This window comes from Bacillus cereus group sp. Bc061 (genome assembly GCF_027715825.1).
Taxonomy (GTDB): domain Bacteria; phylum Bacillota; class Bacilli; order Bacillales; family Bacillaceae_G; genus Bacillus_A; species Bacillus_A paranthracis.
Map to the genome: position 1 here is coordinate 1 of NZ_JAQFTZ010000016.1, position 55,608 is coordinate 55,608.

Here is a 55,608-nt window from a genome sequence, read left to right on the forward strand (position 1 = left end):
TCAAACTCTCCAATAAAGTTAGTTTGTCTAGCATCTAAAATAAAAATTGACGTTTCACGTTGTTTGTTTCGTTCAGTTTTCAAAGAACTACTTGGTCGCTCATTTGCGACTTCCTTATGTTAACATCTTCGTTTTTTAATGTCAACTAAGTTTTTCAATTTCTTTTTGTCGTTTTTTGCGTTTCCGCATCAGCGACGGTTATTAATTTATCATATAATATCTATCGACGTCAACACTTTTTAATAAAAAGTTCTTTTTCTTACATAACGAATACATTCTTCTGCATTAGCGACTCTTCGAAACAAACAAAAAATGATTTTATATCTTTCTTCCATTGCCTTTTTTACAACGTCATGAATACGTTCATCTTCAAAATCAAATAAAAGTTCTTCTAACTCTCTCTTCAATATGTATTCCATTTCTTTTTTCTCTTCTTTCGTTAACATAAACCCAAGCAAATCATCACCTCAATCATTTCTTCCAGAGCAATAAAAATTAAGCCCATTTCCATTTAACAAAATCCTACCATCCATTATATCCACTACTTACGATATTAATCCCTTGTTCTCTTTTTTATATTTACAGCATATATGTAACTGAAAAGGATTGGACAAAGGGGCGTAATATTATGTTTTTCTTTTTTATTACGAGTAAAAGAAACTTTAAACACATTAGCTTAATAGTGATACTTTCCTTATTTACAGCATGGCTACTCTTTTTGAAAACATATTCACACGAGTCTGCTTTTTCAACCGCTACAGGACCTAAAGTTATTTACAAAGGCGACACCTCTAAAAAACAAGTTGCATTCACGTTTGATATTAGTTGGGGAGACAAAAAAGCAATTCCAATCCTTGATACACTTAAAGAAAGAGATATTAAGAATGCAACCTTCTTCCTTTCTGCTGCATGGGCAGAAAGACACCCTGATGTTGTTGAACGCATCATAAAAGATGGACATGAAATCGGTAGTATGGGTTATAATTACACGTCCTACACTTCTCTAGAGGCAAATGAAATACGAAGAGATCTTCTGCGAGCACAAGATGTTTTTACAAAACTCGGTGTGAAACAAATTAAACTATTGCGTCCACCTAGTGGAGACTTTAACAAGGCAACACTTAAAATAGCAGAATCACTCGGATACACTGTCGTTCATTGGAGTAATAACTCAAACGATTGGAAAAACCCTGGCGTAAACAATATCGTTTCCACCGTCTCTAATAATTTAAAAGGTGGAGATATCGTCTTATTACATGCATCCGATTCTGCTCTTCAAACAAATAAAGCTTTACCACTGCTTCTACAGAAATTAAAGAGTGACGGCTATGAGCAAATATCCGTATCACAACTTATTTCCAACACAAGTACGAAAAGTAAAGATGTCCAATAATTTTTTACACATAAAAAGCTCTACTACCTTTCGTTCAGGTAATAGAGCTTTTTTTATCCCGATATTTTCATTCGTACAACTACCCTGCGTAAAAACTCTCTTAATTAGGCCGACTTACTCGTCTTTCCAATTAAACGATGTAATATAAGTAACTGATATGCATTACATAATAAAAGTGGTATCACCATTAAATATAACCAATCTGTATCATTAATTCGAAGTGCTGGTACCCACTCAAGAATTGTTACAACCACCATAAAGAACAAAGCTGGCACAAATGCCTTTTTATTCGTTTCCTTACTTTTTATATAAGCAACAATGGCACCAAACATAAATAACACACCAGCAACAAGTATGTTATTCCCTAATGAAATTTCCCCATTTGCAATCAATACCGATCTTAAATACACAAAATCAAATAAAACGAATGCAATGAAGAAGAGCTGGACTATATTCCATAAAGAAGGTGACCTGAACATCCCTAATCCAAAACGATGGATTGTTAAATAGGCAAAGAACCCCATTTGACTTATCACACTAAAAATAAATCCTACACCCATCAACCAGAAGGAAACTGCCAAAATTTCCTTTCCGTCGAAATTTTGAAAAAATTTAGCGTACTTGTCCCACTCTAAAACAAATCCAATAATGACTGTACTAACCCCACCAAGAAACAACGTCGTAAAAAATAGTCGAACCCACTTGCGGCTATTCACAACACATCCCCCATTATCCTTATATTTCTAATTAAATTGTATCAATGACAATTTCAAAAAGCTAGCCATGTTCATGTATAAATTCCTTAAAGATATTTATATTAAAAAGAGAGAACTGTGCTGAAAGGAGTTCCAACTTATGAAACGGATGCTGCTCGTTTTGACTTCTTCTTTTCTATTTCTTGTACTTGTAGCATGTGCACAAGAAAAAGAAGCAAAGTCCGAACTTGATTATGATCAAACGAAGAAAATGATTGTTGATATTTTAAAAACCGATCAAGGTAAGAAAGCCATTCAAGATGTGTTAACTGATGAAAAAATGAAACAAGCACTCATACTAGATGAAACAGTAGTAAAGAAAACGATTGAAGATGCAATGGTATCCGATAAAGGGCAACAATTCTGGGAAAAGCTCTTTAAAGACCCTGAGTTCTCATCGAAATTCGCTAAAAGTATGGGAAAAGAACAAACAGCCTTAATGAAAACATTACTAAAAGACCCTGAATACCAAGCAGGCGTTATAGAAATTATGAAAAACCCTGAAGTAGAAAAAATGATGTTACAAACAATGAAGAGCAAAGAATACCGTCAATATTTACAACAAGTATTAACAGAAACTGCTGAAAGCCCACTCTTCCAAGCTAAGATGATTGATATTATTAGTAAAGGTGTCCAAAAAGCCGAAAAAAGTGGTTCTGATAAAAAGGAAGCCGGCGGTGAAGGTGGTTCCCAAGAAGGTAAAAAGGAACAGCAGTAAAAATAATAACGATAATAATGAGTGGACAATACATGTATCATCCACTCATTATTATTTTATTTTTGCGCAACAGTTGTTTTATCAATTACCGCTTCAGCTATTGTGCGATAAATAAGACCTGTCGTATGCGTATCTTCATATACTGACGGCGCAAAATCTTCTTTATTCCAATCAGGTTGTTGAAGCGGGATTCGGCCAAGTACTTCTGTTTGAAGTTCTGTAGCTAATTTATCTCCACCACCTCTTCCAAACACATATTCTTTTTCGCCAGTTGTTTTACTTTCAAAATAAGCCATATTTTCAACAACACCAAGAATACTATGTTCTGTACGTAAAGCCATTGCTCCAGCACGTGCTGCTACAAATGCCGCTGTTGGATGCGGTGTTGTAACAATAATCTCTTTACAAGCCGGCAACATCGAATGTAAGTCTAGCGCAACATCACCTGTACCTGGTGGTAAATCTAAAACTAAATAATCTAAATCGCCCCACTCTACTTCCGTAAAGAAGTGATTTAACATTTTCCCGAGCATAGGCCCTCTCCAAATAACCGGTGCATTATCTTCTACAAAGAATCCCATTGAGATTACCTTTACACCTAGACGCTCCACTGGAATGATTTTATCTCCTCTTACTACAGGGCGTTTTTCTATCCCCATCATATCAGGTACGCTAAAACCATAAATATCAGCATCAATGATACCAACTTTTTTCCCTAGACGAGCTAAAGCAATAGCAAGGTTAACAGAAACTGTTGATTTCCCTACTCCACCTTTTCCACTCGCCACTGCTAAAAATGTCGTTTTCGAATTTGGTGACAATAAAGATTCAGTTTGCTCTTCTTCTTGTTCTGGTGCAAACTGAGCTAATTCCTCTTCTGTAAATTCTGCAAAGCGAAGCCCTACTGTTGCTGCTCCTAGTTCTTTTACTAACTTTACAATTCCAGATTGCAATTGCATTTGTTCCGCGGTACCAGTTTTTACGATTGCAATTTTAACACTTACATGTTCCTTCTCAGGCTTGACTGTTACCTCTTTAATTGCCCCTGTTTCTTTTAACGTTTTATGTAAAAACGGATCTACAATCCCTTCTAACGCTTCCACTACTTGCTCTTTCGTTACCATAATTAGCCCAGCCCCCTGTATGAAAAATAACATAATGTTAATTAAATATATCTCTCTTTACTTTTGAAATAAATGCGTTTACATTTCCAGTATAACATATTTTCGGAAAACTTCGTTAACGAGAGAAACGCAAAAAAATCCTCCTTATTCTGGAGGATTTCCTTTTTCCGTGAAATAACGTAATATACCACGATATACAGCAGCTGCTACCTTTTGCTGATATTTCTCCGAATTTAACATATACCTTTCATTTACATTCGATAAAAAGCCAGCTTCAATTAAAGCACCTGGGTTTTTCGCATACTTTAATAAATACACATGAGAAATTGTTTTAGCAGAACGATTTGTATTCTCTAAACTCGTTCTCAACTCAGCTTGTATAAATTTCGCAGCACGTTCATTTTCAATTGAAGAACGGTAATAGAACGTTTGTGCGCCTTTTGATCCACTACTAGTTAAAGCATTTAAATGGATACTTGCAAAAAAATCTACATCGGGTTTATTAATAATCTCTACACGTTTTTTTAAATCTTCTGCTTTACGTCTACTATATGACTTTGTATCTTTCTGGGCTAAATCATAATCTCCCTCACGCGTTAAAATAACTAGTGCACCTTGCTCTTGTAAATAATCTTGCACCTTCTTTGTAATCTCAAGCGTAATATCTTTTTCTACAATATCCTTGCCACCAACAGCCCCTCCGTCTGGTCCACCATGCCCAGCATCTAATACGATTACTTTCCCTGATAAGGGTAAATTCCAAGCTCGCCACGATTTTGTAATTTGAAATTCTTGTTTGACTAAAAAAAACAAAATAACCGCAGCGAGTGCAAAAGAGATAATTCGAATTCTCTTCATACCTTTCCTCCTCCAGCTAGTCCCTCTAATTACTTATATGGGACAAGAGGAAAGTTTATGCTTGTCTTAATGAAGCTTTAATCGATATCTTCTTTCACCTTTTTCATATCCTTCCTGCCACCATAAGCCGATAAACTGCTGGCAAGATTCAAAAAGTAATTCCTCATCTTGTAACTTAATCTCCCGCATAGTCATGCTCGTTAAAAATTGAAATAGTGTTTCCGTTAATTGTTGCTCTTCTTCTAAGGCCCTATATTTCACATCAAAGAACGATTCGCCATAATAACCAAATTTGCTATATCTCGCTCCTAATAAATACGATTCTATCCCTAATTCAATGCAGTAATCTTCATACTGACGATGAAGTTCCTGCATCTGAAAGGCATCTCTAATATTTGAACGTAATGTTTTTAATGATAATTCCCGCAGCATCTTCCGCTCATATTTCAACTGCTTTTCTTTTTGTTTTTCTTGTAAGCTGACAATGACATTCATAGTACTTATAAACCTCCCTAATACGTATTAGTCTAAACTTCTAAAGAAGAAGCATACGCGAGAGGATAGCACTAAAATATTCCAAACTACAAAAATTTCAAAAGAGGAATGAAACATAAAAAACCCCAACCAAAATGGTTGGGGTTTGTAGTTCGCAAAAATTAACGTTTTGAGAACTGAGGTGCACGACGTGCGCCTTTAAGACCGTATTTTTTACGCTCTTTCATACGTGCGTCACGAGTTAATAGACCTGCACGTTTTAGTGTTAGACGGTATTCTGGATCAGCTTTTAATAAAGCGCGAGAAATACCGTGACGAATAGCACCAGCTTGACCAGTGTATCCACCACCATTTACGTTTACAAGTACATCGTAGTTACCTAAAGTTTCTGTTGCAACTAGAGGTTGTTTCACTACTTCACGTAATGCAGCAAATGGGATATAGTTTTCAAAATCACGACCGTTAATGATAACGCGTCCTTCGCCTGGAACTAGGCGTACGCGCGCTACTGAACTCTTACGACGTCCAGTGCCATAGTATTGAACCTGTGCCAAAGTAAGCCCTCCTTTAATTGATTATCCGCGAAGTTCGTAAACTTCTGGTTTTTGTGCTTGGTGTGGATGCTCTGCTCCAGCATACACGTTTAGTTTCTTAGAAACTTGACGGCCTAAGCGTCCTTTTGGAAGCATGCCTTTAATTGCAAGCTCTAACATTTGTACAGGGTAGTTTGTACGCATTTCAAGAGCTGTTCTTTGTTTAAGTCCACCTGGGTGGTTAGTGTGACGGTAGTAAATTTTATCGTTTAATTTATTACCTGTTAAATGAATTTTCTCAGCGTTAATAATAATTACATGATCACCCGTGTCAACGTGTGGTGTAAATGTAGGTTTGTTTTTACCACGTAAAATGGATGCTACTTCACTAGCAAGGCGACCTAAAGTTTGACCTTCAGCATCAACCACATACCATTTACGCTCAACTTCGTTAGCTTTTGCCATAAAAGTCGTACGCATGTGTTTCCCTCCTCGTTATCTTTTCCATAGAAAAAATCTATTGTTTATCTTAAACACGATTTCCTTCCGGGGCTAATCGTGGTTTTAGAAACAATACCATATGTTATGATATACTTTTGAGTTTCTAATGTCAAGCAAATGTTACACCAGGATTAGTTGTTATAGTTTACCTGCCATAAATAAAGCCCATGACCAGGAGCCATCTTTCCAGCAAACTGACGATTTTGTTTCGCTAAAATCTCTGGAATGCTATCCGGATCAAGCTTTCCTTGCCCTACGCTCAGTAACGTACCAACAATAATCCTGACCATATTATATAAAAATCCATTACCTACAAAACGAAAAATTAATTCGTCGTCCTGCTCAATTAGCTCGATTTCATAAATTGTTCTCACTTTATCTTTTTTGTCAGTTTTTGCCGAACAAAAAGAAGTGAAATCATGCGTTCCAATAAAATAAGGGATCGCTTTTCTTATAGCATTTATTTCGAGCGGATATGGATATTGATATACGTAATTTCTACGGAATACATCCGCAGTCTTTGATAATAATACACGATAACGATATTCTTTTCTCTCGACACCGTAACGTGCGTGAAATTCTTCTGTTTTTTTCTCTACCTGTGTGATAACAATATCATCTGGTAACATAGTGTTTAATGCATTGCTCCATTGCCACTCTTCAAGAGACAACGGTGTATCAAAGTGTATCACTTGTCCTTTAGCATGAACGGTAGAATCCGTTCTGCCCGATGCCTGAACACGAACAAGTTCCCCTTTATGCAATTTCTGCAAAGCTTTCTCTATCTCTTGTTGAACAGTACGATGCTGCGGTTGAATTTGATAACCACAAAAATGCATGCCATCATATGCAACCGTACATTTTATTCTATCCATTTCTTTATTCTCCATTACGATCGCACCCATGCCAAAATACAAGCTAAACAAAGTAAGCTTATAATCGTTACTGTATCGCTTGTTTTCCAGCGTAGTTGCCTAAATTTAGTACGTCCTTCGCCACTTTGATATCCACGGGCTTCCATAGCAATTGCTAAGTCCTCTGCACGCTTAAAAGCACTGATAAATAGAGGAACGAGTAGTGAAATGATAGCTTTCATCCTATCTTTTATCGGTCCCCCTGCAAAATCAATACCACGTGACGATTGTGCCTTCATTATTTTACTCGTTTCATCCATTAATGTCGGGATAAAACGAAGAGAAATTGACATCATTAATGCGATTTCATGAACAGGAACTTTTATACGCTTCAACGGCTTTAATAACGTCTCCAAACCATCTGTAATCTCAATAGGTGTCGTCGTTAACGTTAATAATGTCGTCATTAAAATAATAACGAAGAATCGTATAGAAATGTATATTCCTTGCTCTAATCCTTTTTCATGTATCGAAAACCAACCAAGCTGGAATAATACTTCCCCTTCTTTATTTGTTAAAATATGCAGGAAAAATGTAAAAAGAAAAATCCATAGAATTGGTTTTAAGCCCGAAAGTACATAACGAATCGGCACTTTTGCAAAAAATAAAGCAATGAGTGCATATAAAAATAAAAATCCATATGAAATCGCATTATTTGCTAAGAAAACAACAAATACATATAAAAAGACAATCAGCAGCTTCGTACGTGGATCAAGTTGATGAATAAGAGAATTCCCTGGAATATATCTTCCAATAATCAACTGCTGCATGATTCATGACCACCTTTTCGTAACACCTGCACAACTTCATGAGTAAGATCCTCTAAAGATAAGGTAGCCTTTGGGATTGAAATGCCAAACTTCTCTTCAATTGCACGTTTATACTTTAAAGACATAGGAAGATCCACACCAATTTTCTCTAGTTCATCAGCATGTGAAAATACTTCCTCTGCACTTCCTTGCAAAAAGACCGTTCCTTTATGCATGACTACAATCTGCTCGGCATATTTAGCAGCATCCTCCATATTATGCGTTACAAGGATAACTGTAAGGCCTTTCTCCTTATGTAGCTTATAAAACATCTCCATAAGTTCATTTTGCCCTTTTGGGTCTAGTCCTGCTGTAGGTTCATCTAATACAAGCACTTCGGGTTCCATCGCTAATACGCCTGCTATCGCAACACGCCTCATTTGCCCACCACTTAACTCAAATGGTGAACGCGTTAACAGTTCTGGTTCTAACCCTACAAGTTCAATTGCTTCTCTTGCCTTTTGCTTCGCTTCTTCTTCCGATACCCCAAAATTAGTAGGTCCGAAGCAAATATCTTTCTCCACAGTCTCTTCAAATAACTGATGTTCTGGGAATTGAAAGACAACCCCTACCTTTTTACGTAGTGGCTTTAGCTTTTTTTCTTTCTTTCCTGCCGAAATGAAATGTTCACCGATTTGAACTGTGCCATTTGTCGGCTGCAATAAACCATTTAAATGTTGAATCATCGTCGACTTACCTGAACCAGTATGACCGATAATGGCATAATAGCCCCCACTTGGAAACGACACGTCTACATCATAAAGTGCGCGTCTTTCAAATGGAGTTTTATATTGATAACGATGTTCTACTTTTTGGAATGTAATCTCCAAAGTTCGTTCACCAAGCTTTCCATTGTAAGATGCGTATTTTGCAAGAGAATTTCATTTCTTTTTAATAATTCTGCTATTTTCACTGAAAATGGTACATCTAATCCAATTTCTTGGAGCATATGAGAGGACTTGAAAATTTGTTCTGGAGTCCCTTCCTCTAATATCTCTCCCTTATTTAAAATAATGACACGGTCTGACTGTGCCGCTTCTTCTAAATCGTGCGTAATTGATAACACGGTAATACCTTTTTCATTAACAAGTTGTCTAACCGTTTCTACCACTTCACGTCTCCCTTGAGGGTCTAGCATTGACGTTGCTTCATCTAATATCAAAATAGACGGTTGAAGTGCTAAAACGCCTGCTATTGCTACTCGCTGCTTTTGCCCACCAGATAACGAATGTGGCTCATCATTAAGAAAATCTTCCATACGGACTAGTCGTAAGGCCTGATCTAATCTTTCTACCATTTGCTCTCTTGGCATTCCGATATTCTCTAAACCAAAGACAACGTCATCTTGCACTGTCGTTCCAACAAATTGATTATCTGGATTTTGAAATACCATCCCAATTTGTTTTCGAACATCCCATACCGTTTCCTCTGACAAAACCATTGTATCATTTACTGTAATTGTCCCTGCTTCCGGCAAAAACAAACCATTCAATAATTTTGCAAGTGTAGACTTCCCAGAACCGTTTTGTCCAATAACAGATACCCATTCTCCTTCATATAAGGAGAATGAAACATCTTTTAATGCATAAGTGGCTGCACCAGGATATTGAAATGATATATTTTCTGTCCGAAGTTTCTCTTTTTTCAATACAAGGCACCCTTTCCTTCGCCAAGTAAGCCTATTTTTATATTTAAAAAAAAGGGCCATGACCAGTTTCTTGAAAAGAACTGTCCTGCCCTTTTAATTATCATTATACTAACTCGATAATTACCATTGGTGCTGCGTCTCCGCGACGTGGACCAATTTTTGCAATACGAGTGTATCCGCCTTGGCGCTCAGCATAGCGTGGAGCTACATCAGCGAATAGTTTTTGAAGTGCATCTTGACCAGTCTCAGCGTTAGCTACTTCATTGCGAATGAAAGCTGCTGCTTGACGACGAGCATGAAGATCTCCGCGTTTACCTAAAGTGATCATTTTTTCCACTACAGAACGAAGTTCTTTTGCACGAGTTTCTGTCGTTTGGATGCGCTCGTTGATAATTAAATCAGTAGCTAAGTCACGTAACATAGCTTTACGTTGCGCACTTGTACGGCCTAATTTTCTGTATGCCATTCGTAGTTCCCTCCTTTGTTGATGGGTTTAAATCCTCAGTCGTCTTTACGTAAACCTAAACCTAATTCCTCAAGTTTATGTTTAACTTCTTCTAAGGATTTACGTCCTAAGTTACGAACTTTCATCATATCTTCTTCTGTTTTGTTCGCAAGCTCTTGTACAGTATTAATTCCTGCACGTTTTAGGCAATTATAAGAACGAACAGAAAGGTCTAGTTCTTCGATAGTCATCTCAAGAACTTTCTCTTTTTGATCTTCTTCCTTCTCGACCATAATCTCAGCATTTTGTGCTTCATCAGTTAAACCAACAAAGATATTTAAATGCTCAGTTAAGATTTTGGCACCTAAAGAGATAGCTTCTTTTGGCCCGATGCTTCCATCCGTCCATACATCAAGCGTAAGCTTATCATAATTAGCCACTTGTCCGACACGTGTCTTTTCCACTTGGTAAGTCACACGTGATACTGGAGTATAAATAGAATCAATAGGAATTACTCCTATTGGTTGATCTTCGCTTTTATTTGCATCAGCTGGCGTATACCCACGGCCACGCTTTGCAGTTAAACGCACGCGGAAATGCGCATCTTTTGCTAACGTTGCAATGTGTAAATCTGGATTTAAGATTTCTACATCACTATCGTGAGTAATATCAGCAGCTGTGACAATACCTTCGCCCTGCACATCAATTTCCAACGTCTTCTCTTCTTCAGAGTAGATTTTAAGAGCTAACTTTTTCAAGTTTAAGATGATCGTTGTAACGTCTTCTACTACGCCCTCAACTGTTGAAAATTCATGTAATACGCCATCGATTTGGATAGCAGTAACAGCGGCACCAGGGAGTGAAGATAAAAGAATACGACGTAAGGAGTTACCCAACGTAGTACCATATCCACGCTCAAGCGGTTCAATTACGAATTTACCATATTTAGCATCTTCGTTAAGTTCAACCGTTTCGATTTTCGGCTTTTCGATTTCAATCATTAACTAAACCCTCCTTCAAAACGTCGAAACCCCGGTTAAACAAAGGTATAACCCCTGTCTAACCGAAAGTCCCCCTTAGGCAGTTCCCGATTGTGCACAACAAGCGATGTTTCTGTACGAAATTTCTCGATAATGCATCATATCCATTATAGACAAAAGGGAAAATTCTATACAGAAAAATTACACACGACGACGTTTTGGTGGACGACATCCATTATGAGGAACTGGAGTAACATCTCTAATTGCTGTTACTTCTAGACCTGCAGCTTGAAGAGCACGAATTGCAGCTTCACGACCAGCACCAGGACCTTTAACAGTAACCTCTAAAGTTTTTAAACCGTGCTCCATTGCAGCTTTAGCAGCAGTTTCAGCAGCCATTTGCGCAGCGAATGGAGTAGATTTACGAGATCCACGGAAACCAAGTGCACCAGCACTAGACCAAGAAAGCGCGTTACCGTGAGTATCTGTAAGTGTTACGATTGTGTTGTTGAAAGTAGAACGAATATGAGCTACACCAGCTTCAATATTCTTTTTCACACGTTTTTTACGAGTGTTTGTTTTACGTGCCATTGTTAGTTCAACCTCCTTTACTTATTATTTCTTTTTATTTGCTACTGTACGACGTGGACCTTTACGTGTACGAGCATTGTTTTTAGAGTTTTGACCACGAACTGGTAAACCACGACGGTGACGAAGACCACGGTAAGAACCGATCTCCATTAGACGTTTGATGTTAAGAGATACTTCACGACGAAGGTCTCCCTCAACTTTAATACGATCGATGATATCACGGATACGTCCTAATTCGTCTTCCGTTAAATCACGAACTCGTGTTTCTTCAGAAACACCAGCTTCAGCAAGAATTTTTTCAGCAGTTGTGCGACCAATGCCGAATACGTAAGTTAAAGAAATAACAACGCGTTTGTCACGAGGAATATCTACACCTGCGATACGTGCCATTCCGAATGCACCTCCTTCTGATTAACCTTGTTTTTGTTTATGTTTAGGGTTTTCACAAATAACCATTACTTTTCCACGTCTACGAATAACTTTACATTTTTCGCAGATTGGTTTAACTGACGGTCTTACTTTCATGTCTCGAACCTCCTTAAAGATTACGGAGTGCTATATTATTTAAAACGGTACGTAATACGACCACGATTTAAATCGTACGGAGATAATTCTACCGTAACTTTGTCTCCTGGTAAAATACGAATGAAGTTCATACGGATTTTACCAGAAACGTGAGCCAATACGACATGCCCATTCTCTAATTCTACTTTGAACATAGCATTTGGCAACGTTTCAAGAACGGTACCTTCGACTTCAATTACATCATCTTTAGCCATTCAATAGTTCTCCCTTCTTCAAATCAGTAACATTTTACACTGCTCTGAAATCCCGGAGAGCCAGCTACTTATAAAGTGGTAAGGATTTCGTATCCTGCTTCTGTAAGAGCAATCGTGTGCTCAAAATGGGCACACCATTTACCATCTACCGTTACCACTGTCCAGTCATCAGATAGTGTTTTTACATATCGTCTTCCTTGATTCACCATCGGCTCAACACAGATGACCATTCCCGGCTTTAATCTAGGGCCTCTATTTGGTGGACCATAGTGCGGGATTTGAGGGTCCTCATGTAAGTCTTGCCCGATTCCGTGACCAACATACTCCCTAACGATCGAGAATCCATTCTCTTCAGCATGGGTTTGAACCGCATGTGAGATATTTGATAATCTCTCGCCTGGTTTTACTTGTTCTAGACCAAGATACAACGATTTTTCTGTGACATCAAGTAGCTTTTGAACAGATTCAGAAATGTTTCCAACTGGATACGTCCATGCAGAATCTCCATGGTACCCATTGTATTTCGCACCAATATCGATACTGATGATATCGCCCTCTTTGAGCTTGCGCTTCCCTGGAATTCCGTGTACAAGCTCTTCATTTACAGAAGCACATATGCTCCCCGGAAATCCGTTGTATCCTTTAAAAGATGGCGTAGCACCATATTTTTGAATCGTCTTTTCCGCTATTTGATCGAGCTCTTTCGTTGTAATTCCTGGAGTAATGTGCTGTTTTAACTCTTGATGAGTCAAAGCAACGATCCTGCCCGCTTCTCGCATGATTTCTATCTCGCGAGGAGTTTTGCAGATTATCATTACGCTAAGCCTCCGATGAGAACATCGATATCAGCAAATACTTTATTGATATCTTGCTCACCATTAATGCTTTGTAAGTAACCAAGCTCCTCGTAGAAATCAAGCAAAGGTTTAGTTTGCTTAATATTTACATCTAAGCGATTTGCTACAGTTTCTTCATTGTCATCAGAGCGTTGATATAACTCGCCACCACATTTATCGCACACGTCAGCTTTTGCTGGCGGATTGAATTCTAAGTGGTAAGTCGCACCGCACTCTTTACAAATGCGACGGCCTGTAAGGCGTTTTAATAACAATCCTGAATCCACATTAATGTTTAAAACATAGTCGATTTTTTTGCCAAGATCTTTCATAATCTCTTCAAGAGCTGATGCTTGTGCAACAGTTCGTGGGAAACCGTCTAATAAGAAGCCTCTTACGCAGTCTTCTTGACTTAAACGTTCACGAACGATTCCGATTGTAACTTCATCTGGAACAAGTGCACCTTTATCAATAAAGGATTTTGCTTGTAAACCCATTTCAGTTTCAGCCTTCATAGCTGCACGGAACATATCTCCTGTTGAGATGTGAGGGATGTTATACTTGGCAACAATCTGTTCGGCTTGTGTACCTTTACCAGCACCAGGAAGCCCCATTAAAATTAAGTTCATCCTTGTTCCCCCTCAGAGTACATGAGCATGTAGGGAAGACAATACTTCCCACTTACTCACTGCTTGATAAACCCTTTGTAATGGCGTTTTACCAGTTGGCTTTCTAGTTGCTTCATTGTTTCTAAAGCAACGCCGACAACGATTAACATACTCGTTCCACCGATCTGTGCAGATGGAGGAAGATTTCCCAGCTTCGTAAAGATAACTGGTAAGATTGCAATCGCTGCTAGGAAAATTGATCCTACAAAGGTCAAACGATACAAGATTTTTGTTAGATATTGTTCTGTATTCTTACCCGGACGAATACCTGGAACATATCCACCTTGTTTGTTTAGATTCTCTGACATTTGCTCTGGATTAACCTGAACAAACGCATAGAAATATGTGAAGGCTACAATGAGCGCAACATATATGATCATTCCCACTGGGTGAGAATAGTTAAAGTTTGCAATAATCCACTGCGATACATCATGTTTCGGGAAGAACTGCGCAATAGTCGGAGGAGTAATTAAGAATGAAACAGCAAAAATTACTGGAATAACACCAGCACTATTTACCTTAAGCGGTAAATGTGTGTTTTGTGCTCCAGCATAACCACCATTTCCTCCTGTTACACGCTTCGCATATTGAATTGGGATCTTTCTAACAGCCTGTTGAATGAAAATAACACCCACAATAACTGCTAACACAGCTAGTAAAATCAATGCAACTTTAACGATACTCATGAACAATTGATCTCCGATATTTTGAAACTGTTGCTGATACACTTGAGATATAACACTTGGGATCGCTGCGGCAATACCACCAAAGATTAGGATGGAAATACCATTACCTACACCTTTAGCTGTAATCTGTTCACCTAACCACATTAAAAATGCAGTACCAGCAGTCAGTACCGTAGCAATGTATAAATAAGTGCTCCAACCAGGATTCAAAATTAATTGTCCACCTACCATACCGTTAAAACCGATTGACATACCAAACCCCTGAATAAACGCAAGAACAATTGTAAAATAACGCGTGAATTGCGTTAATTTACGACGGCCCATTTCACCTTGCTTCGCCCATTCCGAAAATTTAGGAACAACATCCATCTGCAATAATTGCACGATGATGGATGCTGTAATATACGGCATGATTCCCATCGCAAAGATGGAGAAGTTTTTCAAGGCTCCACCGCCAAATGTATTTAGAATACCTAAAGCATTTAATTGATCTTGTGCCTTCAGTACGTCTCCATTTGTAAATGGCACGGGGATAAACGTGCCAATCCTGAATACGATTAACATCGCTAAAGTGAATAATATTTTACGTCTTATCTCAGCAACGCGCATAAAGTTGGAGATTGTACGAAACATTAGATCACCTCAACTGATCCGCCAGCTGCTTCAATTGCTTCTTTAGCACTTGAAGAGAACTTGTGCGCTTTAACAGTTAGTTTTTTCTCTACTGCGCCGCTTGCAAGAATTTTAACACCGTCGTTTAATTTGCTGATAACGCCAGTTTCCAGCAATAATTCAGGTGTTACTTCTGTACCATCTTCAAAACGATTTAACGTTGATAAGTTTACAATAGCAAACTCTTTACGGTTAATGTTTGTGAAGCCGCGTTTTGGTAAACGACGGAATAATGGAGTTTGACCACCTTCGAAGCCAAGACGAACACCGCCGCCAGAACGTGCGTTTTGTCCTTTATGACCTTTACCAGCAGTTTTACCGTTACCAGAACCGATACCACGACCGACACGGTTACGTACTTTACGAGAACCTTCTGCAGGTTTTAATTCATGAAGTTTCATTCCCAGGCACCTCCTTATATTAATGAGTTATCCTTAAGCTTCTTTTACAGTTACAAGGTGAGAAACTTTGTTGATCATACCAAGAATAGCAGGAGTTTCTTCCTTAACTACAGTTGAATTCAACTTTTTAAGACCTAAAGCTTCTACCGTCGCACGTTGATCTTGTGGACGACCAATTACACTACGAGTGAGGGTAATTTCTAACTTTTTCGCCATTTGTTTTCCCTCCTTAACCTAGTAGCTCTTCTACAGATTTACCGCGTAATTTTGCAACATCTTCAGCGCGCTTAAGTTCGCTTAATCCGTTCACAGTAGCGCGAATCATGTTGATTGGTGTGTTAGAACCAAGAGATTTCGAAAGAATATCTTGTACACCTGCTAATTCAAGGACCGCACGAACAGGTCCACCAGCAATAACACCAGTACCCTCAGCAGCAGGCTTTAAGAATACTTCACCAGCTCCAAAATGACCGTTGATTGTGTGTGGAATTGTTGTACCAACTAATGGTACAGCGATTAAGTTTTTCTTAGCGTCTTCGATAGCTTTGCGGATTGCGTCTGGTACCTCTTGTGCTTTACCAGTACCGAATCCAACATGACCGTTTTTATCGCCAACTACAACTAGTGCAGCAAAGCGGAAACGACGACCACCCTTAACAACTTTCGCGACACGATTTATCGTAACTACACGTTCTTCAAGTTCTAATTTACTTGGGTCAATGCGATGCATCAATTTTCCCTCCTTTGACCATTAAAATTGTAATCCAGCCTCACGAGCAGCTTCAGCTAGAGCTTTAACACGGCCATGGTATAAGTAACCACCGCGATCAAATACTACTTCTTTAACGCCTTTCTCTACAGCACGCTTAGCAACTGATTCTCCAACTTTCGTAGCAGCTTCAATATTGCTAGTACCGTTAAGAGCAAGGTCTTTATCAAGAGTAGATGCACTTACTAACGTTACACCATTTACATCATCAATAACTTGAGCGTAAATATGTTGGTTAGAACGGAACACGTTTAAACGTGGACGTTCTGCAGTACCAGTAAGTTTAGCACGTACACGCGCATGTCTTTTCTTACGAGTCGCATTTTTATCAGCTTTAGTGATCATTCTTGTCACTCCTTTCTCTCACCTAACGGGTTTACTTAGCAGTTTTACCTTCTTTACGACGAACAACTTCGCCTTCGTAACGAATACCTTTACCTTTGTAAGGCTCAGGAGCACGTACAGCGCGGATGTTAGCAGCGAATTCGCCAACACGTTGCTTGTCGATACCTTTGATTACGATCTTAGTTGGTGCAGGTACTTCAACTTCAAGACCTGCTTCCGGAGTCATTTCTACTGGATGAGAATAACCTACGCTTAATACAAGTTTATCACCTTGTTTTTGAGCACGGTAACCAACACCGACTAATTCAAGTCCGCGTGCGAAACCTTCAGTTACACCTTCAACCATGTTTCCGATTAAAGCACGAGTTGTACCGTGTAATGCACGGTGTTCCTTCTGTTCAGATGGACGCTCAACTGTTAATGTATTCTCTTCAATTTTGATAAGCATATCAGCATTGAAAGTACGAGTTAATTCACCTTTAGGGCCTTTTACTGTTACAGTATTGTCTTCTGCAACTGTAATAGTAACACCTGCAGGGATTTCAAGAATCTTTTTACCAATACGAGACATGTGGTCACACCTCCGTTCGTTTTAAATATATATTACCAAACGTATGCTACTACTTCTCCACCAGTTTGTAATTGACGAGCGTCTTTGTCTGTCATTACTCCCTTAGATGTAGAAACAAGAGCGATACCTAATCCGTTAAGTACACGTGGTACTTCGTCAGCTTTAGCGTAAACGCGTAAGCCAGGTTTACTGATACGTTTTAATCCAGTGATTACACGTTCGTTGTTTGCACCATATTTCAGGAAAATACGAAGGATACCTTGTTTGTTATCCTCGATGTATTCTACATCACGAATGAAACCTTCACGTTTTAAAAGTTCAGCGATCTCTTTTTTGATTTTAGAAGCAGGAACCTCTAATTTCTCATGACGTACCATGTTCGCATTACGGATGCGAGTAAGCATGTCTGCAATTGGATCTGTCATCACCATGTGTTTTACCTCCTTCCCATTTGTGGGTTTTACCAACTAGCTTTTTTAACACCAGGAATTTGACCTTTATATGCAAGTTCACGGAAACAAATACGGCAAAGTTTAAATTTGCGGTATACAGAATGCGGACGACCGCAGCGTTCGCAACGTGTATACTCTTGTACTTTAAACTTAGGAGTACGCTTTTGTTTCGCAATCATAGATTTTTTAGCCACGTTTTCGCCTCCTCTACTTAGCGTTGGCTTCCATTATTTTTGGAATGGCATACCGAATTGTGTTAAAAGTTCACGAGCTTCTTCATCAGTGTTCGCTGTAGTAACGATTACGATGTCCATACCGCGGACTTTGCTTACTTTATCATAATCAATCTCAGGGAAAATAAGTTGCTCTTTAACACCTAATGTATAGTTTCCACGACCATCGAATGATTTCTTAGAAACACCACGGAAATCACGTACACGTGGTAAAGAAACTGATACTAATTTATCGAAGAACTCATACATTTGCTCGCCGCGTAAAGTTACTTTCGCACCGATTGGCATACCTTCACGAAGACGGAAACCAGCGATTGATTTTTTAGCACGAGTTACAACAGGTTTTTGACCTGCGATTTGTGTTAATTCTTCTACTGCGTTGTCTAAAGCTTTTGAGTTAGATACCGCGTCACCAACACCAGTGTTGATTACGATCTTTTCGATTTTTGGTACCTGCATTACAGATTTATAGTTAAACTTGCTCATTAGAGCAGGAGTAATTTCCTTTTGGAACTTCTCTTTAAGGCGATTCAATGAAGTGACCTCCTTTCTTAAGAAAATTATTTATCTAATAATTCACCAGATTTTTTTGCAATACGAACTTTTTTACCATCTTCTACCTTGAAGCCTACGCGAGTAGGTTCACCTGTTTTCGGATCTAAAATCATAACGTTAGAAACGTGAATAGGTGCCTCTTTAGTAATAATTCCACCTTGTGGATTTAATTGAGATGGCTTAGAGTGCTTCTTAACGATGTTAACACCCTCAACGATAACACGGTTTTGCTTTGGGAAAGCCACAAGGATAACGCCTTGTTTTCCTTTGTCTTTACCAGTGATTACCTGTACTTTATCACCTTTTTTTACATGCATCTTAATTCTGCACCTCCTTAGCAAGGCAATACCTTAAATTATAGAACTTCTGGAGCTAAAGAAACGATCTTCATGAAGTTGCTATCACGTAATTCACGAGCTACTGGTCCGAAGATACGAGTACCACGTGGGCTCTTATCGTCTTTAATGATAACCGCTGCGTTTTCATCAAATTTGATGTAAGAACCATCCGGACGACGAGCACCGCTCTTCGTACGTACTACTACTGCTTTAACAACGTCACCTTTTTTAACAACGCCACCTGGTGTTGCTTGTTTTACCGTAGCAACGATAATGTCACCAATGTTAGCATATTTACGACCAGAGCCGCCTAATACTTTAATTGTTAAAAGTTCACGTGCACCAGAGTTGTCAGCAACTTTCAAACGAGATTCTTGTTGGATCATGTTATGAAACCTCCCTTCGGACTAAAAATTCCGATTCGTCTATTTAGATAATAACCGCTTCTTCAACGATTTCAACTAAACGGAAACGCTTAGTAGCAGAAAGCGGGCGAGTTTCCATGATTTTTACGATATCGCCAAGTTTCGCTTGGTTTTGCTCATCATGGGCTTTGTACTTCTTAGAATACTTAACACGTTTTCCGTACAAGGAATGAGTTTTGTAAGTTTCAACTAAAACTGTAATCGTTTTGTCCATTTTGTCAGACACTACACGACCAGTATAAACTTTGCGTTGGTTACGTTCGCTCACTATGCAAACCTCCCCTCAATTTATCGATTAATTCCGATCTCTCTTTCACGAACTACAGTTTTCATACGAGCAATTGCCTTACGCACTTCACGAATGCGAGTTGGATTCTCTAATTGTCCTGTAGCAAGTTGGAAGCGAAGATTAAACAACTCTTCCTTTAAAGCTTTAACTTTTGTTTCGATTTCGGCAGTGGTTAATTCACGAATATCATTAGTTTTCATTAGATTCACCACCATTTTCTTCACGTTTTACGAATTTACATTTCACAGGTAACTTGTGAGCTGCAAGACGTAATGCTTCGCGTGCTACCTCTTCAGATACACCCGCGATTTCGAACATAATTTTCCCAGGTTTTACTACTGCTACCCAGCCTTCTGGTGCCCCTTTACCGGAACCCATACGTACTTCTAGAGGTTTTGCAGTGTAAGGTTTAGAAGGGAAAATTTTAATCCATACTTTACCGCCACGTTTCATGTAACGAGTCATTGCACGACGAGCAGCTTCGATTTGACGGTTTGTAATCCATGAAGCAGCTTGTGCTTGTAAACCGAATTCACCGAAAGCTACTTCAGTTCCACCTTTAGCACGACCACGCATTTTACCACGATGCTCTCTACGATATTTTACGCGTTTTGGCATTAACATATTATTTTCCTCCTTCCTCAGAAGCTTTCTTTTTTGTAGGAAGGACTTCTCCACGGTAGATCCATACTTTTACGCCTAATTTACCGTATGTTGTATCAGCTTCAACTGCTGCATAGTCAATATCAGCGCGAAGTGTATGAAGTGGAACAGTTCCTTCACTGTAAGATTCTGCACGAGCGATATCAGCTCCGCCAAGACGACCAGAAACCTGTGTTTTAATACCTTTAGCACCTGCACGCATAGCACGTTGAATAACTTGCTTTTGTGCACGACGGAATGATACACGGTTTTCTAATTGACGAGCGATGTTTTCGCCTACTAATTTAGCGTTAAGATCAGCTCTCTTAACTTCTAAAATGTTGATGTGTACACGCTTGCCTGTTAATTGGTTAAGAGCTTTACGAAGTGCTTCAACTTCAGTACCACCTTTACCAATTACCATACCAGGTTTTGCAGTGTGAATTGTAACATTTACACGATTTGCTGCACGTTCGATTTCTACTTTAGCAACAGCAGAATCTTTTAAGCGTACATTAATGTACTCACGGATTTTGATGTCTTCATGTAATAATGTAGCGTAATCTTTCTCAGCGAACCAACGAGATTCCCAGTCACGGATAACGCCGACACGAAGACCAATTGGATTAACCTTTTGACCCATCGATTATCCCTCCTTCTTTTCTGATACCACAACTGTGATGTGGCTTGTGCGTTTGTTAATTTGGCTTGCACGACCCATTGCACGTGGACGGAAACGTTTTAACGTTGGACCTTCGTCAACGAAAACTTTCTCAACAACTAGGTTGTTAATGTCCATTTCATAATTGTGCTCTGCATTTGCGATTGCAGATTTTAAAACTTTTTCTACAACTGGAGAAGCAGTTTTTGGTGTGTGGTTAAGGATAGCAATCGCTTCACCCACTTGCTTACCTCGGATTAAGTCTACAACTAAACGAACTTTACGAGGAGCAATACGAACTGTTCTCGCTACTGCTTTAGCTTGCATTGAAGTGCCTCCTCTCATTATCTTCTAGTTTTCTTATCGTCAGCATCATGACCTTTATACGTACGAGTTGGTGCGAATTCACCTAACTTGTGGCCTACCATGTCTTCAGTAACATATACAGGTACATGTTTACGACCGTCATATACAGCGATTGTGTGACCGATGAACTGAGGGAAGATCGTTGAACGACGAGACCAAGTTTTAACAACTTGCTTTTGCTCAGTTTCATTTAGCTTTGCAATTTTACTCATTAAATGATCATCGACAAATGGTCCTTTTTTCAAGCTACGAGCCATTTTGGTGCCTCCCTTCGTGATTGCCGTACGGTTCTCAAAGTGAACCGTACTACAATCCCATTATTTTTTACGACGACGAACGATGAATTTGTCAGACGCTTTGTTTTTCTTACGAGTTTTGAATCCAAGAGTTGGTTTACCCCATGGAGACATTGGAGACTTACGTCCGATTGGTGAACGTCCTTCACCACCACCGTGTGGGTGATCAACTGGGTTCATTACAGAACCACGAACAGTTGGGCGCTTACCTAACCAGCGAGAGCGACCAGCTTTACCGATCTTGATAAGTTCGTGTGACTCGTTACCAACTTGACCTACAGTTGCACGGCAAGCAGATAATACAAGACGCACTTCACCAGAAGTTAAACGTACAAGAACGTATTTACCTTCTTTACCAAGTACTTGTGCAGATGTACCAGCAGAACGAACTAATTGTCCACCACGACCTGGTTTAAGCTCGATGTTATGAACAACAGTACCTACTGGAATGTTGATTAATGGTAATGCGTTACCGATTTTAATGTCAGCTTCAGCGCCAGACATAATTTCCATACCTACTTCTAAGTTCTTAGGAGCAAGAATGTAACGTTTTTCACCGTCAACGTAGTTAATTAATGCGATATTCGCAGAGCGGTTTGGATCGTATTCGATCGTAGCAACGCGTCCTGGAATTCCATCTTTGTTACGTTTGAAGTCGATGATACGGTATTGACGCTTATGTCCGCCACCTTGATGACGTACAGTGATTTTACCTTGGTTATTACGACCAGCCTTTTTGCTTAAAGGAGCAAGTAAAGACTTTTCGGGTCTGTCAGTCGTGATTTCAGCGAAATCATTCGTAGTCATGTTACGACGACCGTTAGTAGTTGGATTATACTTTTTAATTCCCATCTCAATTTCCCTCCTTCTTTAGTAAGAATTAAACGCCTTGGAAGATTTCGATTTCTTTGCTGTCAGCAGTTAGCTTAACGATTGCTTTACGACGACGGCTAGTAAAACCAGCGTGACGACCAACGCGTTTTGCTTTCGGCTTGTAGTTCATGATGTTCACTTTTTCTACTTTAACACCAAAGATCGCTTCTAGAGCATCTTTAACTTCTGTTTTATTAGATTTAACGTCCACATCGAACGTGTATTTTTTTTCAGCCATCATTTCCATAGAACGTTCAGTGATAACTGGGCGCTTAATGATATCACGAGGATCTCTCATTATGCAAGCACCTCCTCTACTTTTTCCACTGCCGCTTTTGTCATGATTAGCTTATCATGATGAAGCACGTCTAAAACGTTTACGCCATCAGCAGTGATTACTGTTACTCCAGGGATATTGCGAGCAGATAACTCTACAGATTCGTTTGCATCAGCAGTTACGATAAGAGCTTTCTTCTCAACAGTTAATCCTTTAAGTACTGCTAGCATATCTTTTGTTTTTGGTGCATTTAACACTAGGTCTTCAAGAACTACAATGTTGTTCTCAACTACTTTAGTAGCTAATGCAGATTTGATTGCTAAACGACGAACTTTCTTAGGAAGTTTGTACGCATAGCTTCTTGGTGTAGGTCCGAATACCGTACCACCACCACGCCATTGAGGAGAGCGGATAGACCCTTGACGAGCACGTCCAGTTCCTTTTTGACGCCATGGTTTACGACCACCACCGCGAACTTCAGAGCGAGTTTTTACTTTGTGTGTACCTTGACGTAAAGATGCACGTTGCATCATTACAGCTTCGAAAAGTACAGCTTCATTTGGTTCGATACCGAAAATAGCTTCAGCTAATTCGATTTCACCAACCTGTGAACCAGTTTGGTTATATACAGTAACTTTTGGCATTGGAATTCCTCCTTCCTATTGTGAATTATTTGCTAACCTTCACAGCGCCTTGAACAACTACAAGAGATTTCTTAGCACCTGGAACGTTACCTTTTACTAGTAATAAGTTGCGCTCAGTGTCAACTTGAACGATTTCTAAGTTTTGGATAGTAACTTGGTCTCCACCCATACGTCCAGCAAGTTTTTTGCCTTTGAATACACGGTTCGGAGCAACTGGGCCCATTGAACCTGGACGACGGTGATAGCGAGAACCATGAGACATAGGTCCGCGAGATTGTCCGTGGCGTTTGATAACACCTTGGAAACCTTTACCTTTAGAAATTCCTGTTACATCAACGATTTCACCTGTAGCGAATACGTCAACTTTTACCTCTTGACCAACCTCTAATCCGTCCACGTCTGCATCGCGGATTTCGCGAATGAAGCGCTTAGGAGTTGTAGATGCTTTAGCAGTGTGGCCTTGTTCAGGTTTGTTAGTTAACTTTTCACGCTTATCTTCAAATCCTAACTGAATTGCGTTGTAGCCATCAGTTTCAGTTGTTTTCTTTTGAAGAACAACGTTTGGATTAGCAGCGATAACTGTTACTGGGATTAACTCACCGTTCTCAGCAAATACTTGAGTCATACCGATCTTTCTTCCTAAGATTCCTTTGGTCATGAGTTACACCTCCTACATTTTTAAGTTATATAAATTATAGTTTGATTTCGATATCTACACCAGATGGTAAGTCTAAACGCATTAATGAATCTACTGTTTGTGGAGTAGGACTCACGATGTCGATTAGACGTTTGTGCGTGCGCATTTCGAATTGCTCACGAGAATCTTTGTACTTATGAACAGCACGAAGAATTGTGTAAACAGTTTTTTCAGTTGGTAATGGGATCGGACCAGAAACTGTTGCCCCAGAACGCTTAGCTGTTTCTACAATTTTCTCAGCTGACTGATCAAGAATACGGTGATCGTAAGCTTTTAAACGGATACGAATTTTTTCTTTTGCCATTATTTTCCCTCCTTCGTTCGCCTATTTCTAAAATAGACCTTCTCCATGGAAATTTCCTCACACCATGCCATGGCAAAGCGGCCGGGTGTGTCAGCAACCTTCCACTTCATCGCAGTCAAAGACCAACATTGTCTATTATACAATGTTATTCGTCTAGATGCAAGCATCTTTTTGTTTGCATCTGCTTTTCTCTACTTTTGCTATTATACATGGCACTTTAAAGAATTTCAAGTTTTCATCTAGCAGAATTCATTTTACAGTTTCTGGATTTCAGTTTTAATGATTTCACATTATTATAGAAGAAACTCGTCAAAACATGAAACAATCATTTTGTTCATTATATAAATGCAAACAAAAACCCCAAGGGAAAATCCCTCGGGGTTTTTTATATCAGTTAAGATTACTCAACGATAGTAGCAACTACGCCGTAACCTACTGTACGTCCACCTTCACGAATAGAGAATTTAGTTCCCTCTTCGATAGCGATTGGAGCGATAAGTTCGATAGTCATTTCTACGTTGTCACCAGGCATTACCATTTCAGTACCTTCTGGTAATTGGATGATACCAGTTACGTCAGTTGTACGGAAGTAGAACTGTGGACGGTAGTTAGCGAAGAATGGAGTGTGACGTCCACCTTCTTCTTTAGATAATACGAAAACTTCAGCTTTGAATTTAGCGTGAGCTTTTACAGAACCGCTTTTTGCAAGTACTTGTCCACGTTGGATGTCTTCACGAGCAACCCCACGAAGTAAAGCACCGATGTTGTCACCAGCTTGAGCTTGGTCAAGAAGTTTACGGAACATTTCTACACCAGTTACAGTTGTAGAAGCATTTTCTTCAGCAAGACCGATGATTTCTACAACGTCACCAACTTTAACGATACCGCGCTCAACACGACCAGTAGCAACTGTACCACGACCTGTGATAGAGAATACATCCTCTACAGGCATTAAGAATGGTTTGTCAGTTTCACGTTCTGGAGTTGGGATGTAAGCATCAACTTCAGCCATTAATTCAATGATTTTTGCTTCCCAATCAGCTTCTCCTTGAAGAGCTTTAAGAGCAGAACCTTTGATTACAGGAATGTCATCGCCTGGGAATCCGTATTCAGATAATAGGTCGCGAACTTCCATTTCTACTAATTCTAATAATTCTTCGTCGTCTACCATGTCGCATTTGTTTAAGAATACAACGATGTAAGGTACACCTACTTGACGAGAAAGAAGGATGTGCTCACGAGTTTGAGGCATTGGGCCATCAGCAGCAGATACTACTAAGATACCGCCGTCCATTTGAGCAGCACCAGTGATCATGTTTTTAACATAGTCAGCGTGACCTGGGCAGTCAACGTGTGCATAGTGACGAGTTTCAGTTTCGTACTCAACGTGTGCAGTTGAGATTGTGATACCGCGCTCTCTTTCTTCTGGAGCAGCATCGATTTGATCGTATCCGCGTGCTTCAGCACCACCAGCTTTTGCAAGTACTGTAGTGATCGCAGCAGTTAATGTAGTTTTACCATGGTCAACGTGGCCGATTGTACCGATGTTAACATGGGGTTTAGAACGTTCGAATTTAGCTTTAGCCATTCTAAATTCCTCCTTAGTTTATATAGGTTATTTTATATTTAGGCTAGAAAGCGAAACTTGCGTCCCACTTTCTAAGCTTACATAAGTAGTTATACGTGAAGAATCGATAAAAATCAATTATTCACCTTTATTTTTTTTGATAATTTCTTCAGAAACAGACTTTGGTACTTCTTCATAGTGATCAAACACCATAGAGAATGTTCCGCGTCCTTGAGTGTTAGAACGTAATGACGTTGCATAACCGAACATTTCAGAAAGTGGAACCATAGCGCGAACAACTTGAGCGTTACCGCGAGCTTCCATACCTTCTACACGTCCACGACGAGATGTTACGTCACCCATAATGTCACCCATGTACTCTTCAGGAATTACAACTTCAACTTTCATCATTGGCTCAAGAATTACTGGGTTACATTTAGAAACCGCAGCTTTAAGTGCCATAGATGCAGCGATTTTGAACGCCATCTCAGATGAATCGACATCATGGTAAGATCCGTCAACTAATGCAGCTTTAATGTCTACTACTGGATATCCAGCAAGTACACCATTTTTAAGTGCATCTTCAAGACCTGCGCCTACAGCTGGGATGTATTCACGTGGAACAACACCACCGACGATCTTGTTTTCGAATTCGAATCCTTTACCTTCTTCATTAGGTTCAAACTCAATCCAAACGTGACCGAATTGTCCACGTCCACCAGATTGACGAGCGAACTTACCTTCAACTTTCGCAGCAGAGCGGAAAGTCTCACGGTATGCTACCTGAGGAGCACCAACGTTTGCTTCAACTTTGAACTCACGGCGCATACGGTCAACGATGATATCAAGGTGAAGTTCACCCATACCAGCGATGATTGTTTGGCCAGTTTCTTGGTCAGTGTGAGCACGGAATGTTGGATCTTCTTCAGAAAGCTTAGATAATGCTGTACCCATTTTATCTTGGTCAGCTTTTGATTTTGGTTCGATAGCTACAGAGATAACTGGCTCTGGGAATTCCATAGACTCAAGGATAACAAGGCTCTTCTCGTCACAAAGAGTATCACCAGTAGTAGTATCTTTTAAACCTACAGCAGCAGCGATATCACCAGCGTAAACTGTTGAGATCTCTTCACGGCTGTTAGCGTGCATTTGTAGGATACGACCTACACGCTCACGCTTACCTTTAGTTGAGTTTTTCACGTATGATCCAGAGTTTAACACACCAGAGTACACACGGAAGAATGTTAACTTACCAACATAAGGGTCAGTCATGATTTTGAATGCTAGAGCTGAGAAAGGCTCTTCATCGCTAGACTTACGTTCTACTTCTTCATCTGTATCCGGAAGAGTACCTTTGATTGCAGGTACATCTAATGGAGATGGTAGGTAGTCGATAACTGCGTCTAACAGAATTTGAACACCTTTGTTTTTGAATGCAGAACCACAGATTACTGGGAAGAATTCTACAGAAGTTGTAGCCTTACGGATACCAGCTTTAAGCTCTTCTACAGTGATTTCTTCACCTTCTAGGTACTTCATCATCATTTCTTCATCAAGCTCAGCTACCGCTTCAATAAGTTTTCCACGGTATTCTTCAGCTAGTTCTTTATGCTCTTCAGGAATTTCAACACGTTGAATGTCTGTTCCTAAATCGTTACCGTACATGTAAGCACATTCTTCAACAAGGTCAATGATACCATTGAACTCATCTTCAGCACCGATTGGTAACTGAATTGGGTGTGCGTTTGCTTGTAAACGATCGTGGATTGTTCCTACAGAGTATAAGAAATCTGCACCGATTTTATCCATTTTGTTAACGAATACGATACGAGGTACGCCGTAAGTAGTAGCCTGACGCCAAACAGTTTCTGTTTGTGGTTCTACACCAGATTGTGCATCAAGTACTGCTACTGCGCCATCAAGTACGCGTAAAGAACGTTCTACTTCTACTGTGAAATCTACGTGACCTGGAGTGTCAATGATGTTTACACGGTGACCTTTCCATTGTGCTGTAGTTGCAGCAGAAGTAATTGTGATACCACGCTCTTGCTCTTGCTCCATCCAGTCCATCTGAGATGCACCTTCGTGAGTTTCACCGATTTTGTGAATACGTCCTGTGTAGTACAGAATACGCTCAGTAGCTGTTGTTTTACCAGCATCGATGTGAGCCATGATACCAATATTACGAGTGTTTTCTAAAGAGAACTCTCTTGCCATTTGGTGTCTTGCTCCTTCCATATATGGATTGGATTTTTTATTTTAAGTAGCAAAAAAGCCACTTTATATTGTTACACATGTCAGTATGTCCAGTACCCTCATTATGTAAAACGAGCGCCCAACGAAAGGGAGAGGCATTCTCCCTCTCCACACTTCCATAAGCGACAAATAAAGCGGTTTATGCTTACATTTATTTTACGTTGAATCCTACCAACGGTAATGAGCAAATGCTTTGTTAGCTTCTGCCATTTTATGAGTGTCTTCACGTTTCTTAACAGATGCACCAGCGTTGTTAGCTGCATCTAAGATTTCGTTAGCAAGACGCTCTTCCATAGTTTTTTCACCACGAAGACGAGCGTAGTTTACTAACCAACGAAGACCTAAAGTTGTACGGCGTTCTGGACGAACCTCAACTGGAACTTGGTAGTTAGCACCACCAACACGACGAGCGCGTACTTCAAGAACAGGCATAATGTTCTTAAGAGCTTGCTCGAATACTTCCATTGGCTCTTTACCAGTACGTTCGCTTACGATATCGAACGCATTATAAAGAATTGTTTGAGATTTACCTTTTTTACCGTCAACCATCATTTTGTTGATAAGGCGTGTTACTAGCTTCGAATTGTACATTGGATCTGGTAACACGTCACGTTTTGCAACAGGTCCTTTACGAGGCATATTGAGTTCCTCCTTTCATTAAAAAGTTATTATTTCTTAGCCGCTTTAGGCTTTTTAGTACCGTATTTAGAACGGCCTTGCATACGCTTGTCAACACCAGCTGTATCAAGCGCACCACGAACGATGTGGTAACGTACCCCTGGTAAGTCTTTTACACGACCACCGCGAATTAATACTACGCTGTGCTCTTGTAAGTTGTGACCGATACCTGGGATGTATGCTGTTACCTCAATACCATTTGTTAAACGAACACGAGCATATTTACGTAACGCTGAGTTAGGTTTCTTTGGAGTCATTGTACCAACACGAGTACATACACCACGTTTTTGAGGTGCAGAGATATCAGTTGATTTTTTCTTTAAAGAGTTAAAACCTTTGTTTAACGCAGGTGATTTAGATTTCCATACTTTATCAGTACGACCATTTCTCACTAATTGGTTAATAGTAGGCATTTGATTATCCTCCCTTCGCATGTTTGTATGACCACATATCCAGGTGGTTCATTATTAGTTGAAAACAAAGTTTTTGCAAGGGAGAGCAAATGCTCTCTCCTCACAAAAACAGTTTTAACTTATTATTCCTATTGCTGAAGCTCCCACTTGAATCCCCGCAACTTTTCCAAGTTTACGAACTGATTCAACTTTGGTTATGGGTATGTTATGTTGCAATGCAGTGCGAATGATAACATGGGTTAACCGCATATCAGCATCTTCTGCAATGACAACTTCTTTAACTATACCATTTTTGATTGCTTCCAATGTACGTTTATGACCAACGACTACATTTTCAGCATTTGACACTTTTTGATAAGACATATAAATATCCTCCAAAGCATCGTTCAGGAGCAACCTTGCTTATAGTAACATTTTGACTCATACAATGTCAACTAGGATTAACTGTTTTTATACAAAATTTACGACGGAAAATTTTACTGTTCCACATAAACTTCATCGTTTTCTACATTCATGTCATCTTGTGTTGTTTTAACAAGATCCACTTTGCGATAACGATTCATACCTGTTCCAGCAGGAACAAGTTTACCGATAATAACATTTTCTTTCAATCCTAGAAGCTCATCGCGTTTACCCTTAATCGCTGCATCAGTTAAGACACGAGTTGTTTCTTGGAACGATGCTGCAGATAAGAATGAATCTGTTTCAAGTGAAGCTTTTGTAATACCAAGTAGAACTGGTCTAGCTGTTGCTGGTTGTTTACCTTGCAGTAACACCTTCGCATTCGCATCAGTAAACTGATGGATATCTAGTAATGTTCCTGGTAATACATCTGTTTCACCTGCATCACTCACACGTACTTTACGTAACATTTGGCGTACCATTACTTCTACGTGTTTGTCACCAATTTCTACCCCTTGCATACGGTATACTTTTTGAACTTCACGTAATAAGTATTCTTGAACTGCCGTAATGTCCGTTACTTTTAGTAATTCTTTCGGATCGATAGAACCTTCTGTTAACTCTTTACCGTGGCTAATTTTCTGTCCTGGAATTACTTTCAGACGAGCACCGTAAGGAATAGCATACGTACGAGCTTCAACTTCACCCTGTACAACTACTTCTTGGCGATCTTTAACATCGTTGATCGCTGCGATAACACCGTCGATTTCACTGATAACAGCCTGACCTTTCGGATTACGAGCTTCGAAGATCTCTTGGATACGAGGTAAACCTTGAGTGATATCATCTCCGGCAACCCCACCTGTATGGAACGTACGCATCGTTAACTGTGTACCTGGCTCACCGATAGATTGAGCTGCGATAATACCTACCGCTTCCCCTACTTCTACGTCTGTTCCAGTTGCTAAGTTACGACCGTAACACTTCTTACATACACCATGGCGAGTGTTACACGTAAACGCTGAACGAATGTTTACAGTTTCAACACCCGAATTTTCAACGATATGAGCGATATCTTCAGTAATTAATTGATTTTCAGCAACTAATACTTCACCTGTTTCAGGATGTTTTACAGTTTTTCTTGCAAAACGTCCAACAAGACGATCATATAATGACTCAATAACTTCATTACCCTCTTTAATCGCACCAATTAATAAACCGCGATCTGTTCCACAATCATCTTCACGAACGATTACATCTTGTGCAACGTCAACAAGACGACGTGTTAAGTAACCAGAATCGGCAGTTTTCAGTGCTGTATCGGCAAGACCTTTACGCGCACCATGCGTAGAGATGAAGTACTCAAGTACTGTTAAACCTTCACGGAAACTTGATTTGATTGGAAGTTCGATGATACGACCAGATGGATTGGCCATCAGACCACGCATACCAGCAAGCTGAGTAAAGTTCGATGCGTTACCACGGGCACCGGAATCACTCATCATGAAGATTGGGTTGCGTTTATTCAAGGACTTCATCAGTTTTCCTTGGATAACATCTTTTGCATTACTCCAAATAGAGATAACGCGATCGTAACGTTCTTCTTCCGTGATTAAACCGCGACGGAATTGTTTAATTACATTATCTACTTTTGCTTGTGCTTCGTGGAGAATTTCATCTTTTTCACCTAATACAAGAATGTCAGATACCCCAACTGTAATACCAGCTTTTGTAGAGTACTTGAATCCTAAGTTTTTCATACGGTCAAGCATGCGAGACGTTTCTGTAATTTTGAAACGTTTAAACACTTCCGCAATGATGTTACCAAGGATTTTCTTGCTGAATGGCGCCACTTCTTCGCGACTAGCAATAATCTCTTTAATGTTCGCACCTTTTTCAACGAAATATTTCGCTGGTGTTTCTTTTTCAAGGTTTGAATTTGTTGGTTCATTAATATAAGGGAACGACTCTGGTAAGATTTCGTTAAATATTAATTTACCAACTGTTGTTAATAGAAGCATACTCTTTTGCTCTTCAGTAAATGTTGCGTTGTTTACTGCACTTGCAGCTACTGCAACACGCGTATGAAGATGTACATATCCATTTTGATATGCAAGTAATGCTTCGTTCGCATCTTTGAAGACCATACCTTCACCGATTGCACCTTCACGCTCAAGTGTTAAGTAGTAGTTACCTAATACCATATCCTGAGATGGAGTAACAACTGGTTTACCGTCTTTCGGGTTCAAGATGTTTTGTGCCGCTAACATAAGAAGACGAGCTTCTGCTTGTGCTTCTGATGATAAAGGTACGTGAACGGCCATTTGGTCACCGTCAAAGTCCGCGTTGTATGCAGTACATACAAGTGGGTGAAGACGGATTGCGCGACCTTCTACTAATGTAGGTTCAAACGCCTGAATACCAAGACGGTGAAGTGTTGGTGCGCGGTTTAGAAGTACTGGATGTTCTTTAATCACAGATTCTAAAACGTCCCAAACTTCAGGTTGTACACGCTCGATTTTACGTTTCGCACTCTTAATGTTGTGTGCTAATCCTTTTTCAACTAACTCTTTCATTACGAAAGGTTTGAACAGTTCAAGTGCCATCTCTTTCGGTAATCCACATTGATACATCTTTAAGTTCGGTCCTACAACGATTACAGAACGACCAGAGTAGTCAACACGTTTACCTAATAAGTTTTGACGGAAACGTCCTTGTTTACCTTTAAGCATGTGAGATAGAGATTTTAATGGACGGTTACCTGGTCCAGTAACTGGACGGCCACGACGACCATTATCGATTAATGCGTCTACAGCTTCTTGTAACATACGTTTTTCGTTTTGAACGATAATGCTTGGTGCACCTAAGTCCAATAGACGTTTTAAACGGTTATTACGGTTAATTACACGACGGTATAAGTCGTTTAAGTCAGAAGTAGCAAAACGTCCACCATCTAACTGTACCATTGGGCGTAGTTCTGGTGGGATTACTGGTAGAACATCTAAGATCATCCAAGATGGCTCATTTCCAGAGTTACGGAATGCTTCTAATACTTCTAGACGTTTAATAGCACGAGTACGGCGTTGTCCTTGTGCTGTTTTTAATTCTTCTTTTAAGAAGTCTACTTCTTTATCTAAATCGATGTCTTGTAATAGCTTTTTAATCGCTTCTGCACCCATAGCAGCTTGGAATGTGCTACCATATCGATCACGATATGCACGGTATTCTTTTTCAGAAAGTAATTGCTTCTTATCAAGTGGTGTATCTCCACTTTCTGTTACAACATAAGAAGCGAAATAAATTACTTCTTCAAGCGCGCGAGGGGACATGTCTAAGACAAGTCCCATGCGGCTCGGGATACCTTTGAAATACCAAATATGAGATACAGGAGCAGCTAATTCGATATGACCCATACGTTCACGACGTACTTTCGCACGCGTTACTTCAACGCCACATCGATCACAAACTACACCTTTATAACGTACACGTTTGTATTTTCCGCAATGACATTCCCAGTCCTTTTGTGGTCCGAAAATACGCTCACAGAACAAGCCATCTTTTTCAGGCTTTAACGTACGATAGTTAATTGTTTCTGGTTTCTTAACTTCACCGTATGACCAAGAACGAATCTTGTCAGGTGAAGCAAGTCCAATCTTCATATATTCAAAGTTATTTACATCTATCAAGGGGCCTACCTCCCTTTTAGTCTACAGGTTATCCCAATTATTCCTTAGTTGTCTCAACTTCGACATTCAATTTGTCTGCTGATTGATGATCATCGTCATCTTCCGTATCACGCATTTCAATTTCTGTATCGTCGCTAGACATCATTTTAACGTCCATACCTAAACTTTGCAGCTCTTTAATCAATACTTTGAATGATTCAGGAACGCCTGGTTCTGGAACATTTTCGCCTTTAACAATTGCTTCATACGTCTTAACACGTCCAACAACATCATCAGACTTCACTGTTAAGATTTCTTGAAGAGTATAAGCAGCACCGTAAGCTTCAAGTGCCCAAACCTCCATCTCACCGAAACGCTGTCCACCGAACTGAGCTTTACCTCCAAGAGGCTGCTGCGTTACAAGTGAGTATGGTCCAGTAGAACGAGCATGAAGTTTATCGTCAACCATGTGCGCAAGTTTGATCATATACATGACACCAACAGATACACGGTTATCGAATGGTTCACCAGTACGTCCGTCATACAGGATTGTTTTCGCGTCATTTGCCATACCAGCTTCTTCAATTGTGCCCCAAACATCTTCCTCACGAGCACCATCGAATACTGGTGTTGCAATGTGAATGCCAAGGTATCTTGCTGCCATACCAAGATGAAGCTCTAATACCTGACCGATATTCATACGAGATGGTACCCCTAATGGGTTTAACATGATATCGATTGGCGTACCGTCTGGTAAGTAAGGCATATCTTCTTCTGGTAAAATACGAGAGATAACACCTTTGTTACCGTGACGTCCGGCCATCTTGTCACCTTCAGAGATTTTACGTTTTTGAACGATATATGCACGCACAAGTTGATTCACGCCTGGTGGCAATTCGTCGCCATCTTCACGGTTGAATACTTTTACGTCTAAGATAATACCGCCACCACCGTGTGGTACACGTAGTGATGTATCACGTACTTCACGCGCTTTTTCTCCAAAGATAGCATGTAATAGACGTTCTTCAGCTGTTAATTCTGTTACACCTTTAGGTGTTACTTTACCAACAAGTAAATCTCCATCTTTTACTTCCGCACCAACGCGAATGATACCGCGCTCGTCAAGGTTACGTAATGCATCTTCCCCAACGTTTGGAATATCACGTGTGATTTCTTCTGGTCCAAGCTTCGTATCACGAGCTTCTGACTCATATTCTTCAATATGAATAGAAGTATACACATCATCTTTTACAAGGCGCTCACTCATAATGATCGCATCCTCGTAGTTATAACCGTCCCAAGTCATGAAGCCAACAAGCACGTTACGTCCAAGTGCTAGTTCACCTAATTCCATAGAAGGACCATCCGCAAGGATTTCACCTTTTACAACTTCATTTCCAACACTTACGATTGGACGTTGGTTGTAGCAAGTTCCTTGGTTAGAACGAATGAATTTTTGCATTTTGTAGCGATCTAAGTCGCCTTTTACTGTTTGACCGTCAACTTCTACATAGCGACGTACCCAAACTTCACGTGCTTCTACGCGCTCAACAATACCAGGGTGTTTACAGATTACTGCAGCACCTGAGTCTTTTGCTGATACGTACTCCATACCTGTACCTACAATCGGTGATTCCGGATTCATTAACGGAACCGCCTGACGTTGCATGTTCGCTCCCATAAGTGCGCGGTTAGAGTCATCGTTTTCTAAGAACGGAATACAAGCTGTCGCTGCCGACACTACTTGTTTTGGTGATACATCCATGTAGTCGATGCGTTCTTTATTTGTGACAATGTTTTCACCACGGAAACGAGCTACGATATCTTCATCAAGGAATTCTCCTTCTTCAGATAATTTCATATTCGCTTGGGCTACAACATAATTATCTTCTTCATCTGCTGTTAAATAATCAACATGCCCTGTTACAAGACCAGTTTCTGGGTCAACACGACGGTATGGTGTTTCAATGAAACCAAACTCATTTACTTTCGCGAATGAAGATAATGAGTTAATCAAACCGATGTTTGGTCCCTCTGGTGTTTCAATCGGACACATACGACCATAGTGAGAGTAGTGAACGTCACGTACTTCAAAGCCTGCGCGCTCACGCGTTAAACCACCAGGTCCTAATGCAGATAGTCTTCGTTTGTGAGTTAACTCTGCTAATGGGTTTGTTTGGTCCATGAACTGAGATAACTGAGAACTTCCGAAGAACTCTTTAATAGATGCAATAACAGGACGAATATTAATTAATGCCTGTGGTGTAATTGCATTTGTATCTTGGATCGACATTCTCTCACGAACAACACGTTCCATACGAGAAAGACCGATACGGAATTGATTTTGTAATAGTTCTCCAACAGAACGCAGACGACGGTTTCCTAAGTGGTCGATATCATCTGTATCCCCTACTTTGTATAGTAGGTTGAAGAAGTAACTGATAGAAGCAAGAATATCACCTGGTGTGATGTGTTTTACATCGCGAGTAATATTTGCATTACCAATTACGTTAATTACGCGCTCGCCTTCTGACTCAGGAGCATAAATCTTAATAGATTGCAGCTCAACATCGCCTTCTACCACTCCACCCATTGGTTTCGCTGTTTTGAATCCAATGTTTTTCTCTAAGTAAGGTAAAATGCGATCAAGTGTACGACGATCTAAGATTGTTCCTTCTGCCGCTAAAATTTCACCAGTTTCTGGATCCACTAATGTTTCAGCTAAACGTTGATTAAACAATCTGTTTTTAATGTGTAACTTTTTGTTGATCTTGTAGCGACCTACATTTGCTAAATCGTAGCGCTTTGGATCAAAGAAACGAGACACAAGTAAGCTCTTAGCATTTTCTACTGTTGGTGGCTCACCAGGACGTAGACGCTCATAAATTTCAAGCAATGCTTTTTCTGTGCTATCTGTGTTGTCTTTTTCTAATGTGTTGCTTAAGTATTCGTTATCACCTAAAAGCTCGGTGATTTCTTGATCAGAGCCAAACCCTAATGCGCGTAACAAAACAGTTACAGGAAGTTTACGCGTACGGTCAATACGCACATATACAACATCCTTAGCATCTGTCTCATACTCTAACCAAGCTCCGCGGTTTGGAATTACAGTAGCAGTAAAACCACGTTTTCCGTTTTTATCCACTTTGCCACTATAGTATACGCTTGGAGAGCGAACTAACTGGGAAACGATAACACGTTCTGCACCGTTAATTACGAATGTTCCAGTCTCTGTCATGAGTGGGAAATCTCCCATGAACACATCTTGTTCTTTTACTTCACCAGTTTCCTTGTTGATTAGACGCACTTTTACACGAAGTGGTGCTGCATACGTCACATCACGCTCTTTGCATTCGTCTACAGAGTATTTAGGTTCACCTAAGCTGTAGTCGATAAATTCAAGCGATAGATTTCCCGTAAAGTCTTCAATCGGAGAAATGTCTTGGAACATTTCTCGCAAACCCTCATCAAGAAACCACTGATAAGAAGAGGTTTGAATTTCGATAAGATTTGGTAACTCTAATACTTCACTAATACGGGCATAACTTCTTCGTTGGCGGTGGCGTCCGTATTGAACTAGTTGACCTGTCAACTGCTTCACCCCTCAAATCATGAGTATTATAAATGCACAAAAAAATTTGTGCAAAATCACAAATAAATACAACTACTGCTATTTAGCGTAGTCTTTTTCTCTTAAAGATAAATACGTTGAGTCTTTCTACCTGTTCAAAAAAGAAAAATGGCTTCTATAAGAAAACCATCATTCTGTTTCATAATCTGCTGATTTTACTATCTTTTCCAAGAGAAACAAAAATATACATCTTTCTCAACGCAGAAAATCATATATTGGCATTGTATAATGTTAACATAGCCAAAAATAACCGTCAACGTTTTTTTGATTTTATGATATAATATCCTTTTTTCTTTTCTACAACTTCGACTTCAGAAAATACTTCTTCTAGTTTCTTCAGCGCAGATGGTGCACCTTGTTTCTTTTGAATAACAATCCACAACTCCCCACCTGGAACTAAATGTTCTATAGCTTTTTCTAAAATCTCATGCACGATATCTTTACCTGCACGAATTGGAGGATTAGATAGAATAGCAGCATACATACCATCTACATTTTCATAGACGCTACTTTGAAAAATGTGCACATTTCCAATTCTATTGTTAGCAGCATTTTCTTTCGCAAGCTCAAGTGCCCTTTCATTCACATCCACCATGTGAACTTTACGGTCTTGAAACTCTTTCGCCAACGATAAACCAATTGGTCCATATCCACAACCTACGTCTAATATGTCACCTTTAATATCTGGCACTTGAAACGCTTCAATTAAAAGACGAGAACCAAAGTCCACTTCGTTTTTCGAGAACACCCCACGGTCAGATAAGAAAGTAAATTGAGATCCACGAAGCGTAAATTCCCATCGCTTACGATCACTTTTACTAGAAGGGTCATTAGAAAAATAATGGTCTGCCATATGGCCACCTCTTTTCTCTACAGTTAAAAAAAAAGCTCGCATGAGAGCGAGCTTTTTTTAAAGCATCAAAAGTTAATTACTTAACTTCTACAGCAGCGCCAACTTCTTCAAGTTTAGCTTTGATTTCTTCAGCTTCTTCTTTAGCAGCAGCTTCTTTGATTACTTTTGGAGTGTTGTCAACTAATTCTTTAGCTTCTTTTAAGCCAAGACCAGTGATTTCACGAACAACTTTGATAACTTTGATTTTTTGTGCACCAGCGCTAGTTAGTTCCACATCAAATTCAGTTTTCTCAGCAGCAGCTTCTCCAGCGCCACCAGCAACAGCTACAGGAGCAGCAGCAGTTACGCCGAATTCTTCCTCGATAGCTTTTACTAAGTCGTTAAGTTCTAATACAGTCATAGATTTAACTGCTTCAATGATTTGTTCTTTAGTCATTGTAAATATCCTCCCTTAAATAGGTTTGTATTGTTTTATCGATAATACGTAATTATCTTTTAAAAAATTAAGCGCCTTGCTCTTCCTTTTGGTCTGCAACTGCTTTAGTAGCAAGTGCAAGGTTACGGATTGGAGCTTGAAGAACGCTAAGAAGCATAGAAAGTAAGCCTTCACGTGATGGAAGAGTAGCGATAGCTTTAACCTCATCAAGTGTTACAAGTTTACCTTCGATTACGCCTGCTTTAATTTCTAAAGCTTCATGATCTTTAGCGAAGTCGTTTAATACTTTCGCAGGAGCAACTACATCCTCGTTACTGAACGCGATTGCGTTTGGTCCTGTTAAGAATTCATTTAACTCAGCCATTTCAGCAGATTCTGCAGCACGACGAGTTAGAGAGTTTTTGTAAACTTTGAACTCAACGCCAGCTTCACGTAATTGCTTACGTAATTCTGTTGCTTCAGAAACTGTTAAACCACGGTAGTCAACAACGATTGTAGATTTACTAGCGCGAAGTTTGTCCGCGATTTCAGTTACAACTTGTTGTTTAGTTTCGATTACTTTGCTCATGTTATTACACCTCCTGTAGATTATATAGAAGATGTACCGAAAGTGCACTAAAAACCTCCATGCCCAACTTGTAGACATGGAGGCATATAGTCACAGAAAAAAATTCCGCTTCGTATATTAACACCTAGGTAGGAAATTAAGTCTATTGACACCTACTGTCTACGGTACACTAATTAAATTCACAACATAAATGATTATATTAAAACTTCTTTATGAAGTCAACTTCCAAAATTTACGCTAATGTAGAAACGTCTACACGTACGCCAGGTCCCATTGTAGAAGCAACTGTTACGTTCTTCATGTAAGTACCTTTTGCAGCAGCTGGCTTAACTTTTTGTAAAGTGTCAGCGATTGTTCTGAAGTTTTCTACTAATTTAGCATCTTCGAAAGATACTTTCCCGATTGGAACGTGGATGTTACCAGCTTTATCAACGCGGTATTCAACTTTACCAGCTTTGATTTCGTTAACAGCTTTAGTTACATCGAAAGTAACTGTTCCAGTTTTAGGGTTTGGCATTAAACCTTTAGGTCCTAATACGCGACCAAGTTTACCAACTTCACCCATCATGTCAGGAGTTGCTACTACTACATCGAAATCGAACCAACCTTGTTGGATTTTACCGATGTAATCAGCATCGCCTACGAAGTCAGCTCCAGCAGCTTCAGCTTCTTTAGCTTTTTCACCTTTAGCGAACACTAATACACGTTGTACTTTACCAGTACCGTGTGGAAGAACAACTGCACCACGGATTTGTTGGTCAGCTTTCTTAGGGTCAACACCTAAACGGAATGCAGCTTCTACAGTTGCATCAAATTTAGCTGTGTTTGTTTTCTTTACTAATTCTACTGCTTCTGTTGCAGAGTAAGCAGCTGCACGATCAACAAGCTTTGCAGCTTCTACGTACTTTTTACCTCTTTTAGCCATTTTTATTTCCTCCTCGAATGTGGTTTTAGCGGAATAACCTCCCACGTTTACGCTTATTTTCAGGTATAACCTGAGGATGCGCGCCACCCATTTATTTAAAAACGATAATCATTTACGATAATAAAGGTTGCGAATTGGAATTCCAGACCCGCAACCTTTTTTAAAAAACAAATCGAATTAGTCTTCGATAACGATGCCCATACTGCGTGCAGTACCTTCAACCATACGCATTGCAGCTTCTACGCTAGCAGCGTTTAGGTCAGGCATTTTAGTTTCAGCGATTTCGCGTACTTTATCACGCTTAACAGTTGCCACTTTATTACGGTTTGGTTCACCAGAACCAGACTCAATACCAGCTACTTTCTTAAGAAGAACAGCAGCAGGAGGAGTTTTAGTAATGAAAGTGAATGAACGGTCCTCAAATACCGTAATTTCAACAGGGATGATAAGACCAGCTTGATCTGCTGTACGAGCGTTAAACTCTTTACAGAAGCCCATGATGTTAACACCTGCTTGTCCTAATGCTGGACCAACTGGTGGAGCTGGGTTAGCTTTACCTGCAGGAATTTGAAGCTTTACCATTTTAATTACCTTTTTAGCCACGAGACACACCTCCTTAAGTCCGTGATGTGGTCAATTGGACAGTGATTTGCCCTCCCACGTCATATTTTATCTCTAAGGATAAAATCTTTCAAAAAACGTCTCCGATAACGAAGACGTACTGACTTAAAAGATATTATCACTTTTTACAATTCATTTCAAGTTTCATTTTATAATTTTTCAATTTGATGGAAGTCAAGTTCAACTGGAGTCTCGCGACCAAACATGTCCACAAGCACACTAACCTTCTTCTTCTCCACATCAATTTCTTCGATAGCACCTGTATAATCTGCGAATGGTCCCTCATTTACACGTACTGTCTCATGAAGTTCAAAGTCGAAATCAACCACTTCGTTGTCCATCCCCATATGTTTCATAATGGTAACAACTTCCTCTTCTAATAGAGGTGATGGTTTAGATCCAGAACCAGAAGAACCAACGAACCCAGTTACACCTGGCGTGTTACGTACAACATACCAAGAGTCATCAGTCATGATTAATTCTACTAATACATAACCTGGGAACACTTTTCTTTTCATTAATTTTTCTTTACCGTTTTTCATTTCTACTTCTACTTCTTCCGGGACAACAACACGGAAAATTTTATCTTGCATACCCATTGATTCTACACGTTTCTCTAGGTTTGCTTTTACTTTATTTTCATATCCAGAATAAGTATGGACAACATACCAACTTTTTTCCATTCATTTAGGACGAGCGTCCTTCCCTCCCTGACGTACATTTTTTTGCGCAAATGAAAAAACCCGTTCACCGGGCTTTTACACAGTTCTTATAAATAACATTATATCATGGATAAGTGCTTCTTATTCAAGAATTAACCAAGAATTAACCGAATTAAAGAAGAAATGCCCATATCAACTACTGCGAAGAAAATCGCAAAGAAGACAACTGTAGCGATAACAGTCGCTGTTGAACGGAGTAATTCATCTTTTTTAGGCCAACTTACTTTTTTCATTTCGCGACCTACATCGCCGAAAAAGTTCGTTAAACGCATCTACGGGACCTCCAGTGTATTATTTCAATTATTTATTTTGTTTCCTTGTGAACTGTATGCTGATTGCATGTTTTACAAAATTTCTTTATTTCAAGTCGCTCTACTGAGCTCGTATCTTTCATCGTAGAGTAGTTTCGATTTTTACACTCTTCACATGAGAGTACAACTTTTTTCCTCATTAGTTACACCAACCTTGTAACATTATGTCCCTAAAAATGTATCATACAATAAAAGACAATGTCAATGACATGCCTTTTGTACTCGCTACAAAAAGAAAACAGGTGATTTTTTACACCTGTAGCTCTTGTTATTAATTTGAAGTGGTACTCTCTCTCATTTCCATATATCGTTCCAATTTCCGCTTCACTCTCTGTAAAGCGTTATCAATAGATTTCACATGTCTATTTAACTGTTCCGAAATCTCTTGATAAGAACGACCGTCTAGATATAAAGAAAGCACTTTTCTTTCTAAATCGCTTAATAATTCAGATATTTTAGATTCTATGTCGGTATATTCTTCCTGACTTATAATCATTTCTTCAGGATCAGTTACCTTCGCTTCCGAAATAACATCTAATAATGTCCGATCAGATTCCTCGTCATAAATCGGTTTATCTAAAGACACATATGAATTTAACGGAATATGTTTTTGCCTGGTTGCTGTTTTAATAGCGGTAATAATTTGTCGAGTGATACACAGTTCAGCAAATGCTTTGAATGAAGACAGCTTGTCCTCTTTATAATCACGAATCGCTTTAAACAATCCAATCATACCTTCTTGAACAATATCTTCTCGATCGGCACCCACTAAGAAATAAGATCTCGATTTCGCGCGAACAAAGTTCTTATATTTGTGAATCAAATATTCTAGAGCGTCAGTATTACCTTTTCGAACTAACTCAACGATTGCCTCATCTTCTAAATCACGAAATGTAACGTCGCCTACACTTACGAAGCCTGCTTCCACCTTGATCCCTCCGACCGCTATTTATTTAGAAATATTATACAGTAAAAAGACAAAGAGCGTCAATGCTTCAACGCTCTCCTCTTCTTAATTTTTCTAACTTTTCTGTAATATCTTTACTAAATATCTTTCGCATAGCAGGTTGCTTTTCTTTTGTGTCTTGTGTACGCCTTCTTACTTGTTGCTCCATCGCTTGTACTTCCAACTCTAATTCCCGCGCAGATTTCCGGAGCGCACCTTGAGCAAATATAACCCATTGTTCCGTATAATCAGAAGTCGCAACATATATTTGCGTATTTATATTTCTAAGCTCAATTGCAAGTTGCTCTATCTTTTCATCTGCAGTTTGATTCTTCCTCGTGAATATAACTTCCACACGTGATTGTTTCATCTTTTTTTCAATACCGTGGACTGTATAAGCATCAAAAACGATCATTACCTTTGTACCTGTGTAACCTTGGTAATCCGCCATCTTATCAATCAGTGCATCTCTTGATGATTGCAAATCTACATCCCGTAGTTTTTTCAAGTCTCCCCAAGCTCCAATAATGTTGTAACCGTCAACGATTAAAATATCGTTCATTTTTTATTTACCAATTTCGTTACGTTTACGATATACCTCATACATTAACAAACTTGCGGCCACTGAAGCATTTAAGGATGTAACTTTACCAACCATCGGTAAAGTAATTAAGAAATCACATTTTTCACCAATAATACGACTCATACCTTTTCCTTCACTTCCAATTACTAATCCAATTGGCATTTTACCATCTAAATTACGGTAATCCGTTTTTCCTTTTGCATCTGTACCAGCAATCCAAAGTCCACGTTCTTTTAATTCATCGATTGTACGAGATAAATTCGTTACACGTGCAACAGGAATATATTCAATTGCCCCAGTAGATGCTTTCGCAACTGATGCAGTAAGTCCCACAGCTCTTCTTTTCGGAATTATAATTCCATGAGCTCCTGTCGCGTCCGCAGTACGCATAATAGAACCGAGGTTATGCGGGTCTTCAATTTCATCTAAAATTAAGAAGAATGGATCTTCATTACGCTTCTCTGCTACTTTGAATAGATCTTCTAGCTCAGCATATTGATATGCGGCCACTTGAGCAATTACACCTTGATGGTTCCCCTCAACTAATTGATCTAACTTCTTTTTTGGTGCATGTTGCAAAATAATTTTATTTTCTTTCGCTAGTGCTAGTACAATTTGTACTTGTCCTTTGGCAGCACCTTCTGCAATCCAAATTTTATTAATATCTCTCCCTGATCGTAACGCTTCAATTACAGGGTTACGTCCGATAATATATTCACTACTCATGATGATGTGCCCCCTTCCTTTTCTTCTAGAACAGCAATTGCCTTATATACAATTTCGTCTAATCTTTCACGATTATTTAATAAGTGATGATAGCCAATTAACGCTTCAAAGGCTGTACTATGTCGATATGTTTGTACATCTGTATTTTTCGGAACAGTACCTGAATTTGCATTACGCCCTCTTCTTAGTACTGCCTCTTCTTCCTCAGTTAAAAACGCTGTCTCTAATAAATGATAAACAACTTTCGCCTGTGCTTTTGCCGAAACAAAGCTTGTCCCTAATCGATGCAACTGATTAGGACGAACCTTCCCTTTTTGAAGTAGGTGATAGCGGATATATTGTTCATATACCGCATCACCCATATATGCTAACGCTAAGCTGTTTAATTGCTTTGCATCAATCATTCTTATCCTCTTTTCCATCTTGTACCTTGAGCGGTATCTTCTAAAATAATATTACGATCTTTTAAATCATCACGAATTTGATCTGATAATGCAAAATCACGATTTTTACGAGCTTCAATACGTTTTTGAATAAGCGCTTCAATTTCTTCATCTAGTAACTCTTCTTGCGCTAATTCTAACCCTAGAATATCAAATAATGTTTCAAGTTGTTTTACGTATGCTTCAATTACCACTGTAGACGTATGTTCTTCCAGTAAATATTGATTTGCATGATTTGCTACATTATATAACTCAGTGATTGCATTGGCAGTATTGAAGTCATCATTCATCGCTTCTTCAAATGCAGTTTGGAATTTTTTCAGGTCAGCTAACCACTTCTCATCATGATCTGTTAAATCCGTACTACTTTCCATACGGTGTTTTAAATTACCGTAAGCTGTTTTAATTCTTTCCAGTCCGTTATTTGTGCTTCGTAATAACTCTTCACTGAAATTAATTGGGTGACGGTAGTGTACTGATAGCATAAAGAATCTAATTAACTGCGGATCATATTGCTTAATGATATCGTGAACTAAAATGAAGTTCCCAAGTGACTTAGACATTTTCTCATTATTAATATTAATATATCCATTGTGCATCCAATAACGTGCAAATGTTTTTCCTGTTAACGCCTCAGACTGCGCGATTTCATTCTCGTGATGAGGAAATGCCAAGTCTTGACCACCAGCGTGAATATCAATTGTATCCCCTAAGTATTTACGCGCCATTGCCGAGCACTCGATATGCCAGCCTGGGCGACCTTGACCCCAAGGGCTTTCCCAGAAGATTTCTCCTTCTTTCGCAGCTTTCCATAGTGCAAAATCAAGAGGGTCTTGTTTCTTTTCTCCTACTTCAATACGCGCACCGTGACGTAAGTCCGCAATCGGTTGATGTGATAACTTACCGTACCCTTCGAATTCCTTCGTTCTAAAGTACACATCCCCTTCTGATTCATATGCATATCCTTTATTCACAAGTTCTTGAATAAATTCAATAATGATATCCATATTTTCTGTTACACGCGGATGAACTGTTGCATGTTTGCAACCTAGTGCCGTTACATCTTCAAAGTACGCTTCCACGAAACGGTCCGCAATTGTCGGCACATCTTCGCCTAACTCATTTGCCGCTTTAATTAATTTATCATCTACGTCAGTAAAGTTAGATACATACTGCACATCGTATCCTTTATATTCTAAATAACGGCGCACTGTATCAAATACCATAGGTGGTCTTGCGTTCCCGATGTGAATATAGTTATAAACTGTAGGTCCGCATACATACATCTTTACCTTATTTTCTTCTAATGGAATAAACTCTTCCTTTTGACGTGTTAACGTATTATAAATGTGAATAGTCATTTTTATCCTTCCTTTCTACCTTTACTTCAAGTTGTTTTTTCAATTTATCAAGTTCTACTTCCATGACCTTTAATTTATCAAAAATTGGGTCTGGAAGATCGGAATGATTCAATTCTTGACCAATCTTTACGCCATTTTGAATAACGACTCGGCCTGGTATACCTACAACTGTAGAATGTGCAGGGACTTCTTTTAATACGACAGAACCTGCTCCAATTTTAGAATTCTCTCCAACTGTAATAGAACCCAGTACTTTAGCACCTGTGGCAATTAATACATTATCCTGAATTGTAGGGTGCCTCTTTCCCTTTTCTTTACCCGTACCACCTAATGTAACTCCTTGATAGATCGTTACATTATCACCAATTTCGCACGTTTCTCCAATTACAACTCCCATTCCATGGTCAATGAAAAAACGACGACCAATTGTTGCTCCTGGATGAATCTCAATGCCAGTAAAGAAACGACTAACTTGTGAGATCCAACGTGCAATAAAGAAGAAATTCTTTTTATAAAAAGCATGTGCAATTCGATGGGCCCAAACTGCATGTAATCCAGAGTAAGTCAAAATGACTTCGAAATAACTTCTTGCCGCTGGATCCTGTTCAAAAACGACTTCAATATCTTCCCGAAGCCTCTTAAACATCGACGTTCCCTCCCCTTTATGGGCTGCTTTTTCGAGTGAACTAACTCCCTACTTATCCCCCTAAATCTTTATACACGTGGATAAAACTTATACTCATACCCAATTTTACGGTATAAAAAAAGGCGTCTCTGTCATATTGACAGAGACGCCTTATAAGCGCGGTTCCACTCTGTTTAGGCTAAAAAAAGCCTCAAACTCATCTCTGATAACGGTGTACACCGCTTCTGCTTACTTTACGTCCTAAGACGTTTCGCAAAACAATTTGCTGTTCAGCAGAAGACTCGAAGGGGCATTTCAAAAATCCGCTTATAAACCACTTCCAGCCTAAGGTGGTTCTCTCTGTAAAAAGCCTGATTTTCTACTTCTCCTTCTCGTCGCTTTTCCTTATTAGGTTTTAAGTATACTTATTATATTTCTAAACCTAGAAAATGTTAACCAATTACTTTTTGAAGACGATTTAAAACTTTTTCTTTTCCAAGAAGTGCAATAGCATTAGGAAGCTCTGGACCGTGTGTTTGACCAGTAGTTGCAACACGGATTGGCATAAATAAGTTTTTACCTTTATGACCTGTTTCCTTTTGAACTGCTTTAATAGCCGCCTTAATTGCTGCCGGTTCCATAGCTTCTAGTGCTTCTACTTGACCAGCAAATGCACGAAGTACTTCTGGTACTTGTTCACCTTTTAATACTTCTTGTCCTTCTTCTTCATAATCAACATGATCTTTGAAGAACATTTCAGAAAGCTCTACAATTTCAGCTCCAAAGCTCATTTGTTCATGATATAACGCAATTACATCACGAATCCAAGCTTGTTCTTGTTCACTTAAAGTTTCACCTATACGTCCAGCCTTCACTAAATGCGGTAAGCTTAATTCTACCACCGTATCTAAATCTTGCTTTTTCATATATTGGTTGTTCATCCATTTTAGTTTTTGAGAATCAAATAATGCAGGTGATTTTGATAAACGAGCTGCATCAAACATTTTGATAAACTCTTCTTGAGAGAAGATTTCTTCTTCTCCTACTGGCGACCAACCTAGTAGTGCAATAAAGTTAAAGATTGCTTCTGGAAGATATCCAAGCTCTTTATATTGCTCAATAAATTGAATAATAGATTCATCACGCTTACTTAATTTTTTACGGCTTTCATTTACAATTAAAGTCATATGACCGAATTGCGGAATATCCCAACCGAAAGCTTCATAAATCATCATTTGTTTTGGCGTGTTTGAAATATGGTCATCACCACGAAGTACGTGTGTAATTTCCATTAAGTGATCATCTACTGCTACTGCAAAGTTATAAGTTGGAATTCCATCTTTTTTCACGATAACGAAATCACCGAAATCATTTGAATGGAATGCAACTTCATCTTTTACAATATCTTTAAATGTGTAATCACGGTCAGCCGGTACGCGGAAACGAATACTTGGAATACGTCCCTCAGCTTCAAATTCTTTCACTTGCGCTTCAGTTAAATCACGGTGGTTACCTGCGTAACGAGGTGTTTCACCACGAGCAATTTGCCCTTCGCGTTCTGCTTCTAGCTCTTCTTCTGTCATATAACATTTGTAAGCTAAACCACGCTCTAATAAATCTTCATATAACTTTTTATAAATATCTAAACGCTCTGTTTGACGATATGGTCCAAATTCACCACCAACATCAACACCTTCATCCCAGTCCATACCGAGCCATTTCAAGTATTTTAATTGGCTTTCTTCTCCACCAGCAACATTACGTTTTACATCAGTATCTTCAATACGAATAATAAACTTACCATCTTGATGACGAGCAAATAAATAATTAAATAATGCCGTACGCGCATTTCCGATATGTAAGTGTCCTGTTGGACTTGGCGCATAGCGCACTCTCACTTGCTTTTCCATAATTGGTACACCTTCCATTCTTAATGTCAACACATTCTATAATTGTACACCAAAAAAATGTGATTATCCATCTTACGAATTAAAAACCATTATTTTTTCTGTAATAAAACAACTGCTTGAGAAGCAATTCCTTCTTCTCTACCTGTAAATCCTAATTTTTCTGTTGTTGTTGCCTTTACATTGATATTATCGATAGACGTTTCTAATAGCTCACTAATGCGTTTGCGCATACTTTCAATATGTGGTGCCATTTTTGGCTTTTGAGCAATAATTGTACAATCTAAATTCCCTAATTCATAACCTTGTTCACGCACAAACTCCCAAACCTTTTGCAATAATACAGCTGAATCAGCATCTTTAAAGGCAGGGTCTGTATCAGGAAAATGTTTCCCAATATCTCCTGCTGCAATTGCACCTAAACACGCATCCGCGATTGTATGTAACAATACATCTGCATCAGAGTGACCGATTAATCCTTTCTCATGTGGAATTGTAATTCCGCCAATAATTAACGGTCTACCTTCCGCGAATTCATGCACATCAAAACCTTGTCCAATTCGAAACATTTTTTACATCCTCCTCGAGCTAAACTACTGAGCTTTATGATTCTATATTATATCGCTATCCTTATAAAGAAAAGCCCGGCCTTTGCCGAGCTTCTCTTCGCTATAATCATTGCTATCATTTCTTTTGAACGTGAAGAAAACTTTCAGCAATTAGTAAATCCTCTGGGGTCGTCACTTTAATATTATAGTAACTCCCCTCTACTACACCTACTTGCTTCCCGATACGTTCTACGAGACTTGCATCATCTGTACCAAGGAAACAACTCTGCTTCGCACTTCTATGAGCTTCTAACAAAAGAGAAACAGAGAACCCTTGCGGTGTTTGAACAGCTTTAAGTTGAGATCTTTCTACCGTTTCGACAACAACACCCTGCTCTACTTTCTTAACAGTATCTTTCACTGGCACCGCACAAATGGAAGCTCCATATTTTTCTGCTGCAGTTAATACATCTTGGATCACTTTATTCGTTACGAACGGGCGCGCACCGTCATGTACAAGAACATACTCAACATCACTCGTATGCTGAATCGCATTATATACACTATCTTGTCTTTCAGCTCCACCTTGAATAAATTGTACTGGCTTTGCAACCGGATACTTTTGCATTAACTCTTCAAAATACGGACGCTCTTCTTCGTTAATTGCCATAATAATATTTTTACATGCTTTATCCTGTTCGAAAGCACGTAACGTATGCACAATAATCGGTACTTCATTAATAAGTAAGAACAACTTATTTTTGCCAGCACCCATCCGCTTTCCTTGACCAGCTGCTGGAATAATTAATGTATACATATTAATAATCCTCTACTTATAATGCTTTTTCTAATAATTTACGTTTGGCAAAAATCATGCGCCCAGCCGACGTTTGTAACACACTCGTAACGAGTACATCGAGTTGTGAGCCTACATATTCTCTACCATCTTCTACTACAATCATCGTGCCGTCATCTAAATATGCTACACCTTGATTTTGTTCTTTTCCATCTTTTACAACATACACACTTAATTCTTCACCTGGGAGTACAACAGGTTTAATTGCATTAGCTAAATCATTAATGTTTAACACCGTTACCCCTTGTAATTCAGAGACTTTGTTTAAGTTGAAGTCATTCGTTACTACCGTTCCACCAGTGATTTTCGCCAACTTTACAAGTTTGCTATCCACTTCCTGAATATCATCGAAATCGCCTTCATAAATTTCTACCGGGATCGGCATCTCTTTTTGAATACGATTTAAAATATCTAATCCTCTGCGACCACGATTACGTTTTAAAGCATCAGAAGAATCGGCAATGTGCTGAAGTTCTTCTAACACGAATTGCGGAATGACAATTGTTCCTTCTAAAAACTTTGTTTGGCAAATATCAGCAATACGTCCATCGATAATTACACTTGTATCGAGAATTTTCCAATGCGCTAAAGATTCTTCTACCTCATTTTCTGGTTCTTCATTCTCACTATTATTATTTTTCTTCTTCCCACGTTGTGGTAATGTAAATAATCCTAGCAATTCATTCCTCTTTTTAAACCCTACTTGGAATCCTAAATATCCTAGTAAAAGAGTAAAGAACACTTGCAACACTGTACTAATAACTGGAATTGTAAATTCACGAATTGGTATTAAAATTAAATACGCAACAATAAGCCCAGAGATTAAACCTAATGTACCAAACAAAACATCTGCTACAGGCGCTTTTACAAGAGCCTCTTCAATATGCTTAATAAGTTGAACAATATAATCTACAAGCCAAAATGTTGTTAAAAATAAAATAATTGCACCAATAATTGCACGAACATACGATCCTTCCAATAAAGGAACGGCACCGATGTCTAATACATTAATAACTTTTGGGATTAAGTAAATCCCTAACGCTCCCCCGATTACTAAAAAGAAGAGCTGTACAATCCGTTTTAACATCCAACCACCTCCTACTCATTATTAACCATTGTTTCGCTAATCAAAACGCCGAATGCAAAAGCGGACGTGTTTTTTTATAAATAGTTTTATTTACCAATATATCATATCATATACCAAAAATGTTCTAGTGTCGTTATATTATGGAATCAATGTAATATTCTTAATTGTGTCTACTCATATAGAGATGCTCTTGAATTCTTTTTAGGCCTTCTCGTATTTTCTTCGCCCTGACTTCTCCAATTCCTTCCACATCATCTAATTCATTAATAGTTGCACGACAAACACCTTGCAAAGTTTTAAATCGATTAATTAAATTTTCAATGATAAGTGGTGGAACACGCGAAATTTTGCTTGTGATTCGGTATCCTCTCGGCGTCACACTTTCTTCTAAACTCGTTTGTCCTGGGTATCCAAGCAATTTAACTAAATCACTGTCCTCTAGAAGTTGTGTATTCGCAAGTTCTTGTAACTTTTTCAAAATTTGATGATGGTCTTGTGTTTTTTCTTGATAGTAATCTTTAATTAATAGCGCTGCCTCTGCTTCTAAGTCGGCTAATAGTTCCGTAAGTTGTAAACGAATTAACCTACCTTCTGTTCCCAATTCATGAATATAGCTCAATATTTCATTTTTAATACGTAGTACCATTTCAACACTATGTAAAACATGGACTACCTCGGACATTGTAACAACCTCTTCAAATTCTAGAATGCCCAAATTCGTAATCCCATCATTCCATACAGCCTTATATTTTTCTAACGTTTGGATAGCTTGATTCGCCTTTGTTAAAATAACGCCTATATCTTTTAGTGTATAACGTAAATTCCCTTGATATAGCGTAATTACGTTACGTCTTTGTGAAATAGCCACAACAAGGCTGCCTGTCTGCTTTGCTACACGCTCCGCCGTTCGGTGGCGCATACCTGTCTCAATAGAGTCAATAGATGACTCTGGAACTAACTGTGCGTTCGAAATCAAAATTTTACTTCCCGTTTCATTTAAAATAAGTGCCCCATCCATTTTTGCTAATTCATATAAACTAGCTGGAGAGAATGCACAATTAATATGAAAACCTCCATCAACAATACTTTTAATCTGCTCATTATATCCAAGAACAATTAATCCCCCTGTTTGTGCGCGAAGTACATTATCTATCCCTTCGCGCAGTGGTGTTCCCGGGGCCACAAGTTGTAAAATATTAATCATACTTTTGACACGTTGCTTGTTTTCTTCCATAGCCTAGCCTCCTAATGTCAAACGAAGTGCTTCTCCTAAATTAGATACACCAACTACCTCAATCCCATCTGGAATTGTCCATCCTCCCAAATTTTTTCTAGGAATAATAGCGCGTTGAAATCCTAATTTAGCTGCTTCTTGTACACGTTGTTCAATTCTTGATACTCTTCTTATTTCTCCAGTTAATCCTACTTCTCCTATTACTGCATCGGTTGGTGCCGTAGATTTATCTCTAAAACTTGAAGCTATACTTAAAGCGACAGCTAAATCAATTGCTGGTTCATCTAACTTCAAACCACCTGCTACTTTTAAATATGCATCCTGATTTTGCAATAATAAGCCTGTTCTTTTTTCTAGCACTGCCATAATAAGCGATACACGGTTATGATCAATTCCCGTTGCCATTCTTCGAGGGTTTCCAAAACTAGTAGGGGAAATTAATGCTTGTATTTCTACTAAAACTGGTCTTGTTCCTTCCATTGAGGCAACCACTGTTGATCCTGCAACCCCAACTGGTCTTTCCTCAAGAAAAATTTCAGAAGGGTTTAATACTTCTGCAAGGCCAAGCTCTTTCATTTCAAAAATACCCATTTCATTCGTAGAACCAAAACGATTCTTTACTGCTCGCAAAATGCGGTATGTATGATGACGGTCTCCTTCAAAGTAAAGAACTGCATCGACCATATGTTCTAACATACGAGGTCCTGCAATCGCTCCCTCTTTTGTCACATGTCCAACGATAAAAATAGGGATTCCTTTCGTTTTTGCAAGTTTCATTAATTCCGCTGTACATTCACGAACTTGTGCCACACTTCCCGGTGCTGATGTTACTTCAGGTAGATGTATTGTTTGAATAGAATCAATAACAACAAAGGCTGGGTTCACCTCTTCAATATGTGTTGCAATTCGCTGTAAGTCCGTCTCTGATACAACAAATAGATTACTACCATTTACATGTAAACGATCCGCACGCAGTTTAATCTGTTTTGCTGATTCTTCACCCGATATATATAGGACATCATATGAAGAATCCGCTAATTGTGATGATATTTGTAATAGTAACGTTGATTTTCCAATCCCGGGGTCTCCACCAATCAGTACTAAGGATCCATCTACAATCCCGCCACCAAGTACACGGTTAAATTCTTGAAATTTTGTTTCAATACGCGCCTCAGACTTTGTTTCCACTTCTGTTAGACGTCTTGGTTTTGTTACTTCTGTTTGAATTGCATTCGCATAATTAAGGCGCCTTGATGATACAACCGGTTCCATCTCTTCAACAAGCGTATTCCATTGACCACATCCAGGGCATTTCCCCATATATTTTGGTGACTGATACCCACACTCTTGACATGTGAATTTTGTTTTCTTTTTAGCCATATCGTTTTATATCTCACTTCACTTTCATCTATAAACAATTTATCCTTATCGTACAAGAAAGAGGGCTATCTCGTAGCCCTCTTAGTTTGTCTATACTTATTTTACCTTTTCAGCACTATGAATGACAAATGATTCTCCTTCAACATCAAAGATAACTTTTTGTCCTTTCTCAATAGCACCTTTTAAAAGTTCTTCCGATAGTCTATCTTCTACATGTTTCTGAATTGCTCTACGAAGCGGACGAGCACCGTACTCTCGGTCAAACCCTTTATCAGCAATAGCCGAAATCGCTCCTTCTGTTAAATGCAATTCAATTTCTTGCTCTTTTAAGCGATTTACTAACTGATTTACCATAAGTGTTACAATCTCTTGAATATGTTTTTTCTCAAGCATATGGAACACGATAATTTCATCAATACGGTTTAAGAATTCTGGACGGAATGCCTTTTTCAGTTCATCCATTACTTTACCTTTCATATCTGAATAATCGCGGCTCTCATCTTGTACGTTAAATCCAAGATGTTTATTACGTTTTAACGCTTCTGCACCAACGTTAGATGTCATAATAACAATTGTATTACGGAAATCAACTGTACGCCCTTTAGAATCTGTTAAGCGACCATCTTCTAATACTTGTAGTAAAATGTTAAACACATCAGGATGAGCTTTCTCTACTTCATCTAATAAGACAACTGAATATGGCTTACGGCGAACCTTTTCTGTTAATTGTCCACCTTCTTCATATCCAACATATCCTGGAGGAGATCCAACTAAACGAGAAGTAGAATGCTTCTCCATGTACTCAGACATATCGATGCGAATCATTGCATCCTCATCACCGAACATAGATTCTGCCAACGCTCTTGCTAGCTCCGTTTTACCTACACCTGTTGGTCCTAAGAAAATAAATGAACCAATCGGACGTTTCGGATCTTTCAAACCTGCTCTAGCACGACGAACAGCTTTCGCCACAGCTACTACCGCTTCATCTTGACCAATAACACGATCGTGAAGAATCGATTCTAAGTTTAATAATTTATCAGTCTCTGTTTGTGCAAGCTTAGAAACCGGGATACGAGTCCACGTAGAAACAACATTTGCAATATCTTCTACTGTCACTTCTGAGTTTTCTTTTCCTTGTTGCTCTTTCCATTGACGCTTCGTATCTTCTAACTTCTCACGTAAACGTTGTTCCATATCACGTAAGGAAGCAGCTTTTTCAAACTCTTGACTTTGTACAGCTGCATCTTTTTCTTTTCTAATTTCCTCAAGCTTCACTTCAAGCTCTTTTAGATTTGGTGGTGTTGTATAAGAGCGTAAGCGAACCTTTGAAGCAGCTTCATCAATTAAATCAATTGCTTTATCTGGTAAGAAACGATCTGTAATATAACGATCTGAAAGCTTTACAGCTGCATCAATTGCATCATCTGTAATAGATACGCGGTGATGTGCCTCATAACGATCGCGTAAACCTTTCAAAATTTGAGTTGATTCATCTAAACTTGGCTCATCAACGTGAATTGGTTGGAAACGTCTCTCTAAAGCTGCATCTTTTTCAATATATTTGCGATATTCATCTAACGTTGTCGCTCCAATACATTGTAATTCCCCACGAGCTAAAGATGGTTTTAAAATGTTCGATGCGTCAATAGCACCTTCTGCTCCACCTGCACCAATTAATGTATGAAGTTCATCAATAAATAGAATGATATTTCCTGCTTGGCGGATTTCATCCATTACTTTCTTCAAACGGTCTTCAAATTCACCACGGTATTTCGTTCCGGCTACCACTGTACCCATATCTAGTGTCATAACACGCTTATCTCTTAAAGTTTCAGGAACTTCATTATTTACGATTTGTTGTGCTAATCCTTCTGCAATTGCCGTTTTACCTACACCAGGCTCCCCAATTAATACAGGATTGTTTTTCGTTCTACGGCTTAAAACTTCAATTACACGTTGAATTTCTTTACCACGTCCAATAACAGGGTCTAAACGATTTTCACGTGCAACAACTGTTAAATCACGTGCTAAGCTATCAAGTGTTGGTGTATTTGCATTTGTTGAAGAACCACCTTGATGACCTGAACTTGCTTCATTACTTCCAAGAAGTTGCAATACTTGTTGTCTTGCCTTATTTAAGCTAACACCTAAGTTATTTAAAACACGTGCTGCTACCCCTTCACCCTCGCGGATTAAACCAAGTAAAATATGTTCTGTTCCAACGTAAGAATGACCTAATTTACGAGCTTCATCCATAGACAGCTCAATAACCTTTTTAGCACGCGGTGTATAATGTACGGTTTGAGAAGCTTCTGTTC

The 55,608-nt window shown here is 39.1% G+C and carries 72 protein-coding genes and 2 other annotated features (1 of these 74 only partly in view); of the genes, 3 read left to right on the forward strand and 69 right to left on the reverse strand.

Going from position 1 to position 55,608, the window contains the following annotated elements:
• Positions 1–239 precede the first annotated feature (239 nt).
• Entirely contained in the window at positions 240–458 is a 219-nt protein-coding gene (locus PDQ40_RS26430) for a hypothetical protein (protein WP_000900296.1), read from the reverse strand.
• Positions 459–628: 170 nt separating this feature from the next.
• Between PDQ40_RS26430 and pdaB the strand changes: the two genes are divergently transcribed.
• A complete protein-coding gene (gene pdaB / locus PDQ40_RS26435; protein WP_000464707.1) occupies positions 629–1,393 on the forward strand; it encodes a polysaccharide deacetylase family sporulation protein PdaB in 765 nt (254 codons plus the stop codon).
• A 104-nt stretch (positions 1,394–1,497) separates the two neighbouring features.
• Here pdaB and kbaA read toward each other — a convergent pair whose 3' ends face one another.
• On the reverse strand, positions 1,498–2,109 hold the full coding sequence (kbaA, locus tag PDQ40_RS26440; RefSeq protein WP_001088516.1) for a KinB signaling pathway activation protein KbaA: 612 nt from the start codon (positions 2,107–2,109) through the stop codon (positions 1,498–1,500).
• Between the two features lie 139 nt (positions 2,110–2,248).
• Here kbaA and gerD point away from each other — a divergent pair, with 139 nt between their 5' ends.
• Complete coding sequence (gene gerD / locus PDQ40_RS26445; protein ID WP_000827519.1) at positions 2,249–2,866, forward strand: spore germination protein GerD; 618 nt, start codon at positions 2,249–2,251, stop codon at positions 2,864–2,866.
• Between the two features lie 56 nt (positions 2,867–2,922).
• On the opposite strand, the gene PDQ40_RS26450 is transcribed toward gerD, so the two are convergent.
• From PDQ40_RS26450 to rpsJ, 39 genes are all read right to left on the reverse strand, one after another.
• On the reverse strand, positions 2,923–3,990 hold the full coding sequence (locus PDQ40_RS26450; RefSeq protein WP_000256607.1) for an Mrp/NBP35 family ATP-binding protein: 1,068 nt from the start codon (positions 3,988–3,990) through the stop codon (positions 2,923–2,925).
• 144 nt (positions 3,991–4,134) lie between these two features.
• A complete protein-coding gene (gene cwlD / locus PDQ40_RS26455) occupies positions 4,135–4,848 on the reverse strand; it encodes an N-acetylmuramoyl-L-alanine amidase CwlD (RefSeq protein ID WP_000822435.1) in 714 nt (237 codons plus the stop codon).
• Between the two features lie 66 nt (positions 4,849–4,914).
• A complete protein-coding gene (locus tag PDQ40_RS26460; RefSeq protein ID WP_001101006.1) occupies positions 4,915–5,343 on the reverse strand; it encodes a YbaK family protein in 429 nt (142 codons plus the stop codon).
• A gap of 161 nt (positions 5,344–5,504) precedes the next feature.
• Positions 5,505–5,897, reverse strand: a complete 393-nt coding sequence (rpsI, locus tag PDQ40_RS26465) for a 30S ribosomal protein S9 (protein ID WP_000079986.1) — start codon at positions 5,895–5,897, stop codon at positions 5,505–5,507.
• Positions 5,898–5,918: 21 nt separating this feature from the next.
• Positions 5,919–6,356, reverse strand: a complete 438-nt coding sequence (gene rplM, locus PDQ40_RS26470) for a 50S ribosomal protein L13 (RefSeq protein WP_001260793.1) — start codon at positions 6,354–6,356, stop codon at positions 5,919–5,921.
• A gap of 152 nt (positions 6,357–6,508) precedes the next feature.
• The gene (gene truA / locus PDQ40_RS26475) at positions 6,509–7,252 is read right to left on the reverse strand and encodes a tRNA pseudouridine(38-40) synthase TruA (RefSeq protein ID WP_002163776.1); all 744 of its coding nucleotides are present in this window, start codon (positions 7,250–7,252) and stop codon (positions 6,509–6,511) included.
• 14 nt (positions 7,253–7,266) lie between these two features.
• Positions 7,267–8,061, reverse strand: coding sequence for an energy-coupling factor transporter transmembrane component T family protein (locus PDQ40_RS26480; RefSeq protein WP_001186536.1), 795 nt, complete (start codon positions 8,059–8,061; stop codon positions 7,267–7,269).
• A complete protein-coding gene (locus tag PDQ40_RS26485) occupies positions 8,049–8,930 on the reverse strand; it encodes an energy-coupling factor ABC transporter ATP-binding protein (protein WP_000406517.1) in 882 nt (293 codons plus the stop codon). The genes PDQ40_RS26480 and PDQ40_RS26485 overlap by 13 nt, the downstream gene beginning before the upstream one ends.
• A complete protein-coding gene (locus tag PDQ40_RS26490; protein WP_000711783.1) occupies positions 8,906–9,748 on the reverse strand; it encodes an energy-coupling factor ABC transporter ATP-binding protein in 843 nt (280 codons plus the stop codon). The genes PDQ40_RS26485 and PDQ40_RS26490 overlap by 25 nt, the downstream gene beginning before the upstream one ends.
• Positions 9,749–9,851: 103 nt before the next feature.
• Positions 9,852–10,214, reverse strand: a complete 363-nt coding sequence (rplQ, locus tag PDQ40_RS26495; RefSeq protein ID WP_000331490.1) for a 50S ribosomal protein L17 — start codon at positions 10,212–10,214, stop codon at positions 9,852–9,854.
• A 35-nt stretch (positions 10,215–10,249) separates the two neighbouring features.
• Positions 10,250–11,194, reverse strand: a complete 945-nt coding sequence (locus PDQ40_RS26500) for a DNA-directed RNA polymerase subunit alpha (protein WP_000569643.1) — start codon at positions 11,192–11,194, stop codon at positions 10,250–10,252.
• Between the two features lie 180 nt (positions 11,195–11,374).
• On the reverse strand, positions 11,375–11,764 hold the full coding sequence (gene rpsK / locus PDQ40_RS26505) for a 30S ribosomal protein S11 (RefSeq protein ID WP_000101799.1): 390 nt from the start codon (positions 11,762–11,764) through the stop codon (positions 11,375–11,377).
• Between the two features lie 24 nt (positions 11,765–11,788).
• Complete coding sequence (rpsM, locus tag PDQ40_RS26510; RefSeq protein WP_000090789.1) at positions 11,789–12,154, reverse strand: 30S ribosomal protein S13; 366 nt, start codon at positions 12,152–12,154, stop codon at positions 11,789–11,791.
• 21 nt (positions 12,155–12,175) lie between these two features.
• Entirely contained in the window at positions 12,176–12,289 is a 114-nt protein-coding gene (gene rpmJ / locus PDQ40_RS26515; protein WP_000868344.1) for a 50S ribosomal protein L36, read from the reverse strand.
• 35 nt (positions 12,290–12,324) lie between these two features.
• Positions 12,325–12,543 (reverse strand): translation initiation factor IF-1, encoded by a 219-nt coding sequence (gene infA / locus PDQ40_RS26520; RefSeq protein ID WP_001029884.1) that lies wholly within the window; start codon positions 12,541–12,543, stop codon positions 12,325–12,327.
• Positions 12,544–12,611: 68 nt separating this feature from the next.
• Positions 12,612–13,358: a type I methionyl aminopeptidase gene (gene map / locus PDQ40_RS26525; protein ID WP_000582539.1), complete on the reverse strand. Its 747-nt coding sequence runs from the start codon at positions 13,356–13,358 to the stop codon at positions 12,612–12,614.
• Positions 13,358–14,008 (reverse strand): adenylate kinase, encoded by a 651-nt coding sequence (locus tag PDQ40_RS26530; RefSeq protein ID WP_001048996.1) that lies wholly within the window; start codon positions 14,006–14,008, stop codon positions 13,358–13,360. Before PDQ40_RS26530 ends, map begins: the two co-directional genes overlap by 1 nt.
• Positions 14,009–14,064: 56 nt before the next feature.
• Entirely contained in the window at positions 14,065–15,366 is a 1,302-nt protein-coding gene (gene secY / locus PDQ40_RS26535) for a preprotein translocase subunit SecY (RefSeq protein WP_000490114.1), read from the reverse strand.
• Positions 15,366–15,806, reverse strand: a complete 441-nt coding sequence (gene rplO, locus PDQ40_RS26540; protein ID WP_000766080.1) for a 50S ribosomal protein L15 — start codon at positions 15,804–15,806, stop codon at positions 15,366–15,368. The genes secY and rplO overlap by 1 nt, the downstream gene beginning before the upstream one ends.
• Positions 15,807–15,839: 33 nt before the next feature.
• Entirely contained in the window at positions 15,840–16,022 is a 183-nt protein-coding gene (gene rpmD, locus PDQ40_RS26545; RefSeq protein ID WP_001085234.1) for a 50S ribosomal protein L30, read from the reverse strand.
• Between the two features lie 13 nt (positions 16,023–16,035).
• Positions 16,036–16,536 carry a 30S ribosomal protein S5 gene (gene rpsE, locus PDQ40_RS26550; protein WP_000554646.1) on the reverse strand — a complete coding sequence of 167 codons (501 nt, stop codon included), beginning with the start codon at positions 16,534–16,536 and terminating at the stop codon, positions 16,036–16,038.
• Between the two features lie 21 nt (positions 16,537–16,557).
• Positions 16,558–16,920 (reverse strand): 50S ribosomal protein L18, encoded by a 363-nt coding sequence (gene rplR / locus PDQ40_RS26555; protein WP_000628816.1) that lies wholly within the window; start codon positions 16,918–16,920, stop codon positions 16,558–16,560.
• Between the two features lie 31 nt (positions 16,921–16,951).
• Positions 16,952–17,491 carry a 50S ribosomal protein L6 gene (gene rplF / locus PDQ40_RS26560; RefSeq protein WP_000086558.1) on the reverse strand — a complete coding sequence of 180 codons (540 nt, stop codon included), beginning with the start codon at positions 17,489–17,491 and terminating at the stop codon, positions 16,952–16,954.
• 32 nt (positions 17,492–17,523) lie between these two features.
• Positions 17,524–17,922 carry a 30S ribosomal protein S8 gene (gene rpsH / locus PDQ40_RS26565; RefSeq protein WP_000245511.1) on the reverse strand — a complete coding sequence of 133 codons (399 nt, stop codon included), beginning with the start codon at positions 17,920–17,922 and terminating at the stop codon, positions 17,524–17,526.
• A 29-nt stretch (positions 17,923–17,951) separates the two neighbouring features.
• On the reverse strand, positions 17,952–18,137 hold the full coding sequence (gene rpsN, locus PDQ40_RS26570) for a 30S ribosomal protein S14 (RefSeq protein WP_001085700.1): 186 nt from the start codon (positions 18,135–18,137) through the stop codon (positions 17,952–17,954).
• Positions 18,138–18,170: 33 nt separating this feature from the next.
• Positions 18,171–18,710 carry a 50S ribosomal protein L5 gene (gene rplE, locus PDQ40_RS26575; protein WP_001080827.1) on the reverse strand — a complete coding sequence of 180 codons (540 nt, stop codon included), beginning with the start codon at positions 18,708–18,710 and terminating at the stop codon, positions 18,171–18,173.
• Between the two features lie 26 nt (positions 18,711–18,736).
• A complete protein-coding gene (gene rplX, locus PDQ40_RS26580; protein WP_000558200.1) occupies positions 18,737–19,048 on the reverse strand; it encodes a 50S ribosomal protein L24 in 312 nt (103 codons plus the stop codon).
• Between the two features lie 38 nt (positions 19,049–19,086).
• On the reverse strand, positions 19,087–19,455 hold the full coding sequence (gene rplN / locus PDQ40_RS26585; RefSeq protein WP_000615912.1) for a 50S ribosomal protein L14: 369 nt from the start codon (positions 19,453–19,455) through the stop codon (positions 19,087–19,089).
• A gap of 43 nt (positions 19,456–19,498) precedes the next feature.
• Positions 19,499–19,762: a 30S ribosomal protein S17 gene (gene rpsQ, locus PDQ40_RS26590; protein ID WP_000004106.1), complete on the reverse strand. Its 264-nt coding sequence runs from the start codon at positions 19,760–19,762 to the stop codon at positions 19,499–19,501.
• A gap of 20 nt (positions 19,763–19,782) precedes the next feature.
• Positions 19,783–19,983 carry a 50S ribosomal protein L29 gene (gene rpmC, locus PDQ40_RS26595; RefSeq protein WP_000855718.1) on the reverse strand — a complete coding sequence of 67 codons (201 nt, stop codon included), beginning with the start codon at positions 19,981–19,983 and terminating at the stop codon, positions 19,783–19,785.
• Entirely contained in the window at positions 19,973–20,407 is a 435-nt protein-coding gene (rplP, locus tag PDQ40_RS26600; RefSeq protein ID WP_000928971.1) for a 50S ribosomal protein L16, read from the reverse strand. Before rplP ends, rpmC begins: the two co-directional genes overlap by 11 nt.
• A 1-nt stretch (position 20,408) precedes the next feature.
• Positions 20,409–21,068, reverse strand: a complete 660-nt coding sequence (gene rpsC / locus PDQ40_RS26605; protein ID WP_000529956.1) for a 30S ribosomal protein S3 — start codon at positions 21,066–21,068, stop codon at positions 20,409–20,411.
• Between the two features lie 3 nt (positions 21,069–21,071).
• Positions 21,072–21,413: a 50S ribosomal protein L22 gene (gene rplV / locus PDQ40_RS26610; RefSeq protein WP_001148024.1), complete on the reverse strand. Its 342-nt coding sequence runs from the start codon at positions 21,411–21,413 to the stop codon at positions 21,072–21,074.
• Between the two features lie 17 nt (positions 21,414–21,430).
• Positions 21,431–21,709, reverse strand: a complete 279-nt coding sequence (gene rpsS, locus PDQ40_RS26615) for a 30S ribosomal protein S19 (protein ID WP_000124453.1) — start codon at positions 21,707–21,709, stop codon at positions 21,431–21,433.
• A gap of 60 nt (positions 21,710–21,769) precedes the next feature.
• Positions 21,770–22,600 carry a 50S ribosomal protein L2 gene (gene rplB / locus PDQ40_RS26620; RefSeq protein ID WP_000511580.1) on the reverse strand — a complete coding sequence of 277 codons (831 nt, stop codon included), beginning with the start codon at positions 22,598–22,600 and terminating at the stop codon, positions 21,770–21,772.
• Between the two features lie 28 nt (positions 22,601–22,628).
• The gene (gene rplW / locus PDQ40_RS26625) at positions 22,629–22,919 is read right to left on the reverse strand and encodes a 50S ribosomal protein L23 (protein WP_001205558.1); all 291 of its coding nucleotides are present in this window, start codon (positions 22,917–22,919) and stop codon (positions 22,629–22,631) included.
• On the reverse strand, positions 22,919–23,542 hold the full coding sequence (gene rplD / locus PDQ40_RS26630; RefSeq protein WP_001127258.1) for a 50S ribosomal protein L4: 624 nt from the start codon (positions 23,540–23,542) through the stop codon (positions 22,919–22,921). The genes rplW and rplD overlap by 1 nt, the downstream gene beginning before the upstream one ends.
• 25 nt (positions 23,543–23,567) lie before the next feature.
• Positions 23,568–24,200, reverse strand: a complete 633-nt coding sequence (gene rplC / locus PDQ40_RS26635; protein ID WP_000160207.1) for a 50S ribosomal protein L3 — start codon at positions 24,198–24,200, stop codon at positions 23,568–23,570.
• A 34-nt stretch (positions 24,201–24,234) separates the two neighbouring features.
• The gene (rpsJ, locus tag PDQ40_RS26640) at positions 24,235–24,543 is read right to left on the reverse strand and encodes a 30S ribosomal protein S10 (RefSeq protein ID WP_001040596.1); all 309 of its coding nucleotides are present in this window, start codon (positions 24,541–24,543) and stop codon (positions 24,235–24,237) included.
• 69 nt (positions 24,544–24,612) lie between these two features.
• On the opposite strand from rpsJ, the gene PDQ40_RS26645 reads away from it, so the two are divergent.
• On the forward strand, positions 24,613–24,786 hold the full coding sequence (locus PDQ40_RS26645; RefSeq protein WP_153603574.1) for a hypothetical protein: 174 nt from the start codon (positions 24,613–24,615) through the stop codon (positions 24,784–24,786).
• A 157-nt stretch (positions 24,787–24,943) separates the two neighbouring features.
• Here PDQ40_RS26645 and tuf read toward each other — a convergent pair whose 3' ends face one another.
• From tuf to clpC, 28 genes are all read right to left on the reverse strand, one after another.
• The gene (tuf, locus tag PDQ40_RS26650) at positions 24,944–26,131 is read right to left on the reverse strand and encodes an elongation factor Tu (protein ID WP_001029615.1); all 1,188 of its coding nucleotides are present in this window, start codon (positions 26,129–26,131) and stop codon (positions 24,944–24,946) included.
• A gap of 117 nt (positions 26,132–26,248) precedes the next feature.
• Complete coding sequence (gene fusA, locus PDQ40_RS26655) at positions 26,249–28,327, reverse strand: elongation factor G (RefSeq protein ID WP_000090373.1); 2,079 nt, start codon at positions 28,325–28,327, stop codon at positions 26,249–26,251.
• A 207-nt stretch (positions 28,328–28,534) separates the two neighbouring features.
• Positions 28,535–29,005 (reverse strand): 30S ribosomal protein S7, encoded by a 471-nt coding sequence (rpsG, locus tag PDQ40_RS26660; RefSeq protein ID WP_001137493.1) that lies wholly within the window; start codon positions 29,003–29,005, stop codon positions 28,535–28,537.
• 29 nt (positions 29,006–29,034) lie between these two features.
• Positions 29,035–29,457, reverse strand: a complete 423-nt coding sequence (gene rpsL / locus PDQ40_RS26665; RefSeq protein ID WP_001142340.1) for a 30S ribosomal protein S12 — start codon at positions 29,455–29,457, stop codon at positions 29,035–29,037.
• Between the two features lie 114 nt (positions 29,458–29,571).
• Entirely contained in the window at positions 29,572–29,820 is a 249-nt protein-coding gene (locus tag PDQ40_RS26670; protein WP_000121830.1) for a 50S ribosomal protein L7ae-like protein, read from the reverse strand.
• Positions 29,821–29,933: 113 nt separating this feature from the next.
• Positions 29,934–33,545, reverse strand: coding sequence for a DNA-directed RNA polymerase subunit beta' (rpoC, locus tag PDQ40_RS26675; RefSeq protein ID WP_000567937.1), 3,612 nt, complete (start codon positions 33,543–33,545; stop codon positions 29,934–29,936).
• A gap of 37 nt (positions 33,546–33,582) precedes the next feature.
• Positions 33,583–37,116, reverse strand: coding sequence for a DNA-directed RNA polymerase subunit beta (gene rpoB / locus PDQ40_RS26680; protein WP_000147554.1), 3,534 nt, complete (start codon positions 37,114–37,116; stop codon positions 33,583–33,585).
• Between the two features lie 292 nt (positions 37,117–37,408).
• A complete protein-coding gene (locus tag PDQ40_RS26685) occupies positions 37,409–38,008 on the reverse strand; it encodes a class I SAM-dependent methyltransferase (RefSeq protein WP_000763281.1) in 600 nt (199 codons plus the stop codon).
• Positions 38,009–38,084: 76 nt separating this feature from the next.
• Positions 38,085–38,444: a 50S ribosomal protein L7/L12 gene (rplL, locus tag PDQ40_RS26690; protein WP_000159736.1), complete on the reverse strand. Its 360-nt coding sequence runs from the start codon at positions 38,442–38,444 to the stop codon at positions 38,085–38,087.
• Positions 38,445–38,511: 67 nt separating this feature from the next.
• Positions 38,512–39,012: a 50S ribosomal protein L10 gene (gene rplJ / locus PDQ40_RS26695; protein WP_000048716.1), complete on the reverse strand. Its 501-nt coding sequence runs from the start codon at positions 39,010–39,012 to the stop codon at positions 38,512–38,514.
• A 39-nt stretch (positions 39,013–39,051) separates the two neighbouring features.
• Positions 39,052–39,195: a sequence feature (ribosomal protein L10 leader region), on the reverse strand.
• Positions 39,196–39,244: 49 nt separating this feature from the next.
• Complete coding sequence (rplA, locus tag PDQ40_RS26700; RefSeq protein ID WP_002020168.1) at positions 39,245–39,937, reverse strand: 50S ribosomal protein L1; 693 nt, start codon at positions 39,935–39,937, stop codon at positions 39,245–39,247.
• 177 nt (positions 39,938–40,114) lie between these two features.
• Positions 40,115–40,540 carry a 50S ribosomal protein L11 gene (rplK, locus tag PDQ40_RS26705; RefSeq protein WP_001085872.1) on the reverse strand — a complete coding sequence of 142 codons (426 nt, stop codon included), beginning with the start codon at positions 40,538–40,540 and terminating at the stop codon, positions 40,115–40,117.
• Between the two features lie 167 nt (positions 40,541–40,707).
• Positions 40,708–41,241 (reverse strand): transcription termination/antitermination protein NusG, encoded by a 534-nt coding sequence (nusG, locus tag PDQ40_RS26710; RefSeq protein ID WP_000415794.1) that lies wholly within the window; start codon positions 41,239–41,241, stop codon positions 40,708–40,710.
• Between the two features lie 131 nt (positions 41,242–41,372).
• Positions 41,373–41,552 carry a preprotein translocase subunit SecE gene (secE, locus tag PDQ40_RS26715; RefSeq protein WP_001241321.1) on the reverse strand — a complete coding sequence of 60 codons (180 nt, stop codon included), beginning with the start codon at positions 41,550–41,552 and terminating at the stop codon, positions 41,373–41,375.
• 32 nt (positions 41,553–41,584) lie between these two features.
• Entirely contained in the window at positions 41,585–41,731 is a 147-nt protein-coding gene (gene rpmG / locus PDQ40_RS26720) for a 50S ribosomal protein L33 (RefSeq protein WP_002070160.1), read from the reverse strand.
• A 131-nt stretch (positions 41,732–41,862) separates the two neighbouring features.
• Complete coding sequence (locus PDQ40_RS26725) at positions 41,863–42,519, reverse strand: RNA polymerase sporulation sigma factor SigH (RefSeq protein ID WP_000387199.1); 657 nt, start codon at positions 42,517–42,519, stop codon at positions 41,863–41,865.
• 67 nt (positions 42,520–42,586) lie between these two features.
• A complete protein-coding gene (locus PDQ40_RS26730) occupies positions 42,587–43,099 on the reverse strand; it encodes an NYN domain-containing protein (RefSeq protein WP_000997883.1) in 513 nt (170 codons plus the stop codon).
• A 3-nt stretch (positions 43,100–43,102) separates the two neighbouring features.
• Entirely contained in the window at positions 43,103–43,846 is a 744-nt protein-coding gene (gene rlmB, locus PDQ40_RS26735) for a 23S rRNA (guanosine(2251)-2'-O)-methyltransferase RlmB (RefSeq protein WP_000093759.1), read from the reverse strand.
• A complete protein-coding gene (locus PDQ40_RS26740; RefSeq protein ID WP_000564261.1) occupies positions 43,843–44,250 on the reverse strand; it encodes a Mini-ribonuclease 3 in 408 nt (135 codons plus the stop codon). The genes rlmB and PDQ40_RS26740 overlap by 4 nt, the downstream gene beginning before the upstream one ends.
• Positions 44,251–44,252: 2 nt before the next feature.
• A complete protein-coding gene (gene cysS / locus PDQ40_RS26745) occupies positions 44,253–45,650 on the reverse strand; it encodes a cysteine--tRNA ligase (RefSeq protein WP_000152257.1) in 1,398 nt (465 codons plus the stop codon).
• On the reverse strand, positions 45,631–46,296 hold the full coding sequence (gene cysE / locus PDQ40_RS26750; protein ID WP_000476500.1) for a serine O-acetyltransferase: 666 nt from the start codon (positions 46,294–46,296) through the stop codon (positions 45,631–45,633). Before cysE ends, cysS begins: the two co-directional genes overlap by 20 nt.
• A 138-nt stretch (positions 46,297–46,434) precedes the next feature.
• Positions 46,435–46,680, reverse strand: a binding site (T-box leader).
• 47 nt (positions 46,681–46,727) lie between these two features.
• Positions 46,728–48,185, reverse strand: coding sequence for a glutamate--tRNA ligase (gltX, locus tag PDQ40_RS26755; protein ID WP_000415154.1), 1,458 nt, complete (start codon positions 48,183–48,185; stop codon positions 46,728–46,730).
• Between the two features lie 89 nt (positions 48,186–48,274).
• Positions 48,275–48,751 carry a 2-C-methyl-D-erythritol 2,4-cyclodiphosphate synthase gene (ispF, locus tag PDQ40_RS26760; RefSeq protein ID WP_000488386.1) on the reverse strand — a complete coding sequence of 159 codons (477 nt, stop codon included), beginning with the start codon at positions 48,749–48,751 and terminating at the stop codon, positions 48,275–48,277.
• A 115-nt stretch (positions 48,752–48,866) separates the two neighbouring features.
• Complete coding sequence (ispD, locus tag PDQ40_RS26765) at positions 48,867–49,547, reverse strand: 2-C-methyl-D-erythritol 4-phosphate cytidylyltransferase (protein WP_000288304.1); 681 nt, start codon at positions 49,545–49,547, stop codon at positions 48,867–48,869.
• A gap of 16 nt (positions 49,548–49,563) precedes the next feature.
• The gene (locus tag PDQ40_RS26770; protein WP_000919684.1) at positions 49,564–50,673 is read right to left on the reverse strand and encodes a PIN/TRAM domain-containing protein; all 1,110 of its coding nucleotides are present in this window, start codon (positions 50,671–50,673) and stop codon (positions 49,564–49,566) included.
• Between the two features lie 160 nt (positions 50,674–50,833).
• Positions 50,834–51,907 (reverse strand): DNA integrity scanning diadenylate cyclase DisA, encoded by a 1,074-nt coding sequence (gene disA, locus PDQ40_RS26775; protein ID WP_000392171.1) that lies wholly within the window; start codon positions 51,905–51,907, stop codon positions 50,834–50,836.
• Positions 51,908–51,910: 3 nt separating this feature from the next.
• Positions 51,911–53,287 (reverse strand): DNA repair protein RadA, encoded by a 1,377-nt coding sequence (gene radA / locus PDQ40_RS26780; protein ID WP_001085212.1) that lies wholly within the window; start codon positions 53,285–53,287, stop codon positions 51,911–51,913.
• 96 nt (positions 53,288–53,383) lie between these two features.
• A protein-coding gene (gene clpC, locus PDQ40_RS26785) for an ATP-dependent protease ATP-binding subunit ClpC (protein WP_000971179.1) crosses the window boundary here: on the reverse strand, positions 53,384–55,608 show its 3' portion. It continues 211 nt past the right edge of the window; 2,225 of the gene's 2,436 nt are visible here — the last part of the coding sequence; the start codon falls outside the window, past its right edge — the gene reads right to left on this strand; the stop codon is at positions 53,384–53,386.

What these genes read in the sequence shown, in the direction of transcription:
- pdaB (WP_000464707.1), top strand. Translation starts at nt 629, where the DNA reads ATGTTTTTCTTTTTTATTACGAGTAAAAGAAACTTTAAACACATTAGC.
- gerD (WP_000827519.1), top strand. Translation starts at nt 2,249, where the DNA reads ATGAAACGGATGCTGCTCGTTTTGACTTCTTCTTTTCTATTTCTTGTA.
- PDQ40_RS26450 (WP_000256607.1), bottom strand. Translation starts at nt 3,990, where the DNA reads ATGGTAACGAAAGAGCAAGTAGTGGAAGCGTTAGAAGGGATTGTAGAT.
- cwlD (WP_000822435.1), bottom strand. Translation starts at nt 4,848, where the DNA reads ATGAAGAGAATTCGAATTATCTCTTTTGCACTCGCTGCGGTTATTTTG.
- PDQ40_RS26460 (WP_001101006.1), bottom strand. Translation starts at nt 5,343, where the DNA reads ATGAATGTCATTGTCAGCTTACAAGAAAAACAAAAAGAAAAGCAGTTG.
- rplM (WP_001260793.1), bottom strand. Translation starts at nt 6,356, where the DNA reads ATGCGTACGACTTTTATGGCAAAAGCTAACGAAGTTGAGCGTAAATGG.
- truA (WP_002163776.1), bottom strand. Translation starts at nt 7,252, where the DNA reads ATGGATAGAATAAAATGTACGGTTGCATATGATGGCATGCATTTTTGT.
- PDQ40_RS26480 (WP_001186536.1), bottom strand. Translation starts at nt 8,061, where the DNA reads ATGCAGCAGTTGATTATTGGAAGATATATTCCAGGGAATTCTCTTATT.
- rplQ (WP_000331490.1), bottom strand. Translation starts at nt 10,214, where the DNA reads ATGGCATACAGAAAATTAGGCCGTACAAGTGCGCAACGTAAAGCTATG.
- PDQ40_RS26500 (WP_000569643.1), bottom strand. Translation starts at nt 11,194, where the DNA reads ATGATTGAAATCGAAAAGCCGAAAATCGAAACGGTTGAACTTAACGAA.
- rpsK (WP_000101799.1), bottom strand. Translation starts at nt 11,764, where the DNA reads ATGGCACGTAAAACAAACACTCGTAAAAAACGTGTGAAAAAGAATATT.
- rpsM (WP_000090789.1), bottom strand. Translation starts at nt 12,154, where the DNA reads ATGGCACGTATCGCAGGTGTAGATATTCCTCGTGACAAACGCGTTGTT.
- rpmJ (WP_000868344.1), bottom strand. Translation starts at nt 12,289, where the DNA reads ATGAAAGTAAGACCGTCAGTTAAACCAATCTGCGAAAAATGTAAAGTT.
- infA (WP_001029884.1), bottom strand. Translation starts at nt 12,543, where the DNA reads ATGGCTAAAGATGATGTAATTGAAGTCGAAGGTACCGTTCTTGAAACG.
- map (WP_000582539.1), bottom strand. Translation starts at nt 13,358, where the DNA reads ATGATAATCTGCAAAACTCCTCGCGAGATAGAAATCATGCGAGAAGCG.
- PDQ40_RS26530 (WP_001048996.1), bottom strand. Translation starts at nt 14,008, where the DNA reads ATGAACTTAATTTTAATGGGGCTTCCTGGTGCTGGTAAAGGTACACAA.
- secY (WP_000490114.1), bottom strand. Translation starts at nt 15,366, where the DNA reads ATGTTTCGTACAATCTCCAACTTTATGCGCGTTGCTGAGATAAGACGT.
- rplO (WP_000766080.1), bottom strand. Translation starts at nt 15,806, where the DNA reads ATGAAACTTCATGAATTAAAACCTGCAGAAGGTTCTCGTAAAGTACGT.
- rpmD (WP_001085234.1), bottom strand. Translation starts at nt 16,022, where the DNA reads ATGGCGAAAAAGTTAGAAATTACCCTCACTCGTAGTGTAATTGGTCGT.
- rpsE (WP_000554646.1), bottom strand. Translation starts at nt 16,536, where the DNA reads ATGCATCGCATTGACCCAAGTAAATTAGAACTTGAAGAACGTGTAGTT.
- rplR (WP_000628816.1), bottom strand. Translation starts at nt 16,920, where the DNA reads ATGATCACTAAAGCTGATAAAAATGCGACTCGTAAGAAAAGACATGCG.
- rplF (WP_000086558.1), bottom strand. Translation starts at nt 17,491, where the DNA reads ATGTCTCGTATTGGTAAAAAGATTCTTGAAATCCCTGCAGGTGTTACT.
- rpsH (WP_000245511.1), bottom strand. Translation starts at nt 17,922, where the DNA reads ATGGTGATGACAGATCCAATTGCAGACATGCTTACTCGCATCCGTAAT.
- rplX (WP_000558200.1), bottom strand. Translation starts at nt 19,048, where the DNA reads ATGCATGTAAAAAAAGGTGATAAAGTACAGGTAATCACTGGTAAAGAC.
- rplN (WP_000615912.1), bottom strand. Translation starts at nt 19,455, where the DNA reads ATGATCCAACAAGAATCTCGTTTGAAAGTTGCTGACAACTCTGGTGCA.
- rpmC (WP_000855718.1), bottom strand. Translation starts at nt 19,983, where the DNA reads ATGAAAACTAATGATATTCGTGAATTAACCACTGCCGAAATCGAAACA.
- rplP (WP_000928971.1), bottom strand. Translation starts at nt 20,407, where the DNA reads ATGTTAATGCCAAAACGCGTAAAATATCGTAGAGAGCATCGTGGTAAA.
- rpsC (WP_000529956.1), bottom strand. Translation starts at nt 21,068, where the DNA reads ATGGGTCAAAAGGTTAATCCAATTGGTCTTCGTGTCGGCGTTATCCGT.
- rplV (WP_001148024.1), bottom strand. Translation starts at nt 21,413, where the DNA reads ATGCAAGCTAAAGCAGTAGCGAGAACAGTTCGTATTGCTCCTCGTAAA.
- rpsS (WP_000124453.1), bottom strand. Translation starts at nt 21,709, where the DNA reads ATGGCTCGTAGCTTGAAAAAAGGACCATTTGTCGATGATCATTTAATG.
- rplB (WP_000511580.1), bottom strand. Translation starts at nt 22,600, where the DNA reads ATGGGAATTAAAAAGTATAATCCAACTACTAACGGTCGTCGTAACATG.
- rplW (WP_001205558.1), bottom strand. Translation starts at nt 22,919, where the DNA reads ATGAGAGATCCTCGTGATATCATTAAGCGCCCAGTTATCACTGAACGT.
- rplD (WP_001127258.1), bottom strand. Translation starts at nt 23,542, where the DNA reads ATGCCAAAAGTTACTGTATATAACCAAACTGGTTCACAGGTTGGTGAA.
- rplC (WP_000160207.1), bottom strand. Translation starts at nt 24,200, where the DNA reads ATGACCAAAGGAATCTTAGGAAGAAAGATCGGTATGACTCAAGTATTT.
- rpsJ (WP_001040596.1), bottom strand. Translation starts at nt 24,543, where the DNA reads ATGGCAAAAGAAAAAATTCGTATCCGTTTAAAAGCTTACGATCACCGT.
- PDQ40_RS26645 (WP_153603574.1), top strand. Translation starts at nt 24,613, where the DNA reads ATGGCAAAGCGGCCGGGTGTGTCAGCAACCTTCCACTTCATCGCAGTC.
- tuf (WP_001029615.1), bottom strand. Translation starts at nt 26,131, where the DNA reads ATGGCTAAAGCTAAATTCGAACGTTCTAAACCCCATGTTAACATCGGT.
- fusA (WP_000090373.1), bottom strand. Translation starts at nt 28,327, where the DNA reads ATGGCAAGAGAGTTCTCTTTAGAAAACACTCGTAATATTGGTATCATG.
- rpsG (WP_001137493.1), bottom strand. Translation starts at nt 29,005, where the DNA reads ATGCCTCGTAAAGGACCTGTTGCAAAACGTGACGTGTTACCAGATCCA.
- rpsL (WP_001142340.1), bottom strand. Translation starts at nt 29,457, where the DNA reads ATGCCTACTATTAACCAATTAGTGAGAAATGGTCGTACTGATAAAGTA.
- PDQ40_RS26670 (WP_000121830.1), bottom strand. Translation starts at nt 29,820, where the DNA reads ATGTCTTATCAAAAAGTGTCAAATGCTGAAAATGTAGTCGTTGGTCAT.
- PDQ40_RS26685 (WP_000763281.1), bottom strand. Translation starts at nt 38,008, where the DNA reads ATGGCAGACCATTATTTTTCTAATGACCCTTCTAGTAAAAGTGATCGT.
- rplL (WP_000159736.1), bottom strand. Translation starts at nt 38,444, where the DNA reads ATGACTAAAGAACAAATCATTGAAGCAGTTAAATCTATGACTGTATTA.
- rplJ (WP_000048716.1), bottom strand. Translation starts at nt 39,012, where the DNA reads ATGAGCAAAGTAATCGAAACTAAACAACAAGTTGTAACTGAAATCGCG.
- rplA (WP_002020168.1), bottom strand. Translation starts at nt 39,937, where the DNA reads ATGGCTAAAAGAGGTAAAAAGTACGTAGAAGCTGCAAAGCTTGTTGAT.
- nusG (WP_000415794.1), bottom strand. Translation starts at nt 41,241, where the DNA reads ATGGAAAAAAGTTGGTATGTTGTCCATACTTATTCTGGATATGAAAAT.
- secE (WP_001241321.1), bottom strand. Translation starts at nt 41,552, where the DNA reads ATGCGTTTAACGAACTTTTTCGGCGATGTAGGTCGCGAAATGAAAAAA.
- rpmG (WP_002070160.1), bottom strand. Translation starts at nt 41,731, where the DNA reads ATGAGGAAAAAAGTTGTACTCTCATGTGAAGAGTGTAAAAATCGAAAC.
- PDQ40_RS26730 (WP_000997883.1), bottom strand. Translation starts at nt 43,099, where the DNA reads ATGAACGATATTTTAATCGTTGACGGTTACAACATTATTGGAGCTTGG.
- rlmB (WP_000093759.1), bottom strand. Translation starts at nt 43,846, where the DNA reads ATGAGTAGTGAATATATTATCGGACGTAACCCTGTAATTGAAGCGTTA.
- PDQ40_RS26740 (WP_000564261.1), bottom strand. Translation starts at nt 44,250, where the DNA reads ATGATTGATGCAAAGCAATTAAACAGCTTAGCGTTAGCATATATGGGT.
- cysS (WP_000152257.1), bottom strand. Translation starts at nt 45,650, where the DNA reads ATGACTATTCACATTTATAATACGTTAACACGTCAAAAGGAAGAGTTT.
- cysE (WP_000476500.1), bottom strand. Translation starts at nt 46,296, where the DNA reads ATGTTTAAGAGGCTTCGGGAAGATATTGAAGTCGTTTTTGAACAGGAT.
- gltX (WP_000415154.1), bottom strand. Translation starts at nt 48,185, where the DNA reads ATGGAAAAGCAAGTGAGAGTGCGCTATGCGCCAAGTCCAACAGGACAC.
- ispF (WP_000488386.1), bottom strand. Translation starts at nt 48,751, where the DNA reads ATGTTTCGAATTGGACAAGGTTTTGATGTGCATGAATTCGCGGAAGGT.
- ispD (WP_000288304.1), bottom strand. Translation starts at nt 49,547, where the DNA reads ATGTATACATTAATTATTCCAGCAGCTGGTCAAGGAAAGCGGATGGGT.
- PDQ40_RS26770 (WP_000919684.1), bottom strand. Translation starts at nt 50,673, where the DNA reads ATGTTAAAACGGATTGTACAGCTCTTCTTTTTAGTAATCGGGGGAGCG.
- disA (WP_000392171.1), bottom strand. Translation starts at nt 51,907, where the DNA reads ATGGAAGAAAACAAGCAACGTGTCAAAAGTATGATTAATATTTTACAA.
- radA (WP_001085212.1), bottom strand. Translation starts at nt 53,287, where the DNA reads ATGGCTAAAAAGAAAACAAAATTCACATGTCAAGAGTGTGGGTATCAG.